49 protein-coding genes and 2 pseudogenes (2 of these 51 cut by a window edge) are annotated in these 56,675 nt (G+C 71.8%); 26 read left to right on the top strand and 25 right to left on the bottom strand.

The window, feature by feature from the left end:
* Positions 1–19 carry the 3' end of a cytochrome P450 gene (locus tag ACIBUY_RS26835; protein WP_365565829.1) on the top strand. 1,229 nt of this gene lie to the left of the window's left edge, so 19 of the gene's 1,248 nt are visible here — the last part of the coding sequence; the start codon falls outside the window, past its left edge; it ends in the stop codon at positions 17–19.
* Between the two features lie 30 nt (positions 20–49).
* Here the strand turns inward: ACIBUY_RS26835 and trpS are convergent, their stop codons facing one another.
* The 3 genes from trpS to ACIBUY_RS26820 all read right to left on the bottom strand — a co-directional run bounded on the left by trpS (position 50) and on the right by ACIBUY_RS26820 (position 3,704).
* Positions 50–1,123 (bottom strand): tryptophan--tRNA ligase, encoded by a 1,074-nt coding sequence (trpS, locus tag ACIBUY_RS26830; RefSeq protein ID WP_399153957.1) that lies wholly within the window; start codon positions 1,121–1,123, stop codon positions 50–52.
* Between the two features lie 180 nt (positions 1,124–1,303).
* Entirely contained in the window at positions 1,304–2,527 is a 1,224-nt protein-coding gene (locus ACIBUY_RS26825; protein ID WP_365565831.1) for a cytochrome P450, read from the bottom strand.
* A 136-nt stretch (positions 2,528–2,663) separates the two neighbouring features.
* Positions 2,664–3,704, bottom strand: a complete 1,041-nt coding sequence (locus ACIBUY_RS26820; protein WP_399153956.1) for an NAD(P)-dependent alcohol dehydrogenase — start codon at positions 3,702–3,704, stop codon at positions 2,664–2,666.
* Positions 3,705–4,011: 307 nt separating this feature from the next.
* Between ACIBUY_RS26820 and ACIBUY_RS26815 the strand changes: the two genes are divergently transcribed.
* From ACIBUY_RS26815 to ACIBUY_RS26800, 4 genes are all read left to right on the top strand, one after another.
* Complete coding sequence (locus ACIBUY_RS26815) at positions 4,012–5,001, top strand: Dyp-type peroxidase (protein ID WP_365565834.1); 990 nt, start codon at positions 4,012–4,014, stop codon at positions 4,999–5,001.
* A 3-nt stretch (positions 5,002–5,004) separates the two neighbouring features.
* Positions 5,005–5,805, top strand: a complete 801-nt coding sequence (locus ACIBUY_RS26810; protein ID WP_399153955.1) for a family 1 encapsulin nanocompartment shell protein — start codon at positions 5,005–5,007, stop codon at positions 5,803–5,805.
* A 386-nt stretch (positions 5,806–6,191) separates the two neighbouring features.
* Positions 6,192–7,424 (top strand): cytochrome P450, encoded by a 1,233-nt coding sequence (locus ACIBUY_RS26805; protein ID WP_399153954.1) that lies wholly within the window; start codon positions 6,192–6,194, stop codon positions 7,422–7,424.
* A 5-nt stretch (positions 7,425–7,429) separates the two neighbouring features.
* Positions 7,430–7,627, top strand: a complete 198-nt coding sequence (locus ACIBUY_RS26800; protein ID WP_365565837.1) for a ferredoxin — start codon at positions 7,430–7,432, stop codon at positions 7,625–7,627.
* Positions 7,628–7,637: 10 nt separating this feature from the next.
* On the opposite strand, the gene ACIBUY_RS26795 is transcribed toward ACIBUY_RS26800, so the two are convergent.
* From ACIBUY_RS26795 to ACIBUY_RS26780, 4 genes and pseudogenes are all read right to left on the bottom strand, one after another.
* Entirely contained in the window at positions 7,638–8,513 is an 876-nt protein-coding gene (locus ACIBUY_RS26795; protein WP_365565839.1) for a universal stress protein, read from the bottom strand.
* 47 nt (positions 8,514–8,560) lie between these two features.
* Positions 8,561–9,844 (bottom strand): hypothetical protein, encoded by a 1,284-nt coding sequence (locus tag ACIBUY_RS26790; protein WP_365565841.1) that lies wholly within the window; start codon positions 9,842–9,844, stop codon positions 8,561–8,563.
* Positions 9,845–10,005: 161 nt separating this feature from the next.
* Positions 10,006–10,634 (bottom strand): annotated as a pseudogene (locus tag ACIBUY_RS26785) (FAD-binding oxidoreductase).
* Between the two features lie 192 nt (positions 10,635–10,826).
* Positions 10,827–11,245 (bottom strand): annotated as a pseudogene (locus ACIBUY_RS26780) (FAD-binding oxidoreductase).
* Positions 11,246–11,538: 293 nt separating this feature from the next.
* On the opposite strand from ACIBUY_RS26780, the gene ACIBUY_RS26775 reads away from it, so the two are divergent.
* On the top strand, positions 11,539–12,408 hold the full coding sequence (locus tag ACIBUY_RS26775) for a SigB/SigF/SigG family RNA polymerase sigma factor (protein WP_365565843.1): 870 nt from the start codon (positions 11,539–11,541) through the stop codon (positions 12,406–12,408).
* A gap of 21 nt (positions 12,409–12,429) precedes the next feature.
* Here the strand turns inward: ACIBUY_RS26775 and ACIBUY_RS26770 are convergent, their stop codons facing one another.
* Positions 12,430–12,879, bottom strand: coding sequence for an ATP-binding protein (locus ACIBUY_RS26770; RefSeq protein ID WP_365565844.1), 450 nt, complete (start codon positions 12,877–12,879; stop codon positions 12,430–12,432).
* A 165-nt stretch (positions 12,880–13,044) separates the two neighbouring features.
* Between ACIBUY_RS26770 and ACIBUY_RS26765 the strand changes: the two genes are divergently transcribed.
* Positions 13,045–15,000, top strand: coding sequence for a hypothetical protein (locus tag ACIBUY_RS26765; RefSeq protein ID WP_399154046.1), 1,956 nt, complete (start codon positions 13,045–13,047; stop codon positions 14,998–15,000).
* A 67-nt stretch (positions 15,001–15,067) separates the two neighbouring features.
* Here ACIBUY_RS26765 and ACIBUY_RS26760 read toward each other — a convergent pair whose 3' ends face one another.
* A complete protein-coding gene (locus ACIBUY_RS26760) occupies positions 15,068–15,238 on the bottom strand; it encodes a hypothetical protein (RefSeq protein ID WP_365565848.1) in 171 nt (56 codons plus the stop codon).
* Between the two features lie 205 nt (positions 15,239–15,443).
* Here ACIBUY_RS26760 and ACIBUY_RS26755 point away from each other — a divergent pair, with 205 nt between their 5' ends.
* A complete protein-coding gene (locus tag ACIBUY_RS26755; protein WP_399153953.1) occupies positions 15,444–16,817 on the top strand; it encodes a cryptochrome/photolyase family protein in 1,374 nt (457 codons plus the stop codon).
* Here ACIBUY_RS26755 and ACIBUY_RS26750 read toward each other — a convergent pair.
* Positions 16,792–17,772, bottom strand: a complete 981-nt coding sequence (locus tag ACIBUY_RS26750) for a MerR family transcriptional regulator (protein WP_399153952.1) — start codon at positions 17,770–17,772, stop codon at positions 16,792–16,794. The genes ACIBUY_RS26755 and ACIBUY_RS26750 overlap by 26 nt on opposite strands.
* Positions 17,773–17,927: 155 nt before the next feature.
* Here ACIBUY_RS26750 and ACIBUY_RS26745 point away from each other — a divergent pair, with 155 nt between their 5' ends.
* Together ACIBUY_RS26745 and ACIBUY_RS26740 are read left to right on the top strand one after the other, a co-directional pair.
* A complete protein-coding gene (locus ACIBUY_RS26745; protein ID WP_365565854.1) occupies positions 17,928–18,539 on the top strand; it encodes a sigma-70 family RNA polymerase sigma factor in 612 nt (203 codons plus the stop codon).
* A gap of 168 nt (positions 18,540–18,707) precedes the next feature.
* On the top strand, positions 18,708–19,940 hold the full coding sequence (locus tag ACIBUY_RS26740) for a GNAT family N-acetyltransferase (protein WP_399153951.1): 1,233 nt from the start codon (positions 18,708–18,710) through the stop codon (positions 19,938–19,940).
* 23 nt (positions 19,941–19,963) lie between these two features.
* Here ACIBUY_RS26740 and ACIBUY_RS26735 read toward each other — a convergent pair whose 3' ends face one another.
* The 4 genes from ACIBUY_RS26735 to ACIBUY_RS26720 all read right to left on the bottom strand — a co-directional run bounded on the left by ACIBUY_RS26735 (position 19,964) and on the right by ACIBUY_RS26720 (position 21,790).
* On the bottom strand, positions 19,964–20,338 hold the full coding sequence (locus tag ACIBUY_RS26735) for a peptidase inhibitor family I36 protein (protein ID WP_365565857.1): 375 nt from the start codon (positions 20,336–20,338) through the stop codon (positions 19,964–19,966).
* Between the two features lie 46 nt (positions 20,339–20,384).
* Complete coding sequence (locus tag ACIBUY_RS26730; protein ID WP_399153950.1) at positions 20,385–20,903, bottom strand: hypothetical protein; 519 nt, start codon at positions 20,901–20,903, stop codon at positions 20,385–20,387.
* A 6-nt stretch (positions 20,904–20,909) separates the two neighbouring features.
* Complete coding sequence (locus tag ACIBUY_RS26725; RefSeq protein ID WP_399153949.1) at positions 20,910–21,278, bottom strand: hypothetical protein; 369 nt, start codon at positions 21,276–21,278, stop codon at positions 20,910–20,912.
* A gap of 104 nt (positions 21,279–21,382) precedes the next feature.
* Positions 21,383–21,790, bottom strand: a complete 408-nt coding sequence (locus ACIBUY_RS26720) for a hypothetical protein (protein WP_365566110.1) — start codon at positions 21,788–21,790, stop codon at positions 21,383–21,385.
* 246 nt (positions 21,791–22,036) lie between these two features.
* On the opposite strand from ACIBUY_RS26720, the gene ACIBUY_RS26715 reads away from it, so the two are divergent.
* Positions 22,037–22,537, top strand: a complete 501-nt coding sequence (locus tag ACIBUY_RS26715; protein ID WP_399153948.1) for a DinB family protein — start codon at positions 22,037–22,039, stop codon at positions 22,535–22,537.
* A gap of 42 nt (positions 22,538–22,579) precedes the next feature.
* Here ACIBUY_RS26715 and ACIBUY_RS26710 read toward each other — a convergent pair whose 3' ends face one another.
* Positions 22,580–22,876, bottom strand: coding sequence for a DUF1905 domain-containing protein (locus tag ACIBUY_RS26710; protein ID WP_365565864.1), 297 nt, complete (start codon positions 22,874–22,876; stop codon positions 22,580–22,582).
* Between the two features lie 223 nt (positions 22,877–23,099).
* Between ACIBUY_RS26710 and ACIBUY_RS26705 the strand changes: the two genes are divergently transcribed.
* Complete coding sequence (locus ACIBUY_RS26705) at positions 23,100–24,767, top strand: chitinase (RefSeq protein WP_399154045.1); 1,668 nt, start codon at positions 23,100–23,102, stop codon at positions 24,765–24,767.
* Positions 24,768–24,777: 10 nt separating this feature from the next.
* On the opposite strand, the gene ACIBUY_RS26700 is transcribed toward ACIBUY_RS26705, so the two are convergent.
* The 4 genes from ACIBUY_RS26700 to ACIBUY_RS26685 form a co-directional block, all read right to left on the bottom strand.
* Positions 24,778–25,011: a hypothetical protein gene (locus tag ACIBUY_RS26700; RefSeq protein WP_399153947.1), complete on the bottom strand. Its 234-nt coding sequence runs from the start codon at positions 25,009–25,011 to the stop codon at positions 24,778–24,780.
* 13 nt (positions 25,012–25,024) lie between these two features.
* The gene (locus ACIBUY_RS26695) at positions 25,025–25,684 is read right to left on the bottom strand and encodes a TNT domain-containing protein (RefSeq protein ID WP_365565867.1); all 660 of its coding nucleotides are present in this window, start codon (positions 25,682–25,684) and stop codon (positions 25,025–25,027) included.
* Positions 25,685–25,824: 140 nt separating this feature from the next.
* Positions 25,825–26,265 carry an OsmC family protein gene (locus ACIBUY_RS26690; protein WP_365565869.1) on the bottom strand — a complete coding sequence of 147 codons (441 nt, stop codon included), beginning with the start codon at positions 26,263–26,265 and terminating at the stop codon, positions 25,825–25,827.
* Positions 26,266–26,338: 73 nt separating this feature from the next.
* A complete protein-coding gene (locus ACIBUY_RS26685) occupies positions 26,339–27,214 on the bottom strand; it encodes a GntR family transcriptional regulator (protein WP_399153946.1) in 876 nt (291 codons plus the stop codon).
* Positions 27,215–27,410: 196 nt separating this feature from the next.
* Between ACIBUY_RS26685 and ACIBUY_RS26680 the strand changes: the two genes are divergently transcribed.
* From ACIBUY_RS26680 to ACIBUY_RS26660, 5 genes are read left to right on the top strand one after another with little or no spacing between them, the layout of a single operon-like run.
* Entirely contained in the window at positions 27,411–28,682 is a 1,272-nt protein-coding gene (locus tag ACIBUY_RS26680) for an extracellular solute-binding protein (RefSeq protein WP_399153945.1), read from the top strand.
* Positions 28,683–28,734: 52 nt separating this feature from the next.
* Positions 28,735–29,703 (top strand): sugar ABC transporter permease, encoded by a 969-nt coding sequence (locus tag ACIBUY_RS26675; protein ID WP_365565875.1) that lies wholly within the window; start codon positions 28,735–28,737, stop codon positions 29,701–29,703.
* The gene (locus tag ACIBUY_RS26670) at positions 29,700–30,542 is read left to right on the top strand and encodes a carbohydrate ABC transporter permease (protein WP_399153944.1); all 843 of its coding nucleotides are present in this window, start codon (positions 29,700–29,702) and stop codon (positions 30,540–30,542) included. The genes ACIBUY_RS26675 and ACIBUY_RS26670 overlap by 4 nt, the downstream gene beginning before the upstream one ends.
* A gap of 43 nt (positions 30,543–30,585) precedes the next feature.
* A complete protein-coding gene (locus tag ACIBUY_RS26665; RefSeq protein ID WP_399153943.1) occupies positions 30,586–32,115 on the top strand; it encodes a beta-N-acetylhexosaminidase in 1,530 nt (509 codons plus the stop codon).
* Complete coding sequence (locus ACIBUY_RS26660; protein WP_399153942.1) at positions 32,112–33,551, top strand: cellulose binding domain-containing protein; 1,440 nt, start codon at positions 32,112–32,114, stop codon at positions 33,549–33,551. The genes ACIBUY_RS26665 and ACIBUY_RS26660 overlap by 4 nt, the downstream gene beginning before the upstream one ends.
* A gap of 254 nt (positions 33,552–33,805) precedes the next feature.
* On the opposite strand, the gene ACIBUY_RS26655 is transcribed toward ACIBUY_RS26660, so the two are convergent.
* The 3 genes from ACIBUY_RS26655 to ACIBUY_RS26645 form a co-directional block, all read right to left on the bottom strand.
* A complete protein-coding gene (locus ACIBUY_RS26655) occupies positions 33,806–34,300 on the bottom strand; it encodes a hypothetical protein (protein WP_399153941.1) in 495 nt (164 codons plus the stop codon).
* Between the two features lie 34 nt (positions 34,301–34,334).
* Complete coding sequence (murJ, locus tag ACIBUY_RS26650) at positions 34,335–35,882, bottom strand: murein biosynthesis integral membrane protein MurJ (protein WP_399154044.1); 1,548 nt, start codon at positions 35,880–35,882, stop codon at positions 34,335–34,337.
* 71 nt (positions 35,883–35,953) lie between these two features.
* Positions 35,954–36,745 carry an alpha/beta fold hydrolase gene (locus ACIBUY_RS26645; RefSeq protein ID WP_399153940.1) on the bottom strand — a complete coding sequence of 264 codons (792 nt, stop codon included), beginning with the start codon at positions 36,743–36,745 and terminating at the stop codon, positions 35,954–35,956.
* 168 nt (positions 36,746–36,913) lie between these two features.
* On the opposite strand from ACIBUY_RS26645, the gene ACIBUY_RS26640 reads away from it, so the two are divergent.
* The 5 genes from ACIBUY_RS26640 (at position 36,914) to pgm (ending at position 45,924) form a co-directional block, all read left to right on the top strand.
* Complete coding sequence (locus tag ACIBUY_RS26640; protein ID WP_399153939.1) at positions 36,914–41,227, top strand: discoidin domain-containing protein; 4,314 nt, start codon at positions 36,914–36,916, stop codon at positions 41,225–41,227.
* An 83-nt stretch (positions 41,228–41,310) separates the two neighbouring features.
* Positions 41,311–42,264, top strand: coding sequence for a hypothetical protein (locus ACIBUY_RS26635; protein ID WP_399153938.1), 954 nt, complete (start codon positions 41,311–41,313; stop codon positions 42,262–42,264).
* A gap of 86 nt (positions 42,265–42,350) precedes the next feature.
* Positions 42,351–43,385, top strand: a complete 1,035-nt coding sequence (locus tag ACIBUY_RS26630; protein ID WP_365565888.1) for an aldo/keto reductase — start codon at positions 42,351–42,353, stop codon at positions 43,383–43,385.
* A 64-nt stretch (positions 43,386–43,449) separates the two neighbouring features.
* Positions 43,450–44,205: a Clp protease N-terminal domain-containing protein gene (locus tag ACIBUY_RS26625; RefSeq protein WP_365565890.1), complete on the top strand. Its 756-nt coding sequence runs from the start codon at positions 43,450–43,452 to the stop codon at positions 44,203–44,205.
* 93 nt (positions 44,206–44,298) lie between these two features.
* Positions 44,299–45,924, top strand: a complete 1,626-nt coding sequence (pgm, locus tag ACIBUY_RS26620) for a phosphoglucomutase (alpha-D-glucose-1,6-bisphosphate-dependent) (RefSeq protein ID WP_365565891.1) — start codon at positions 44,299–44,301, stop codon at positions 45,922–45,924.
* Here the strand turns inward: pgm and ACIBUY_RS26615 are convergent.
* Together ACIBUY_RS26615 and ACIBUY_RS26610 are read right to left on the bottom strand one after the other, a co-directional pair.
* Positions 45,914–46,597, bottom strand: coding sequence for a phosphonatase-like hydrolase (locus ACIBUY_RS26615; protein WP_399153937.1), 684 nt, complete (start codon positions 46,595–46,597; stop codon positions 45,914–45,916). The genes pgm and ACIBUY_RS26615 overlap by 11 nt on opposite strands.
* On the bottom strand, positions 46,594–47,361 hold the full coding sequence (locus ACIBUY_RS26610; RefSeq protein ID WP_365565894.1) for a GntR family transcriptional regulator: 768 nt from the start codon (positions 47,359–47,361) through the stop codon (positions 46,594–46,596). The genes ACIBUY_RS26615 and ACIBUY_RS26610 overlap by 4 nt, the downstream gene beginning before the upstream one ends.
* A gap of 127 nt (positions 47,362–47,488) precedes the next feature.
* On the opposite strand from ACIBUY_RS26610, the gene ACIBUY_RS26605 reads away from it, so the two are divergent.
* Positions 47,489–48,667 (top strand): TIGR03364 family FAD-dependent oxidoreductase, encoded by a 1,179-nt coding sequence (locus ACIBUY_RS26605; RefSeq protein WP_399153936.1) that lies wholly within the window; start codon positions 47,489–47,491, stop codon positions 48,665–48,667.
* Between the two features lie 90 nt (positions 48,668–48,757).
* Here ACIBUY_RS26605 and ACIBUY_RS26600 read toward each other — a convergent pair whose 3' ends face one another.
* Positions 48,758–52,984, bottom strand: a complete 4,227-nt coding sequence (locus ACIBUY_RS26600) for a S8 family serine peptidase (protein ID WP_399153935.1) — start codon at positions 52,982–52,984, stop codon at positions 48,758–48,760.
* 91 nt (positions 52,985–53,075) lie between these two features.
* Between ACIBUY_RS26600 and ACIBUY_RS26595 the strand changes: the two genes are divergently transcribed.
* From ACIBUY_RS26595 to asnB, 3 genes are all read left to right on the top strand, one after another.
* On the top strand, positions 53,076–54,023 hold the full coding sequence (locus ACIBUY_RS26595; protein ID WP_399153934.1) for a helix-turn-helix domain-containing protein: 948 nt from the start codon (positions 53,076–53,078) through the stop codon (positions 54,021–54,023).
* Positions 54,024–54,084: 61 nt separating this feature from the next.
* Complete coding sequence (locus ACIBUY_RS26590) at positions 54,085–54,729, top strand: flavin reductase family protein (RefSeq protein ID WP_399153933.1); 645 nt, start codon at positions 54,085–54,087, stop codon at positions 54,727–54,729.
* Positions 54,730–55,038: 309 nt separating this feature from the next.
* On the top strand, positions 55,039–56,675 hold the 5' portion of the coding sequence (gene asnB, locus ACIBUY_RS26585; RefSeq protein WP_399153932.1) for an asparagine synthase (glutamine-hydrolyzing). 205 nt of this gene lie beyond the right edge of the window; the window shows 1,637 of its 1,842 coding nt (coding positions 1–1,637); the start codon lies at positions 55,039–55,041; its stop codon lies off the right edge, out of view.

Raw genomic sequence — 56,675 nt, 5'->3', positions numbered from 1 at the left:
CACGCCGGTCGTGCAGTAGGCCGCCCCTCCCGGGGCGGCCCCCTTTCGGTCAGTAGGTGGCGTGCATCGCGGCGCGTACGTCCTTGAGCGTGGCGTCGGCGACGGCGTTCGCCCGCTCGTTGCCGACCCGCAGCACGTCCCTGACCAGGCGGCGGTCCTCGGCGTAGGCGGCGCGGCGGGCGCGGATCGGCGCGAGGTACTCGTTCACGGCCTCGGTGACGCGCCGCTTGAGGGCCGCGCCGCCTCCGTCCCCGATCTCCTCGGCGACCCGCGCCGGGTCCGTGCCCTCGCACAGGGCGGCGAGCAGCACGAGCGAGGAGACCTCGGGGCGGCCCGTGGGGTCGTACGTGATGTGCCGGTGCGCGTCGGTCTTGGCGCCGCGCAGCAGGCGTGCGGTCTCGTCGGCGGTGGCGGACAGGGAGATGGCGTTGCCGCGGCTCTTGCTCATCTTGCCGCCGTCGGTGCCGAGCAGCAGCGGCGCATCGGAGAGCAGGGCGTCGGGCTGCGGGAAGACCGAAGTGCCGTTGCCGTAGCGGTCGTTGAAGCGTCTGGCGACGGTCCGGGTGATCTCCAGATGGGGCAGCTGGTCCTGTCCTACGGGCACCAGGTTCGCCTTGCAGAAGAGGATGTCGGCGGCCTGGTGGACGGGGTAGGTGAACATCAGGCCGCTGACGGCGGACTGCCGGGAGTGGGCGATCTCGTCCTTCACCGTGGGGTTGCGGTTCAGCTCCGCGACGGAGACGAGGCTGAGGAACGGCAGCAGCAGCTGGTTGAGGGCAGGCACGGCGCTGTGCGCGAAGATCGTGGACCGCTCGGGGTCGATGCCGATCGCCAGATAGTCGAGGACGAGCTCTTCCACGTACTCGGTGAGGTTCTCGGCGACGTCGCGGTCGGTGAGCACTTGATAGTCGGCGACGAGCACGAACGTCTCCACGCCCAGGTCCTGGAGTCTGACGCGGTTGTGCAGGGTGCCGAAGTAGTGCCCGAGATGGAGGCGTCCGGTGGGCCGGTCGCCGGTGAGCACCCGGAAGCGTCCGGGGTCCTCGGCGATCTGCTTCTCCAGCTCGGCGCTGCGGGCCTGTGCGGCGGACGTGCCGAGGGTGTCGGCCGGGGTGCTGCTCATGATCTCTCCCGTGGGTCACGGGCGCCCTCGGGACGGCACGACTTCCGCGGGGAAGAAGAAAGGGCCGTCCGGGGACGGCCCTTTACGTGCATGACTGCGGCCGCCTCTAGGTGAGGCGCCACCAGCTCAGACACGAAGAACGATGCATGAGAAAAGCGTACACCGTTCGACGTGGCCGCGTCAGGCCCCGACCGGTGTGAACCGGACGGGCAGCGACTGCGGGCCGCGGGTGAACACACCCTGCTCGACGGGGTCGAAGCCGTCGGCGAGGCGCAGGTCGGGCATGGCGTCGAGCAGCTGGTTCACCCCGGTCTCCACCTCGGCCTTGGCGAGCAGCGCGCCGACGCAGAAGTGCCGGCCGAGGGCGAAGGCGAGGTGGTCGGCGGCGGCCGAGAACGCCGTGGTCGTCGTCAGGTCCTCGCGGAAGAGGTCGAAGCGGTCGGGGTCCTTGTACCGGTTCTCGTCCCGGTTGGCGGCGCCGATGAGACAGGTGACCGTGGCTCCGGCGGGGATGGTCCCGCCGCTGACCTCCACGTCGACGGCGGACTGCCGCATGATCATGTGGACGGGCGGGGTGAAGCGCAGCGTCTCGGCGAAGGCGCGGGCGATCAGCGAGCGGTCCTCGCGCACGGCGGCCAACTGCTCGGGGTTGACGAGCAGGTTGGCGAAGATGCTGGCGATGGCCTTGTCGGTGGTCTCGCCGCCGGCCGCGAGGAGCAGGCTGCAGAAGGCCTTGATGTCCTCGTCGCTCATCCGCACGCCGTCGACCTCGGCGGCGCACAGGGCGGACAGCAGGTCGTCGCCGAGGTTGTCGCGGCGCTCGCGGATGATCGGGAACATATACTCGGCGAACTCGACGCGGGTGCGCTCGCCCGCGGCCGCGACCTCGGGGTCGCCCGCCAGGTTGCCGAGGAAGGCGATGACGGCGGTGTACCAGCCGTGGAAGCGGGCGTGGTCGGCCTTGTCGAGGCCGAGCATGTCGGCGATGACGTTGACCGGGAAGCGGGTGGCGTAGTCGCCGACGAGGTCGGCGGTGCCCGTGTCCCTGAACCGGTCTATCAGCTCACGGGAGTTGGCCTCGATGACCGGCAGGAACTTCTCCTGCAGATCGCTGCCGCGGAAGGCCGGTGCGACCAGGGCCCGGCGCACCGCGTGCTCCCGGCCGCTGAGCTGGAGGATCGTCTTGCCGTGCACGGGCTCGATCTGCCAGTCGTAGTTGTCGGTGGTGAACTGCGCCTCCTTGTCCTTGAAGACGCGTTCCACGTCCGCGTACCGCGAGACGATCCAGCTCTGCGTCGCCTCGTGCCGGATGAGGGGCGCGGACTCGCGCATCACGCGGTACGCGGGGTAGGGGTTCGCGGCGAACTCCGGCGAGAGGATGTCGGGGACCTGCGCGGTGGTCATGGAGCTCCCTGAGTGGGTGAACGGGCGATCGGGGCCAGGCTATTGATCACCTGTCACCCGGAACAGCCCCCTCCGCGCCGTCAGTTGAGCACTGCACGATCTCCGTGGCCGAAAACCGACTCCCGTGCGGCCGATGTCAGCCGTTCGGCAGGATCACGGCCCGCCCGTTGATCTTGCCGTCGTGCAGCAGCTCGTACGCGTGCGGCGCCTCGTCGAGCGAGAACGTCTCGGTGTGCACGGAGACGGCGCCGGCCCGCGCCAGGTCGAGGACCTCGATGAGCTCGCCGCGGCTGCCCCAGTAGGGAGCGGTGACGCTGACCTCGAAGTTCGTCGCACCGAAGCCGACCGGCAGGGTGCCGCCGCCGATGCCGACGATGGTCACGTCGCCCTCGATCGCGGCGACGGCGCCCGCGGTCTCGACGGTGGGCTGCACGCCGACGAAGTCGAAGACGGCCTCGGCGCCGCGCCCGCCGGTCAGTTCGCGCACCTTCGCGGCGGCACCGGCGTCCGACAGGATCGCCTCGTGGGCGCCGACGGTGCGGGCGAGGGCGAGCTTGTCCTCGGTGACGTCGAGGGCGACGACGCGGGCGGCGGTCATCGCACGCAGCAGCTGGATGGCGACGTGACCGAGGCCGCCGGTGCCGATGACGACGGCGGTCGAGCCGGGCACCAGCTTGGGCAGCGAGCGCTTGATGGCGTGGTACGGGGTCAGGCCCGCGTCGGTGAGCGGCACGGTGGCGATGGGGTCGAGGCCGTCGATGGGCACGAGGTGGCGCGGGTCGTCGACGATCATGTACTCGGCCATGGAGCCGGGGGCGCCCAGCCCGGGCGGACGGATGCCGAGCTCGTCGGCGCGCAGGCAGTAGTTCTCCTTGCCCTGCGCGCAGTTGGCGCAGGTGCCGCAGCCCCAGGGGCCGTACACGGCGACGGAGTCACCCTCCTTGAGACCGGTCACCCCCGCACCGAGGGCGGCGACCGTGCCGACGCCTTCGTGGCCGAGGGTCAGCGGCAGCTCGTACGGGAAGGACTCGGCGGGCCAGCTCATGACGGCGATGTCGGAGTGGCAGACGCCGGCGGCGGTGACCTTCAGGAGGACCTGCCCCGGGCCGGGCTCCGGATCGGGAACGGTGACGACCTCGGGTGCTGCCCCGACGGTCCGGTACTGAAGTGCCTTCATGGCTCGACTCCTTCGTCGCTCTCGCGGACCCCCGCCCCTCCACCGTAACCCCGTCACGTCCCAACGGGACACATGTCTCGGTGGGACATGCGTCACGAGACAAAAAAGGACCCCGACCGTACGGGGGAGAACGGTCGGGGCCTTGCGCATAAGTTTAACAGCGAACCAACCGTGCTCCGTACACAGCTTCGGATCCGACCCCGTGAGGTCGGACACATGGGCGGAACAGCCGCACATGCCGCGTTCCCGCACTGCCCATAGGGTGACAAAAGCCAGATGTCGCAGCCCCTCGGTTCCGGGAGCACTCGTGGTCGAGCCGCAGTCCGTCCTCACCCCGCCCGCGAAGGCCGCGGTCTTCCTCGTGGTCACCGTCGCGCCCGGCGGCGAGGACGCCGTCCGCGCCACGCTCGGGGACCTGGCCGGGCTCACGCGATCGGTCGCCTTCCGCTCCCCCGACGACGGCCTGACCTGTGTCACCGGCATCGGCTCGACGGCCTGGGACCGCCTCTTCGCGGGGCCGAGACCGCGCGAGCTGCACCCCTTCCAGGCGCTGGCCGGCCCCCGCCATCTGGCCCCGGCCACCCCGGGCGACCTGCTGTTCCATCTGCGGGCGCGGCGCATGGACCTCTGCTTCGAGCTGGCCCGGCTGATCGTCGGCCGGCTCGGGTCCGCCGTCACCGTCGTCGACGAGGTCCACGGCTTCACGTACTTCGACGAGCGCGATCTGCTCGGCTTCGTCGACGGCAGCGAGAACCCGACCGGGCGGGCGGCCGCGGCCGCCGTGCACATCGGCGACGAGGACCCGGCCTTCCGCGGGGGCAGCTACGTGATCGTGCAGAAGTACGTGCACGACATGGCGGCCTGGGAGGCGCTCTCCTCGGACGAGCAGGAGAAGGTGATCGGCCGCACGAAGACGGCCAACGTCGAGCTAGCCGATGACGTGAAGCCCGCGAACTCGCACGTCGCGCTGAACACGATCGTCGACGAGGACGGCACCGAGCGGCAGATCCTGCGCGAGAACATGCCGTTCGGCAGCCTCGGGAGCGGCGAGTTCGGCACGTACTTCATCGGCTACGCGCGTACGCCGGACGTGACCGAGCGGATGCTGCGCAACATGTTCCTCGGCGATCCGCCCGGTACCCACGACCGCATCCTCGACTTCTCGACGGCGTTGACGGGGTGCCTCTTCCACGTGCCGAGCGCCGACTTCCTCGACGACCTGCCCGACCCGCCGTCCGCCGACACCGCCGCCGTCCGCGTCGGGTCGCTGGGCATCGGCAGCCTCAAAGGAGCCTGAGCCATGAGTACGAACCTGCACCGGGAACTCGCCCCGATCACGCCCGCCGCCTGGGCCGAGATCGAGGAGGAGGCGGCGCGCACGTTCCAGCGCCACGTGGCGGGGCGGCGCGTCGTCGACGTCACGGGTCCCGGCGGCGCCGAGCTCGCCGCCGTCGGCACCGGGCACCTCGCGGACATCACGCCGCCCGCGCCCGGCGTGACGGCGCGGCTGCGCGGGGTGCAGCCGCTGGTGGAGCTGCGCGTGCCGTTCACCGTGAGCCGCGAGGCCGTCGACGACGTGGAGCGCGGGGCGCAGGACTCCGACTGGCAGCCGGTGAAGGATGCCGCCCGCGCCATGGCGTTCGCCGAGGACCAGGCGGTCTTCGACGGGTACGAGGCCGCGGGCATCGCCGGTCTGCGGGCCCGCTCCTCGAACCCGGTGCTGAGCCTGCCCGCGGAGCCGCGCGACTACCCCGACACCGTCAGCCGCGCCCTCACCGCGCTGCGTCTGGCGGGAGTCGACGGTCCGTACGCGCTGCTGCTGGGCGCGGACGCGTACACCGCGGTCAGCGAAACCTCCGACCACGGCTACCCGATCGCGAACCACCTGAGCCGCATCCTCGACGGCGAGCTGATCTGGGCCCCGGCGCTGAACGGCGCGTGCGTCCTGTCCACCCGCGGCGGCGACTTCGAGCTGCGGCTCGGCGAGGACCTGGCGATCGGGTACACGGCGCACGACGGGAGCGGCATCGAGCTGTACTTCCACCAGACGCTGACGTTCCTGCCGTACACGGACGAGGCCGTGGTGGCGCTGCAGGTGTAAGCCCGCTCACGGACAGGCCCTCAGGGACGCGCGAGGCGTTCAACTGCCTTGACCACGTGGCCCGTTCCGTCCTGCGTGGCGATGCGCGCGGCGAGGTCAGGCGCACCGGGGGACGCATCCGACGCCTTGGGGGACGGCACGATTCCGGTCGCGCGCGTGATCCGATCCCGGCCGCGTCGATGCCGCCGCGGCCCTCCCCGCATCCGCCCGAGCTGAGCCGATGCCCGAAGACGTCCCCGTGTGCGAACAGCACCGGCCACATGCGCCGTACGGAGGAACTGGCCGGTCTTCCCGTCGACCCGATAGATGCCGGGGGCATCCAATGGCGAGAGGGCGGAACAATCCGCTCCGCGCACACGAACGAGTACTGCGAGGCGATCCGATCCATGACCCAGTCCACGACGGAACCGGCCCGCCAGGACCCCGACCCCCACACCCCGATCCCCTTCCCCCAGGACCGCGCCTGCCCCTACCACCCGCCCACCGCGTACGCGCCGCTGCGCGAGGCGGGCCCGCTGGGCCGCGTCACCCTCTACGACGGCCGCGAGGTCTGGGTCGTCACCGGGCACACGCTCGCCCGCGAACTGCTCACCGACCCACGGCTGTCATCCGTGCGCGAGCACCCCGGCTTCCCGTCGCCGACCGAGCGGTTCGCGAAGGTGCGCACGCGACGGGTGGCGCTGCTCGGCGTCGACGACCCCGAGCACAACGCCCAGCGCCGCATGCTGATCCCGAGCTTCTCGCTGAAGCGGATCTCCGCGCTGCGCCCGCAGATCCAGCGGACCGTGGACGGCCTCCTCGACGCGATGGAGCGCCAGGGCCCGCCGGCGGAACTGGTCGGGACATTCGCCCTGCCGGTGCCGTCGATGGTGATCTGCGCCCTGCTCGGCGTCCCGTACACCGACCACGACTTCTTCGAATCGGCCTCGCGACGGCTGCTGCGCGGTCCCGCGGTCGCGGACGTGGAGCGCGCGAGGGACGAACTCGAGGGCTACCTGGGCGACTTGATCGACCGCAAGCGACACACTCCGGGCGACGGTCTGCTCGACGAGCTGATCCACCGCGAGGGGGCGGACGGACAGCCGCTGTCGCGCGACGAGCTGATCGCGTTCGCGGTGATCCTGCTCGTCGCCGGGCACGAGACGACGGCGAACATGATCTCCCTCGGTACGTTCACGCTGCTGCGCCACCCCGAGCAGCTGGCGGCGCTGCGGGCGGGCGACACCACGACGGCGGTCGCCGTCGAGGAGCTGCTGCGGTTCCTGTCGATCGCGGACGGCCTGCTGCGGGTGGCGACCGAGGACATCGAGGTGGCCGGGCAGCGGATCCGGGACGGGGAGGGCGTCGTGTTCTCCACGTCGCTCGTCAACCGGGACGGCGAGGCGTTCGCGGCGCCCGCGCGCCTCGACTGGGACCGCTCGGCGCGCCACCATCTCGCGTTCGGCTTCGGCATCCACCAGTGCCTGGGCCAGAACCTGGCCCGCGCCGAGCTGGAGATCGCGCTCAGCACCCTCTTCGCGCGACTGCCGGGGCTGCGGCTCGCGGCGCCCGCCGACGAGATCCCGTTCAAGCCGGGCGACACGATCCAGGGCATGCTCGAACTGCCCGTGGGGTGGTGAGCGCCGTGCGGATCGAGATCGACAAGGAGCGGTGCGTGGGCGCGGGCATGTGTGCGCTGACGGCGCCGGACGTGTTCACGCAGGACGACGACGGCTTCAGCGAGGTGCTCCCCGGCCGCGCCGAGCGGGCCGGGGAGCACCCCTTGGTCCAGGAGGCGGTGCGGGCCTGCCCGGTGGGCGCGGTGTCCCTCGCCGAGGGCTGATCCGGGCCCCTCAGACGTGCGGCACCACGGCGACCGGGCACGGTGCGTGGTGCAGCACGGCGTGGGCGACGGAGCCGATGCGGGCGCCTACGGCGGTGCGGCGGGCGCGGCGCCCGACGACCAGCAGTTGGGCCTGCGGGGCCACGGACAGCAGGACCTGGCCCGCGCTGCCGATCTCGACGTGCTCGACGACGGGCACGTCGGGGAAGCGCTCGCGCCACGGGGCGAGGGCCTCGGCGAGGGCCTTCTTCTCGTACGGTTCGAGGCCGCCGGACTCGTCGAGGAGCTCGAGCGAGGCAGGGCTGTAGGCGAAGACGGGCGGCAGGCTCCAGGCGCGCACCGCCCGCACCCTCGCGCCGCGGGCGGCCGCGGTGGTGAAGGCGAACTCCAGGGCGGCGGCGCTGTCCTGCGGTTCGCCCTCCTGTCCGACGACCACGTCGTGCCCCGCTGCCTCGGCGCTCGGCTTGTCGCCCGCGCGCACGAGGACGACGGGCCGCTCGGTGCCCGCGATGACCTGCTGGCCGACGGAGCCGAGCAGGAAACCGACGAGCGGGCCGTGGCCGCGCGAGCCGAGCGCGAGCAGCTCGGCGTCCGCGGCCGCCTGGAGGAGGGCGGGTGCGGCCGCGTCGTCGTCGAGGACGTCGGTGGTGACCGCGAGCCCCTGATGGTGCTCGGCGATCTCCTGCTCGGCGTCGGCGAGGAGGTCACGGGCCCACTGCGCCCGGGCGTCGTCGTCGGCGGCGAGCGCGAGCGCCTCGGGCGCGGGGGTGCCCACGTGCACCAGGCGCAGCGGCAGGCCGCGCCGCACGGCCTCGCGCGCCGCCCAGGCGGCCGCGGCCGCGCTCTCGGGTGATCCGTCCACTCCCGCGGTGATCGGCCGGGTCATGGCCCCTCCTCCTGGTCGGCTGTCGGGCGGTCACCTTCGATCTTGCCTCACTTCGCCGGTCGTCCGCCCGCGCCCCCGGCCCGCTTGTCGGCGCGCAGGTACGCGGACCAGCCGCCCGGCGGCCGCTCCCCCACTTCGAGGCCGCGCAGCCGGGCGAGGACCGCGGGGTCCTGCGCGTCGAGCCAGTCGACGAACTGCCTGAAGGAGACGAGGCGTACGTCCTTCTGGTCGGCGATCCGCTTCAGCGCGGCCTCGACGGCGTCCATGTAGATGCCGCCGTTCCACTCCTCGAAGTGGTTGCCGATGAAGAACGGGGCGCGGTTCGTCTCGTACGCGCGCCGGAAGCCGGCCAGATAGGACTGCGTGGCCTGGGTGCGCCAGCCCGGGTAGTTGTAGGACGGTGCCCGCGTCGAGTTCTTCGACTGGTTGGCGAGGATGTTGTAGTCCATCGACAGGACCTCGAAGCTGTGGCCGGGGAACGGGATGCCCTGGAGCGGCAGGTCCCAGACGCCCTGCTTCTTGTCCGGCCAGCGCTGCAGGCCGCCGGGCGAGGAGGCGTCGTAGCGCCAGCCGAGTTCGCGGGCGACGGGCAGCAGGTTCTCCTGGCCGAGCAGGCAGGGGGTGCGGCCGCCGACGAGTTCCTTGTCGTAGTCGAAGGGCAGCGACGGGTGGTCGTGCCAACCGGTGTTGGTCCGCCAGGACTTGACGAACGCCCTGGCCTGCTCGATCTCGCTGCGCCACTGGGCGGCGCTCCAGTTGCCGACGGATCCGGAGCCGCCGCAGAAGTGGCCGTTGAAGTGCGTGCCGATCTCGTGGCCGTCGAGCCAGGCCTCGTGGACGTACTTCAGCGTCTCCTTGACGTGGGCGTCGGTGAGGTAGCCGATGTCGGAGGCGCCGACGGGGTTGTTCGGCGGGCGGTACAGGCGCTTCTTCGATTCGGGCAGGAGGTAGAGGCCCGAGAGGAAGAACGTCATGTGGACGTTGTACTGGCGGGCGAGTTCCAGGAAGCGGGGGAACAGGCCGTTGCCGACCTCGCCCGCGCCGTCCCAGGAGAAGACCACGAACTGCGGCGGCTGCTGGCCGACTTCGAGCGGGACCGGGGCGTCCGGCTGACGGGGCTGCTTGCCCGTGTACGCGGTGGAGCCGTCGCCGATCAGCCGGGGCGGGGCCTTGCGCGGCGGGGCGGCGGGCCGGTCGGGGTGGTGCCCGGGGCCCGCCGGGGGCCGGCCCTGCTCCTCGCCGCCGCATCCGGCGAGCGTCGTGGCCGCCGCCGCACCGAGACCGATCCCGAGACCCAGACGCGCCGCGCCTCTGCGGCTGATTCCACTCATGGACATCCCAACCCGCGCCGGGTGAGGGCGCGTTGTGTGTCCCCCCATACGGACATCGACCCCCGCACCGTAGGACCGATAAACCGACAAATGGCTGATTTGACTCGGCGTGCCGCGTAAAAGGCTCGCCAAGCGCAGGGCAACGGTCCGTCGTGGCGCGGTCAGTCCTCGCCGGCCTCGCCGGCCTCGCCGACGATCTTTCCCGGGTTGAACAGGTCCAGCGGGTCGAGGGTCCGCTTGACCGCCCGCTGCAACGCGCAGACGGCGGGGCCGAGTTCGCTGCGCATGCCGCCGCGCTTGAGCAGGCCCACGCCGTGCTCGCCGGTGACGGTGCCGCCCGCGGCGATGGCCGCGTCCAGCAGTTCCTCGAAGGCGGCCTGCGCGGCGACGCGGGCCGCGTCGTCGCCGGGCCCGGTGATCAGCAGGGGGTGCAGATTGCCGTCCCCCGCGTGCGCGATGGTGGCGATGCGCACGCCGTGCCGGCGGCCGGTCTCCTCGATGACGGCGAGCATCCCGGGACCGCCGAGCGGGGCACGCACAGGTCCTCGGTGAGAACGGGGCCGAGCCGTTCGAGCGCGGGATACGCGAGGCGTCGTACGGCGAACAGGGCCTCGGCCTCGACCGCGTCGGTGGACCGCTGCGCCCACAGCGCCCCGGCCTCCTCGAAGGCGCCGGCGATGGCGTCGGCCTCGGCGGCGCCCGTGTCGCACTGCGTGTCGACGCGGGCCGGCAGCAGAGCGCGCGCCGAGGGCTCGATGCCGAGGTGCTTCCAGTTCTCCACGGCCTCCATGCAGGCCCGGTCGAGGAGTTCGAGGGCGGCGGGTTCGAGCCCGCGGTGGGGGCCGGGCGCAGTCGCAGGGTGATCTCGGCGATGACGCCGAAGGTGCCCTCGGAACCGGTGAACAGGCTCGTCAGGTCGTAGGGCGTGTCCGCAAAGTCCCTTCTGCCGTCCGGGCGGACGAAGGGACTTTGCGGACACGCCCTAGCCGCTGACGCCCTTGGTGGTGCGCCGGCCGATCCTGACCCGGCTGCCGTACTCCCCCGCCGGGCCGCCCATGACGGCTTCGAGGCCGAGGACGTGGTCCCGGGTGACGCCGCACTTGAGGCAGCACAGGCCGCCCGCGTTCGTCGCCACGTTGCCGCCGATCGTCGACCAGGGGGCGCTGGCCGGGTCGGGCGGGTACCACAGGCCGTGCTCGGCGACGGCGGCCTTCAAGTCGTCGTTGACAACGCCGGGTTGGACCACGGCGAGGAGGTTCTCGGTGTCGATCTCCAGGACGCGGTTCATCCGCGACACGTCGAGGACGACGCAGCCGTCGACGGCGTTGGCCCGCCCGACAGGCCCGTGCCCGCGCCGCGCGTGACGACGGGGATCCGCCGGGCGGCGCACGCCCGGACCACGTCCTGCACCTCTTCGACGGTGCCCGCACGCACCGCGGCGAGCGGCCGGCCCGCCGGCGCCCACTCCGCCTCGTCGCGGCCGAGCGCGGCGAGCACGTCCGGATCGGTGACCAGGGTGCTGCCGGGGAGCAGGGACGCCAGTGAACGCGCCGCACCTGCTGTGTCCTGCGTGTTGATGTCGTACCTCCTGAACGGGCGGGCATGACCGGCGAGTTCCCGGGTAATTGCCGAACACCATGATGGAACGAGGCTTGATGCCGGCGTACGGCACGGGAGGGACGGTGGAGACCACCATGAGCGGGACGGACGTCACTGCGGACAGGACCCGGACCACGGTTGGTGAGACATCGCTGCACGACATCCCGGACCCCACACAGGTGGCACCGCTGGACGCGCGGGAATTGTCCCGGCACTTCTTCCGGCGGCTCGCCGAACTCGAGGAGGGCACCGAGGAGTACCAGTACACCCGCAACACCCTGATCGAGATGAACATGTCGCTGGTCCGCTTCGCGGCGGGGCGCTTCCGGCACCGCAGCGACGACATGGAGGACATCGTCCAGGTCGGGATGATCGGTCTGATCAAGGCGATCGACCGGTTCGAGATCTCGCGCGAGGTCGAGTTCACTTCCTTCGTGCTGCCGTACATCACCGGCGAGATCAAGCGGTTCTTCCGGGACACGACCTGGGCCGTGCACGTGCCGCGGCGGCTGCAGGAGCTGCGGCTCGAACTCGCCAAGGCGCGCGAGGAGTTGTGCAGCCGGCTCGACCGGGAGCCGACGACCGCGGAGCTGAGCGCACTGATGGACCTGCCGGAGTCGGAGGTCGTCCAGGCCCAGCTGGCCTCGAACGGGTACACGTCCGCGTCCCTCGACGCGGCCCTGACCGGTGACAACGGCCAGGACGGCGAGTCGGTGCTGGCCGACTTCATCGGCGTACAGGACGAGGCGATGGAGCTGGTGGAGGACTTTCAGGCGCTCGCCCCGCTGGTGGCCGAACTGCCGGAGCGGGACCGGCAGTTGCTGCACCTGCGGTTCGTGGAGGAGCTGACCCAGTCGGAGATCGGCGAGCGGCTCGGCTATTCGCAGATGCACGTCTCGCGGCTCATCAAGCAGCTCATCACCCGGCTGAAGTCCGGGATGCTGGCGGGCACCGACGCCCTGTAGCGAAGGCCGTCCGGGCGGTCCTCACGCGGACAGCGTGAGGACCGCCCGGACGCGTTTGCCGACGGGCACCCGCTCGACGGTGACCTCGGCGAGCGCGTCCACGATCTCCAGGCCGTGCCCGCCGATGCGGGCCGGATCGCGCGGGTAGCGCAGGGGGACGGTGGCACTGCTGTCGTAGACGGTGACGGCGATCTGCCGCGCCGTCCCCTCCAGCTCCAGGACGTAGGGTCCCGCGCTGTGCCGGTCCGCGTTCGTGACCAGTTCACTGACGACCAGGAGCACCTCGCCGACCGCGCCGCGCGCGACACCGACGCACCACTCCTGCGCGAGCTGGGCCAGGAACGTCTCGGCGAAGGCCCGGGCCTGCGCGATGCAGCCCGCCTCGCCGGAATAGTGCGTCACCCGACGCAACGGCTCGACCGGCGTGTCGCAGTCCGCCCCCATCACAGTCCCGTCCGCATACTCCGTCATCCGTGTCTCTTTCGCCCGGGCCCCTGACCGATCGGGCCCTCGCAGCCATGCTGATACCCCGGGGCGTGCGGTCCAGTCTTGTGAGCTCTGCGAGTGACTGTCGTATCTTCCGCTCGTTTGAGGGACAACAGCCGTCACGTCCCTGACACGGAAGTCGCCGAGCACATGCCGATCCTCCAGCGCGGCCGAGCGCCGCGACGCACGCAGATAGCGACCGACCGGGTCGAAGCCGCCCTGGTCGAGCAGTACACCGGGCTCGTACGCCTGGCCTACCTCACGCTTCCCGCCTCCCTGTCCCGGCACCGCCGGGTGCTCGTCGCGCATGCCGCGGCCCAGCGCGCGCTGCCCGCGGCGCGTGCCGCGCTGCTGCCGCGCCCGCGCGGTCCCGAGCCCGGCGCGGGCGCACCCGAGGACGCGCTGCGGGTACGCGTGCTGCGAGCCGCGCTGTCCGCCGCGCACCGCCCGTCCGGCTGGCCCGCGGCGCTGCCGCCACCGCGCACCGTGCTGCCCCGGCTGCCGGTGGTGTGGGGGCTGCGGGTGTTCCCGCGGGCCGGCGGCGCCGAGGAGATCGCGCTCGGGCAGGCGCTGGCCGAGGCCTCGGCCCCGGCGAGGGCGGCGTTCGTGCTCCTGCACGTCGACGGCTTCGCCGCCGGACACGTGACCCAGTTGCTGGGCGCGGCCGGTGTCTCGGATCCCGGGCAGGCCCTCGACGAGGCCGCCGGTCTCGACGCCGCGGCCGGTCCGGCCGCCGAAGCGCTGCTGCGCTCCCAGGAGTTCGACGCCTGCTCGGTGCAGACGCGGCCCACGGATCTGGTGCGGCGTCGGCGGCGCAGGCGCCTGGGCGGGTGCGTGGCCGCCCTGGCCGTGGCAACCGCGGGCGCGCTCGTCGTCCTCCCGGACCGGGGCTCCGAGGACCAGCCGATGGCACGGCCCCGCACGACGGCCGCGGGAATCCTCGACGCCGACCGGCTGACCCGGGCCGGCGCCGACGAGTGGGCCGACACCTCCCGCGTCGACTTCACGGTGTGGCCCGCGCGGGGCGAGCGCAGCAGCGACGGCGCGCTGCTGGCGCGGGCACTCGACGCCTGGGCCGCGCCGTCGGACGGCGTGCGCGTGACGGCGACGCCGGGCACCGCGGTGGACGCACCGCCGCGCGCGCCCCAGCTGCTGTTCGCCGGGGACCTCGACGGGCGTGCGGTGGTGCTGCTGAGCGACGGCGACCGGCTGGCCCGGTACGGCGAGGCGGACGACGGGCGCACGGCCACGCTCGACCTGGCCCGCGTCGACGACGCGGACGTCACCACGGCGGCCGCGGTGACCCTGTCCCGCACGGACGGCAGGGCCCGCTACCTGCTGGCGCCGTGGGTCGCCGACGCCACCACGCGCGATCTGCTGCGCCCGGACACTCCGGGGCGCCCGCTGCACGTGTCGCGGGACGGTGTGAGCGACGCCGTCCCGGTGGCCGCTGCGGGCTGCGACCGGCGTCCGGTGCTGCAACTGCGGTCCTCGTCGCGGATCGTGGAGCACCACGCGTTCCTGGTGATGGATCTCGGCGGGCTCTCCCCGGTGCACCTCACGTACACCCCGCTGCCCGGTCACGGCACGCCCCCGCCGCGTCAGCCGCGCGAGGCGACGAGCAGCGGCGCGCTGCTGGCCTGGGCGCGGACCGCGTGCCTGGTCGAGCCGTGGCGCGGCGGTTCGGTGCGTGCCGTGAACACCTGGGACTTCGCCGAACAGACCTTCCCGGAGGGCGGCGGCCATGCGGTGTGGTCGTGTGCCCGCGCCTCCACGTGGCGCGGCCCCGGCAACGTGGCCCTGCTGCTGCGCCCTGCCTCCGCCTCGGTCACCGAGCCGGCCCGCGTCGTCGGACGGGCGAAGGACACGGCCGCCTGCAGCCGGTTCGGGCAGCACGTGGTGGCGTCCGCCCGGTGGAGGTCGCCCCAGGGGCACTGGTACCTCGTCGCGGCGGGCAGCCGCGCGGTCACCCGGATCTCGTGGAACGGGGCGGTCGACGGCGTGCGGCCCGGGCGCACCGTCGCCGTGCGGGCGCCGGAGGAGGGGGCGGTGCGGGTGACGGCGCGCCTGGCCGGCGGGGAGTCGTTGGCCGAGGTCGGGCCCTGACGCGGCTGGGCCCTCGTCCCGGGAGAAGGTTCTCCAGGGGCGAGGGCCCAGCCGGTGTGCACCTGGTTCAGCCGGATCCGTCACCGTCCCCGGCGACCACCAGGAACGCGTCCGACTCGATGTCCATCACGACCTTCACGGAGCGTCCCTGCGCGCGGATCCGCGCGGCATACTCTTCCGCCGGCCAGGACCCGCGGGGCGCTCCCGCGGGAAATCGTCGCAACACCTTCGCCTGCATAGCGGCGACACCTCCACACCCTCGACACCGTACGGACGTCCCCGCCCGGTGACCGTTCTTCGTCCCTGTCGTTCGGATGCCCGCTGACCGGGTCGGCATGCGCACGACCGGGTGACAGGTGCATCCGCCTGCGGTCCGCTCCCGGAAAGCTTGAGGAAGTGTCCGTGTCCCCTCCCCGTCCCCTCCCCCGGCCAGGAGTGATTCCGTGCGTGTCCGCGTCGTCCTGTTCACCTCCGACCTGCGCGTCCATGACCATCCGCCGCTGCGCGCGGCCCTGGACGCCTCCGACGCGGTGGTGCCGCTGTTCGTCCGGGACACGGGCATCGCGGCGGCGGGTTTCGTCGCCCCGAACCGCGAGGCGTTCCTCGCGGACTGCCTGCGGGACCTCGACGCGGCGCTGCGCCTGCGCGGCGGACGGCTCGTGGTCCGCACCGGGGACGTGGCCGAGGAGGTCGCGAAGGTCGTGACCGAGACGGACGCCTGCGCCGTGCACCTGGCCGGCGGGGTCAGCACGTACGCGCGGCGGCGCGAGGACCGGCTGCGTGCGGGGCTGCACGGGATCGGCTGCGAGGTGGTCGCCCACGACGCGGTGATCACCTGTGTGCCGCCCGGGGCGATCACCCCGGCGGCGGGCGACCACTTCGCCGTCTTCACCCCGTACCACCGGCACTGGGCCGGACGTCCGCTGCGCAGGGTGGGCCGGGCGCCGCGGGCCGTCACGGTGCCCGCCGGTGTCGGCTCCGAACCGCTGCCGGAGCGTGCCGCCGTGCCCGGGGTGTCACCGGGTCTCGCCGAGGGCGGCGAACGGGCGGGCCGGGCGCGGCTCAGCGCCTGGCTGCGCTCCGGGATCACCGCGTACGAGGACGGCCACGACGACCTGGCGGGCGATGCGACGTCCCGGCTCTCCCCGCATCTGCACTTCGGCACGGTCGGCCCCGTCGAGGCGGTGCACCGGGCGCGGTCCGTGGGCGGACCGGGCGCCGAGGCGTTCGTACGGCAGCTGGCCTGGCGGGACTTCCACCATCAGGTGCTGGCCGCCCGCCCGGCCGCGGCGCACGCCGACTACCGGGGCAAGGGCGACCGGTGGCGTTCGGAGCGGACCGCAGGGCGGGACATCGAGGCGTGGCGCGAGGGGCGTACGGGATATCCGGTGGTGGACGCGGCGATGCGGCAGCTGCGGCACGAGGGGTGGATGCACAACCGGGGCCGCCTGCTGACGGCGAGTTTCCTCACGAAGACGCTGTACGTCGACTGGCGGGTCGGGGCCCGGCACTTCCTGGACCTCCTCGTGGACGGGGACGTCGCGGACAACCAGTTGAACTGGCAGTGGATGGCGGGCACCGGCACGGACAGCCGTCCCAACCGGGTCCTCAATCCGGTGGCCCAGGCCAAGCGCTACGACCCGGACGGCGCGTACGTACGCCGTTGGGTGCCGGAGCTGGCGGGCCTCGCGGGGCCCGCGGTGCACGAGCCGTGGAAGCTGACGGGCCTGGACCGGGCGGCGTACGACTACGTGGAGCCCGTGGTCGAACTGGCCGAGGGACTCGACCGGTTCAGGCGGGCGCGGGGCCTTGACTGAGCTCGGGGTAGAGGCGCTCGATGCGGGCCAGCGCCTGGGGCAGCGTCGGCGGACGCTGCGCGCCGCTCACGGTGCGGCCCGCCCAGCCGGGTCCGCCGAGCAGCACGGTGGGCCCGCCGCGGGCGCCCCGCACGCCCCACCGGGCGTCGCTGAGGTGCCGGGCCAACGGCACGCTCGCCGTCGACCGGGCCTGCGCCCACAGGACGACGACGCGCGGCCCGGTCCTGCGGACGGCCGCGGCGACCGCCTCGACGGGCACCGCCGCCCCGAACATGCGGTGCGGCAGGCCGCGTTCGTCGAGCGCCGCGCCGAGCGCCTCCAGGGGCAGCACGTGCTGCTCGGCCGGTACGCAGGCCAGCACCAGCGGGGGTGCGGCCACCGGGGCGTCGGCGGTGGGGCCGCGGTGCAGGGTGCGGGAGATCTGCCAGGACAGCAGGTGCTCGACCTCGACGTAACGGTCGCCCGCCTCCTCCCACTTGCGGCCGATCGCGTGCAGCACCGGCACCATGACGTGCTGCCACGCCTCGACCAGGCCGTGCTCGGCCACCGCCTGCGCGAGGAGCTGCTGCACGGTGGGGACGTCGAGCCGGGTCGCGGCGCGGGCGAGGCCGCGTCGCTGCCGCTCGAGACCGGCCTCGGACGGAGCGGGCCGCTCGTCGCGCTGCCGGGGCACGGTCGCCTCGCCCAGGTCCTGGCGCTTGCGGGCGAGGTGTGCGGCCTGGGCGGGCGGCAGGCCCGTCGAGGTGAGCCGGCACATCTCCTCGACGGCCGCGACGTCCGCCTCGGACCAGCGCCTGTGGTGTCCCGCGGACCGCACCGCGGGTCCCAGGCCGTAGCGGCGGTCCCAGGTGCGCAGCGTCGTCGGTGACACTCCGAGACGCCGCGCGAGGGCCCCGGTGGTGACCCCCGATTCCACCGCTGCCGCGCTGTCCGGACCGTCCTGCCCCATGTCCATCGGCTCACGATACGACGCACGAACGATGCGGGTTGCCGGGCGACCGCGCGGGTTCTCAAGATGTCCGGTCCGTGGTCGAAGCCGGGGGCGGGCCGTCCGATTCCGATCGGTCGAGGTCATGTCCGCAGGTGTGCAAGGGAGTTGACAGGAAGCCGATGAGCACTGGGGTCCTGCCGGGTGCCGGCGAGCCGCCCGTGGCGCACGACGCGGTGGACGGCGCACGCCTGACCGAGCTTTACCGGGCCTCGGCGCCCTTGGTCCTCCGGCTCGCCCGGCGGGCCCTGGGTGACGGGCGTGACGCGGAGGACCTCATGCAGCAGGTGTTCCTCGCCGCGTGGCGCGGCCAGGCGGGCTACCGGCCCGAACGGGGCCCGGTCGGCGCGTGGTTGACGGGGATCGCCCGGCACCACATCGCCGACGCACTGGCCGCGCGCGCCCGCGGTTCGGCGCTGCTCGAGCGGGCCGCCGCCACCTGCGCGGCGCCGGTGGAGGAGGCCACGGAGTCGGCGCTCGACCGGGTCCTGGTGACGCAGGAGCTGGCCCGGCTGCCGGCGCCGCAGCGCACGGTGCTGTGGCTCGCGTTCTACGAGGACCTGACGCATCCGCAGATCGCGCGACGCACGGGCTGGCCGCTGGGCACGGTCAAGAGCCATGCCCGGCGGGGCATGCTCCAGTTGCGCACGCGACTGCGACGGTACGGCGCTGATCGCGAAATCGGCGCATCCGTCCGGGCCCGTGCTCCCGAAGTACGGGGCAGCCTCGTCTGAACCCCGCTCCGCACGGACGGCAGGCCGGCCCGGACCCTGCCGCCTCCTCGTCCTCGACGGAGTCGGCGCCGCCGAGGCCCGTCGCCGTGGCCGGCACCGGCTGTCCGGCCGGCCACGGCGACACAGTTCCAGGGGCGTGCCGGGCGGCGCCCGGTTAGGGTCCTGATCATGAATGCCCGTTCCGTCCAGATCCGTGAGCTGCCCGAGTCCGACATCGAGCGGGCCCTCGCGCTCGCCTATCTCGTCTTCCACGAGTCGCCCGAGGACGACCGGAAGAAGCACCATCGCGAGACGCTGGGCGACTTCCTGCGGATCGGTGCCTACGACGGGGACGAGCTCGTGGGGTTCGCCGGGGCGCATCCCTTCACGGTGTCCGTGCCCGGCGGAGCGGACCTGTCCTGTCCCGGCCTGACGTTCGTCTCGGTGGCGCCGACGCACCGCCGCCGCGGGGTGCTGTCGGGGATGATCGCCGAGCTGTTCGCGCGCTGCGCGGACCAGGGCGCGCCGCTGGTGGCGCTCTGGGCGTCGGAGGCGTCGATCTACGGCCGGTTCGGCTTCGGCCCCGGTACGTACGGCGGGAGCGTGGAGATCGACTCGCGGCGTCCGCTGGCGCTGCGCATCGCGCCCGACGAGCGACCGATGCGGCTGGTCGGCGTGGACGCCGCGCCCGCCGTCCTCGGCCCGTACTTCGAGGGCACGCGCGCGCACCGGGCGGGCCGCCAGGTGCGTACGGAGAACTGGTGGCGCGAGGAGTGGCTGGTCGAGAAGGACGAGGAGGACGACGACCTGTCGCCGCCGCGCGTGGTGACGCTGGGTGATCCGCTCGCGGGCTACGCGGTCTACCGCACCAAGGGCGGCGACGAGGACGAGCGCACGCCGGGCGTGGTCCGGGTCGACGACCTGGAGGCCGACGGTCCCGCCGAGGCCGCGGCCCTGTGGTCGTACCTCACGGCGATCGACCTGACGGGGCGGGTGCGGGCCTGGGGCCGGCCGCTGGACGACCCGCTGCTGCTGTTCGCGACGGACCGGGACCAGGTGCGGGTCACGGAGTCGTTCCCCGGGCTTTGGGTGCGCCTGGTCGACGCGGCGGCCGCGCTCGCGGCGCGGTCGTGGGCGGCGCCGGTGGACGTGGTGCTCGCGGTGCGCGACGCCCAGGTACCGGCGAACGACGGCACGTTCCGGCTGACGGCGTCGCCGGACGGCTTCTCCTACGGCCGTACGACCGATGCTCCCGATCTGTCCCTGGAGGCGCGCGATCTGGCGACGGCCTACATGGGGGCGACGCCGGTGCGGGCGCTGGTGGCGGCGGGTGTGGTCACCGAGCACACGCAGGGCGCGGCGTCGATGCTCGACGCCGCGCTGTTCACGGAGCTACTGCCGCACACGGTCGACGAGTTCTGAACTCCCGCGGCCGTTCAGGGAGTTCAGCAGCTCATCTTCCAGGTGTGGGAGTCGCCGCTGTCGTTGCCCCAGGAGTCGTAGGGGATCTCCTGGCCGGGCGAGAGACAGACGGTGCCGAGTCCGATCCAGCCCTTGTTCTCGTAGACCTGGACGTGGTCCTTGATGCCGGGGCCCGAGATGCCGTGGTTGGCCCAGGAGGAGTCCTCGTCCTGGATGCCGGGCTCCCAGTCGCCGTCGTCGCCCGACCAGTTCCAGCGCTGGCCCGTGTAGTTGGCGTCGGTCCAGGCGCAGAACTCGCCGCTGGGGCACTGGGCGGCGTACGCGGTGGTGGTGACCGCGGCGCCGCCGAGGGTGAGGGCGGCCGCGGTCAGCAGGGCGAGGCGGTGCTTCAGGGTCATGGGTCTCCTTGCCGGTGATGGTGATGGCGCGGGTGATGATGCGGTGTCAGCGGTGGTCGGTGGTGCGCAGCACTCGGGCGGACGCCTCGAATGCGTGGGCGCGCAGGCGGCGCCATTCGGTGAGGTCGCCGCGGTGGCCCGCGCGCACGGACGCGAGGCTGCGGTGGCGGTAGGCGGCTTCGGGCTTGAGGTTGTTGACGACGGTCGACACCTCGAACCAGCGCTTCTCGTCGCCGTAGAGCGTCCGCTGCGCCGCCGCGAGACAGCCGTCGGTGTGGGCGCGTACGGGCACGCCGTTGGCGAGCGTCAGGGACAGTTCGGCCGGCGGGCGGCCGAACAGGGCGTCGGCGACGCGCTGTTGCCGTGCCGCGCTCACCGGCTGCTGTCCGGGCCGGGGCGGGGTGAGGCCCTGGCGGGTCAGGCAGCGGTCGGTGAGGACGAGTTGGGCGGCCCTGATGGTGTCGTCGGGGGACAGGGCGGGCCCGGCGGGCTGCCGGGCGCACCCGGTGAGCAGGAGCAGGCCCGTCACGAGGGCGAGCGCCCACGGTCGTGGTCGTGTGTGCACGGTCGGTCAGCCCGGCTCGCATCCCATCTTGTTGTCGGCGACGCCGTCGATCTTCTGCGCCCACTCCCAGTTCTCGGAGTAGTCGTCGCGCCGGATCTCCCGGTACAGGCAGTTGGAGACGGTGTAGCTGATGGCGTAGACGCTGTCGCCGACGCGGGACTCGAAGGAGTAGGCGTGGCGCTGCGTGCCGTTCTCCGCCTCGGCGTAGCCGGGCGGGGCGTAGCACCAGGCCTGGCCGTGCTGGCCGGCTTCGGTCCAGAAGCAGACCTGGCCCGGCCCTTCGGGCGCCTGGGCGGCGGAGGCGAAGGACGCCGCGGGTGCGAGCGTCGCGGCGGCGGCGAGGAGGGTGAGGGCGGTGGCGGTCGTGCGTTTCATTGAGGCGGCCCCGATGCGATCGTCACTACTGTGCGTGACCACACTCCCCCGGCGTTCACGGAGGTACGCGCCGCTTCACTCGTGTCGGTTACTAGTCATGACTGTCATACGGGGGCGGCGACCCGTGCGGCGGCGCGGGCCATGCGCAGGGCGTCCACGGACTCGGCGAGGAGTTCGTACTCGGTGGTGTCGTCCCGGGTGGCGACGCGCACGAGCCGGCCGCCCGCCAACTCCTCGGCGACGCGCTCCTGTTGGGCGGTGTCGGCGCACCAGGCGCGCAGCAGTGTCGGCACGTCGGGGGTGTCGGCGCCGACCGGCATCAGGGCGCCTTCGGGCACGTGCGCGACCCCGGGTTGCGGATCGAGCCGTTCGGCGATCCAGGTGGCGCGGTCGCGCAGCCACCACAGGGCGAGGGGCAGCGTGGGGGCGCGATAGGTGCCGAGCGGAACTCCGACGCGCTGCCCGCCGCAGATTCCGTATGCGGTGACGTGGCACAGGAATTCGTCGTGCACGATCTCCCCCATTGCCCGGCGCCTTTGCACGGCGACTGGTCAGCAATTGATCAGCGATCGGTCCCAACGGCGCGGAAGATCACGGGAATTGATCCACGGCCCGCCGCCTTCGAACAAAGTTCAACCGTCCCACCTGTCGAGTATCGACACTTCGCACCCTCTGTCACCATGCTTTTCGCGCCAGTCTCCTGGCATATTCGAGCGTTCCGTTGGCCGAAATCCGGCCGGTCGGCGAAACTGCACCCCATGCGCTCACACGACGTACTCATCGACGGCTACGGCCGCATTCAGGAAGAAGTGCATGCCGTCGTCGACGGACTTTCCGTGGACGATCTCCACGTACGCCCGGGTGGTGAAGGGAATTCCCTCGCCTGGCTGATCTGGCATCTCACGCGGGTCCAGGACGACCACGTGGCGGACGCGGCGGAGATCGAGCAGGTGTGGCCGAACCGGGGCTGGGCCGACCGGTTCGGTCTCGCGCTGCCGGTGGACGACACGGGCTACGGGCACACGTCCGAGCAGGTCGGACAGGTGAAGGTCGCCTCGGGCGAGCTGCTGACCGGGTACTACGACGCGGTGCACGCGCAGACGCTGGCCTTTATCGAGGGCCTCGAGGACGCCGATCTGGACCGGGTCGTGGACGAGCGCTGGGATCCGCCGGTGACGCTCGGGGTGCGGCTCGTCAGCGTGCTGTCGGACGACCTGCAGCACGTGGGCCAGGCGGCCTACGTGCGGGGTCTGCTCTGACGTTCAGGACGTACGCCCAGGACACACGTTCAGGACAGGCGCTCAGGACAGGCGTTCCTGTAGACGCACGGTGACGGTGTCGCCCTCGCCCTTGCCGATCGCGCGCCGCACGTCCGCCTTCACCGGCAGCTTGTGGCGGCCGTCGCCGAGCGCCATGAAGGAGCTGCGGAAGGGGTGCCCGTCGACGGTGCCGCGCACCTTGACCAGGCCGCGGGTGCCGAAGAACGCGGCCGCCTCCGGCCAGACGACATAGGTCCATCCGCCCGGGTTCGGGCTCTTTTCCAGGACGGCGCTGAACTCCTTGTTCAGCGCCGCTCCCGCGTCGGGCTTCGTTGTCATGGCGACCTCCATACGGCTACGGCACAGCTACGACCCTGACGGACGCCGGAACTCATCGCATCCGCAGGAGGTGCCGGTGCCTCCAGAGGTCTTGACAACTCGATTGGTCTGGACCAGCTTTGGCGCACAGCGGTGGCCACCGTTCACCTTCGCTCCCCACCTCTCCCCCGGAGGCACCCCCGTGGACCGTGCACGTCATGGCAGACCCGGCGCACGCCGCCGCATGGCCGCCGCACTCGCCGTCACCTCGGTGGCGGCGCTCGGCGTCACCGCACTCGCCGCTCCCGCCCAGGCGGCGGACGTCAACGTCGCCAAGAACGCCGGCTTCGAGGCCGACCTGAGCAACTGGACCTGCAGCGCGGGCAGCGGCGCGATCGTCTCCTCGCCGGTGCACGGCGGCGCCAAGGCGTTGCGGGGCACCCCGGCGGGCCAGGACAACGCGCAGTGCACCCAGACCGTCGCGGTCAAGCCCAACTCGACGTACACGCTGAGCAGTTGGGTGCAGGGCGGGTACGCCTACCTCGGTGCGAGCGGCACCGGCACCACCGACGTGTCCACCTGGACCCCGGGCAGCTCCTCCTGGCAACAGCTCACCACCAGCTTCAAGACCGGCGCCGGCACGACGTCGGTGACGGTCTACACGCACGGCTGGTACGGGCAGAGTCCTTACTACGTCGACGACGTGAGCGTCTTCGGACCCGACGGGGGCGGCGGCACCGACCCGGTGCAGATACCCGCCGTGCCCACGGGCCTCGCCGCGGGTGCGACCACGTCCTCGTCCGTCGACCTGTCCTGGACGCCCGTCTCCACGGCGAGCGGCTACAACGTCTACCGGGACGGCGCGAAGGTCGCCTCGGTCACCGGGTCGTCGGCCACGGTCACGGGCCTGACGGCGAACACCTCGTACAGCTTCCAGGTGAGTGCCACGAACGCGGCGGGCGAGTCCGCCAAGTCGGCGGCGGTGACGGCGAAGACGGCCACGTCCGGGGGCGGCGGGGGCGGCGGGGCCGTGCCCAAGCACGCGCTGACCGGCTACTGGCAGAACTTCGACAACGGCGCGACGGTGCAGAAGCTGCGGGACGTCTCGTCCCAGTACGACATCATCGCGGTGTCGTTCGCGGACGCCACGACGACGCCGGGGCAGATCACCTTCAACCTGGACCCGGCGGTCGGCTACGCCTCCGCCGCCGACTTCAAGGCCGACATCGCCGCGAAGCACACCGCGGGCAAGTCCGTGATCCTGTCGGTCGGCGGTGAGAAGGGCAGCATCTCCGTCACCAGCGACACCTCCGCGACGGCGTTCGCGAACAGCGCGTACGCGCTCATGCAGGAGTACGGGTTCGACGGCGTCGACATCGACCTGGAGAACGGCCTCAACTCGACGTACATGACGAAGGCGCTGCGCCAGCTGTCGCAGAAGGCCGGCCCGAAGCTGGTGCTCACGATGGCGCCGCAGACCATCGACATGCAGTCGACGTCGGGCGAGTACTTCAAGACCGCGCTGAACGTGAAGGACATCCTCACGGTCGTCAACATGCAGTACTACAACAGCGGTTCGATGCTGGGCTGTGACGGCAAGGTGTACAGCCAGGGCTCGGTCGACTTCCTGACCGCCCTCGCCTGCATCCAGCTGGAGGGCGGTCTCGACCCGTCGCAGGTCGGGCTCGGCGTCCCGGCGTCGACGCGTGGCGCGGGCAGCGGTTACGTGGACCCGTCGGTCGTGAACAACGCGCTCGACTGCCTGGCCCGCGGCACCGGCTGCGGCTCCTTCAAGCCCGCCAAGACGTATCCGGGGCTGCGCGGCGCGATGACCTGGTCGACGAACTGGGACGCGACGGCGGGCAGCGCCTGGTCCAACTCGGTCGGCCCGAAGGTGCACGCGCTGCCGTAGCGGCGCCGGGTCACGTCAGCAGGCTCAACAGATGGGCGCAGGCCGCCTGTTCGGTGGGGTGTGCGGAGATCGGTCGGTGCGTACCGCGTTCGTACGCACCGGTCTCCCACGCCCCGTCGGGCGTCCTGCGCAGGTACAGGAAGTCCGGGGGCGTGGGGGCGGGTTCGTGGACGGACTCGATCCAGTAGTACGCGGCGGGCACACCCGCGCGGCGCAGCGCGTCGTCCAGTTCGCGTCCGTCCATCGCGGTGACTCCCTTACGCGGCGGGTTCGAGGTAGTCGTGCTCGAGCAGCCACTTCACGTTGAGGCGCTGCCCCTCGCCGGGGTTGAGGAACACGGCGTCGAGCTTGATCTGCTGCCCGCCGCCCGGCTGCTCGAACCAGGGGGCGATGGGGCCCTGCCAGACGAAGAACGGCTTCTCGACGACGTACGCGTGGTAGTCGCAAGGGAAGGCGGCGTCACGGGTGTTGAGGTTCTGCGGGGGCAGGGCGCGCTTCTTGTACGCGTCACCGGCCGGGGCCAGGTAGGCGCCGTACTCGGAGCCGAAGCGGTCCAGCGCCTCGCCGGGCTCCAGCTCGGTGGGCCTGCGGTCCACCTGGCCGTTGGTCGAGGTGAAACCGTCGTTCGGCGGGTACTTCCAGGAGCCGGTGTCCGCGGGGCCCTCCCAGTACTTCTTGAGGAACGCCTGCGGGCCGAGGGTGCCGGTGCGGTGGTAGCCCTTGAGGAGCGGGCCGACCGGGGCCTGCGGCTTGGCGGGCAGGTACTTCGGGCCGAGGCGGGCGTCGCCGTGGTACTCGCCGGTGCAGGGCGCGTGGGCCGCGGCGGGTGCGGAGGTGTCCGCGGCGGCCACGGACGGAGCGGCGGCGACCGTCAGCGCCGCGCCCATGGCGGCCAGGATTGTACGTAAAGGCTTCACTCGGAGCTCTCCCGGTGACTAGACAACTGGGTGACTGGGTGCCATGAGGTGCACGCGCAAGGTGATCCTGCGGTGCCGGGAGAGCGTATGGGGGGCCGGTGCGCGCGTCGGCGACATCCGGCCACCCCTGAGCGGCCTGGTCAGCCGCCCATGAAGAGCATCGTGCCGTCGGGCCCCAGGGCCTCGACGCGGGCGCCGTGTTCGACGGTGCGGCTGACCGTGCAGTACTTCTCGTGCGTGAGGCGGATGCCGCGTTCGAGGGTCTCGGCGGCGGCGGTGTCCCCGTCGGGCAGGGCGAGTTCGTAGGAGATGCGGACGGCGCCGACGCGGCCGTCGTCCTCGGGCCGTGCGACCGACTCGACGACGATGCGCAGGTCGTCGTGGTCGACGGTGCGGGCGGTGCGGTCGACGACGAGGCCGCCGCAGCCGCCGAGCGCGGCGAGGAGGAGTTCGACGGGGGTGAAGGAGGGCTGCGCGCCCGCGGAGTCGGCGGGGGCGATGCGGACCTCGGCGCCGCGGTCGTTGCGGGCGGTCCAGTCGCGGTCGCCGTTGCGGGTGGTCTCGATGCGGTAGTCGGCCATGGCGGAACCGTAGCCAGCTCCTGCCGCCGCACCCGGCAAGGGCGCCCCGGCGTGTGTCAGGGAGCGCAGCCTCTCAGGGTGCCTGCTGCACGTCGCCGCGGGTGGTCGAGGCGACCGGGTCGCCGTGCGCGAAGTCGCCGGGCGGGATGCCCGGGTGGTGCCCGGCCGGAGGCGTCGCGGCCGCCCTGTCCGGGCCCAGGGTGAGGCGGGAGACGATGCGGTAGCGGTCGCCGCGGTACAGCGAGTGGACGTACTCGACGGGCTGCCCCGACGTGTCCGAGGTGAGCCGCTCGAAGAGCAGCGCGGGGGACAGCTCGGGGACGTCGAGGAGGTCGGCCTCGGCGCGGGTGACGACGGTCGGCTCGATGGCCTGGACGGCTTCGCGGACGTGAACGTCATGGTGGTCGCGCAGATGCGCGTACAGGTCGCCCGCCTCCAGTTCCTGGGCGCTCAGGCCGGGGACGAGGTCGGCGCGGATGTGCAGGTGCTCGATGGCCATCGGCGCGCCGTCGACGAGCCGGAGCCGGGCCACGTACACGATCTTCGCCGCAGGTGACAGACGTAGTTTGCGGCCGACTCGGGCGCCCGCCTGGATGGTGGTGAACTCCAGGAGCCGGCTGGACCAGGCCCCCGCGGCCTGCGGGACGGCCAGCGCCTGGTCCTGCGAGACGAGTTCCTGGGTGATCTTCTGCGGGGCGACGAACATGCCGCGGCCGTGTTCGCGTACGAGAAGCCCTGCGGCCACGAGTTCATCGACGGCCGCGCGCAGCGTGGGCCGGGAGACGCCGAGGCGGGCGCACAGGGTCCGCTCGGAGGGGATCGGGTCGCCGGGGTGCTGCGACTCGATGAGTTCGAGGATGTGGTCGCGCACCCGCTCGCGCTTGAGCACCGCCCCCGGCGCCCCCTCGTTCGCTCCCTCGCTCGCGTCCGCGCTCACTTCCGCGTTCATTCCGTGCTCACGTCCGCCCCCTCATGGCACCCGACCAGTTACCTAACCAGTTGACCACGGGACCCGCGTGATCGACAACTCTCCTGTTTTTCCTGGGGGGTTGACGTGCCCATTGGTCTATGCCACCTTTCTCCACCATCAGAGGTCACCTGACCAGTTCATCAACTGGTCAGGTCCGGCGCCCCAGAGGTGAACCGTGAAGCTCCGCTTGCTCGCCGGTGTGTCCGCGCTCGTCGCGGTCGCCGGGCTCAGTGCCTGTAGTTCGTCCGGCTCCGACGACGGAGACCCGGGGAGCGGCGGGAAGACCGCCATCGACGTGTGGCTGATGCGTGACAGCGTGTCGGACGCCTTCCAGAAGGAGTTCGAGAAGGGCTTCGAGGCCGCCCACCCGGACATCGACGTACGCGTCCAGGTCCAGGAGTGGGACGGCATCGGGGAGAAGGTCACGGCCGCGCTCGCCAGCAACGACGCGCCCGACGTCATCGAGACCGGCAACACGCAGGTCGCCCAACTCGCGCAGAGCGGCGGCCTGTTGGACCTGAGCGACAAGGTCGACGAGCTCGGCGGCAAGGACTGGCTCAAGGGCCTCGCCGAGCCGGGGGCGTGGGACGGCAAGCAGTACGGCATCCCGTACTACGCGGCGAACCGGGTCGTCATCTACCGCAAGGACCTCTTCGCGAAGGCCGGCGTCGACGCCTCCGCCATCAAGACGCGCGAGCAGTGGATCGCCGCCACGCGCAAGCTCAACAAGGGCGCCGAGCAGGGGATCTACCTGCCCGGGCAGAACTGGTACACCCTCGCCGGGTTCGTCTGGGACGAGGGCGGCGACCTCGCCACCAAGTCCGGGGATACGTGGAAGGGCACTCTGGACACGCCCGAGGCGCTGCGCGGCATGGAGTTCTACCAGCGGCTGCAGGCGCTCGGGAAGGGCCCGAAGGACTCCGACGAGGCACAGCCGCCGCAGGCCGAGGTGATGGCCAAGGGGCAGGTGGCGCAGGTCGTCAGCACGCCGGGCGGCGCCAACGTCGTCCTCCAGAACAACCCCGCGCTGAAGGGCAAGTTGGGGTTCTTCCCCATCCCGGGCAAGACCGCCGCGACGCCCGGCGCGGTGTTCATCGGCGGTTCGGACCTGGTCGTACCGACCGTGTCGCAGCACCACGACGCCGCGTACACGTTCATCAAGGAGCTGACCGGCGACGCCTGGCAGAAGAAGCTCGCCGTCGCGATGAGCTACGTACCGAACAAGACGACGCTCGCGAGCGCGGTCTCCGGGGATCCGGGCGCGGCCGCGATGGCGGTCGGCGCGCCGGTGGGGCACGCGACGCCGAACACGCCGGGCTGGGCGGCCGTCGAGGCCAAGAACCCGATCAAGGACTACATGACGGCGGTCCTCGCGGGCGGCGATCCGGCGCGGGAGGCGAAGAAGGCGTCCGAGGCGATCACCTCGGCGATGAACTCCGGCTCCTGATCCCCCTTCCCCAGCGCCGGCTTCCCCCCTGCTGACGAAAGGAGTGTGCGCCGTGTCGGTCGTCCGCGAGCGGACCGCACCCCGCCCCCTCATCCGGCCGCCCCGGCGCACGCCGGGCCCGCGCCGCCGCGCCACCACCTCGGGCCTGTGGCCGTACCTGCTGGTGGCGCCCGCCGTGCTCGGCATGTTGTACCTGCTGGTCTATCCGCTGGCCCGGGCCGTCCTGATCTCCTTCCAGGACTTCGGCCTTCGCCAACTCATCCTGGGTGACGCGCACTTCACCGGTTTCGACAACTACACGACGCTGCTGTCCGACCCCCGGTTCTGGTCCGTGGTGCGCCGCACGTTCCTGTTCATGGCGGTCAACGTCGCTCTGATCATGGTCCTTTCGACGCTGGTGGCGCTGATGGTGGAGCGCCTCGGCCGGGTCTGGCGCACGGTCGTGCTCAGTGCGCTGGTGCTGACCTGGGCGATGCCGGTGGTCGCGGCGACCACGGTGTTCCAGTGGCTGTTCCACTCCGAGTTCGGGATCGTCAACCACACGCTGACCGGGCTCGGGTTCAGCTCCTTCGAGGGGTATCCGTGGCTGGCGCACGGCCCGGCGGCGTTCGCGATCCTGGTGACGCTCGTGGTGTGGCAGTCGGTGCCGTTCGCGGCGATCACCCTGTACTCGGCACTGACCACGGTGCCGTCCGAGCTGTACGAGGCGGCGCGCATCGACGGCGCGTCGGGGGCCCGGATCTTCCGCTCCGTGACACTGCCGATCGTGCGGCCGATCTTCATGCTGGTCCTGTCGCTCGAGGTGATCTGGACGTTCAAGGCGTTCGTGCAGATCTGGGTGATGACGCGGGGCGGCCCGGGTGACGCGACCACGATCCTGCCCGTGTACGCGGTGCAGACGGCCCTGTCCGGGCAGCGCTACGACCTGGGTTCGGCGGCCTCGATGGTGACGGTGGTGCTGATGTCCGGAGTGCTGGTCGCCTACTTCCGGCAGATGTTCCGGCAGGAGGGCGAGCTGTGACGGTCCCTGCCTCGCGCGCGCTGCGCCGCCTGCCGCTCCACGTCGCCGCGGCGGTCACCGTCGTCGTGTGTCTCTTCCCCGTGTACTGGATGGTCACGACGGCGTTCAAGCCGAACCGGGACATCCAGTCCGACCACCCCCGGCTGCTGCCGCAGAGCTGGACACTCGAGCACTTCCGGCGGGCGATCGACGCCGACGGGTTCGGCCTGTTCTGGCGCAACAGCGTCCTCGTGACGCTGGGCGCGGTGGTGCTCGCGCTGGTGGTGGCGCTCGGCGCCTCGTTCGCGGTGGCGCGGATGCGCTGGCGGGGGCGGCGGCAGTTCATGCTCATGGTGTTCGTCGCGCAGATGGCGCCGTGGGAGTCGCTGATCATCCCCGTGTACATCATCTCGCGGGACACGGGCATGCTCGACCGGCTGCCGACGCTGACCCTCGTGTACTTCATGATGACGCTGCCGTTCACGATCGTCGTCCTGCGCGGCTTCATCGCGACGATTCCCCCGGAGCTGGAGGAGTCGGCGCAGGTCGACGGGTGCACGCGGGTCGGCGCGTTCCGGCACATCGCGTTCCCGCTGCTCGCGCCAGGGCTGATGGCGACCTCGCTGTTCGGCTACATCACGGCGTGGAACGAGTTCGCGTACGCCAACTTCCTGATCATCAAGCAGCAGGACCACCGGACGCTGCCGGTGTGGCTGTCCTCGTTCCACAACACGTTCGGCACCGACTGGGGCGCGACGATGGCCGCCTCCACGCTGTTCGCGCTGCCCGCCCTGCTGATCTTCCTGGTGCTGCAGCGGCACGTCACGTCCGGCTTCGCGGCCGGCGCCGTCAAGGGCTGACCCTTCGCCTCGAAGAGCACCCGAAGACCATTGGAGCCCTGCCATGCCCGCACGCGTGTCCTCGCTGGTCCCCGCACCCACCCAACTCTCCCACCGGCCCGGCCACTTCACCCTGGCCGCGGACACGGCGCTGCGGGTGTCCCCCGGCGCCGAGCCCGCCGCCGATCTGCTCCGGGCGCTCCTCGCCCCGGCCACCGGACTGCCGCTGGCCGCCTCCCCCGACGGGCCTTTCGTGCTCGCCCTCGATCCGGGCCTCGGCGGTCTCGGCGAGGAGGGGTACGGCCTGACGGTCTCGCCCGACGCGGTGCTGCTGCGTGCCGCGCATCTCACGGGGCTGCTGCGCGGCATCCAGACGGTGCGTCAACTCCTGCCCGTGGAGGCCCTGTTCGCCGCTCGGCAGCCGGATGTCCCGTGGCGTCTTCCGTGCGTCGAGATCACCGACGTGCCGCGGCACGCCTGGCGGGGTTTCATGCTCGACGTGGCGCGGCACTTCCAGCCGGCCGCCTTACTGCGCCGGTACGTGGACCTGCTCGCCCTGCACAAGATGAACGTGCTGCATCTGCACCTCACCGACGACCAGGGCTGGCGGATGCCGGTCGCCGCGTATCCGCGGCTGACCGAGGTCGGCGGCCGGCGCGTGCTGCCCGTGCCGCACGAAGGGGCGTACACGCCAGGGGAGTTGAGGGATCTCGTCGCGTACGCCGCCGCGCGCGGGGTCACCGTCGTGCCGGAGATCGAGATGCCGGGCCACGCAAGGGCGGCGCTCGCCGCGTACCCGGAGTTCGGCAACGTCCCCGGGCGGCAGCTGGCCGTGGAGGGGCGGCGCGGCGTGTACGACACGGTCCTCGGCGTGCACGAGCCGGTGCTCGACTTCTGCCGCACGGTGCTCGACGAGGTCCTGGACGTCTTCCCCTCCCGCCACGTGCACATCGGCGGCGACGAGTGCCCCACCACGGAGTGGGCGGCGAGCCCGGCGGCGCGGGAGCGGGCCGCCGCCGAGGGGCTCGCGCACACGGACGCGCTGCGCGACTGGTTCCTCGGCCGGATCGGCGCCCACCTCGTCGAGCGGGGCCGCATCCCGACGGCGTGGGCGGAGCCCGGCGAAGGACTGCCGTCCGACTTCGCGGTGATGACCTGGCGCGATCCCGAGCACACCCGGATCGCGCTGAAGCGGGGGCACCGGGTGATCAGCTGCCAGCACCGCTCGACATACCTCGACTACGTGCAGTCCGACTCCCCCGCCGAGCCGCCCGCGCAGCCGGGCGTCCTCCTCGACCTGCGCACGGCGCACGAGCACGAGCCGCCGGACGCGGCGGGCACGAGCGGTGAACTCCTCGGCATGCAGGCGCACTTGTGGACCGAGTTCGTCACCACGCCGGAGCACGTCGACCACATGACCTTCCCCCGGCTGTGCGCGGTCGCCGACCGCGCCTGGCACGGCTCCCCCGCCTGGCCGGACTTCCGGGCCCGGCTCGGGGCGCACACCGCCCGGCTCGCCGCGCTCGGCGTGCGGCACGGGCCGCTCGACCCGCACCTCCCCGTCCCCCACCGTTCCGGAAAGGAACAGGCATGACACGCAAGGCACGTACGACAAGGGCGACCGGCACCAGAACGGCGCTCGCGTGCGCCCTGGCCGCGGGGCTCGGCTGCGCCGGCCTGGTCGCGCTCCCCTCCGGCGCGGCCGCGGCCGACGGCGGTCTGTCCGTGCAGTACCACGCGGGCAGCACCGGCAGCGACCAGGCCGAACCCTGGCTGAAGGTGAAGAACACCGGCAGCGCGAGCGTTCCGCTCAGCGGGGTCAAGGTGCGCTACTACTTCAAGTCCGATGCGGCGAGCGCCGGTTACCGCTTCGCGTGTTCCTGGGCGGTGAAGGGCTGCTCGAACGTGACCGGCACGTTCGGCACCCTTGAGCATCCGACGGCGACCGCGGACCGCTATCTGGAGGTCGGCTTCACGTCCGGTGCCGGTTCGCTCGCGGCGGGCGCGGACACCGGCGACCTGCAGCTGCGCTTCTACCGCGCCGACTGGCAGGCGCTGAACCAGGCCGACGACTACTCGTTCGGCGCGGCGCAGTCGGCGTACGCGAACTGGTCGAAGGTCACCGCGCAGCTCGACGGCGCCCTGGTGTGGGGCACGGCCCCCGAGGGCAACGACCCGACCGACCCCACGGATCCCACCGACCCGACCGATCCGCCCGGGGACGGGGCCACCCTCTTCGACGACTTCAGCTACACCGCGTACAACGACCCGAAGATCGCCGCGAACGGCTGGAGCGTGCGCTCCAACTCGGGCGGCCCCGGCGTGCCGGGCGCAACCTGGGCACCGGAGAACGTGACGTTCCCGTCCTCGGGCGGCAACACCGTGATGAACCTGGAGACGTCGTCGGCGGGCACGGGCGAGAGCACGAAGCAGACCGAAGTCCTCACCAAGGCACTGAAGTTCAAGAACGGGACGTACGCGGCGCGCGTCAGGTTCAGCGACGCGCCCAAGAGCGGCCCCGACGGTGACCACCTGGTGCAGACGTTCTTCACCATCAACGACCTCAAGGCGCCGATGGCGGACGACTACTCCGAGTACGACTTCGAATACCTCCCCAACGGCGGCTGGGGCGAGCCGTCGAACATCCTGTACACGACGTCCTGGGAGACCTACAACCCGGACCCGTGGCAGGCCGTCAACCAGCACACCGAGGGCCGCCAGAGCTACGACGGCTGGCACGACCTCGTCCTCACCATCGACAACAACAGCATCCGCTACTACATCGACGGGCAGCTGTTCGGCACGCACGACGCCGCGTACCTGCCGGAGCGGCCGATGTCGATCAACTTCAACCAGTGGCTGATCGACCTGGCCGGGCAGACGAGCACCACCGCGCGCGCGTACGACGAGCAGGTCGACTACGTCCTGCACGTGAAGGACCAGGTGCTGACCCCGGCCCAGGTGGCGGCGAAGGTCTCGGCGTACCGCACGGCGGGCACCACGTTCGAGGACACGGTGCCGAGCGCCTGACCCAGCACCCCCTGCACAAAATATGGGGGAGTCCACGCGCCCCACACGCGTGGACTCCCCTTGCGGTGCTTCCCCTCCCCGCGGCCCAGAGTCTGCCGTGACGGCGGCGGGAACACATCCGGCACCCCCGTCTTTCGGTAACCTTTCGTGTTGAATCAGTGGCGTGAAGTGACGGAGGAAGAGCGTCAAGACCCCAGGGACAAGGGGTAGTTGATGCCGGGACGACGTCCCGTGGCTTGATCCCTGGGGCTCAACTAAGGCCGGAACTCTGCGCGGGGCAAGCGCTCTCCACACCGTCCGCAGAACCGCGCGTCGGCGTCCTCGCTCGCTCGGCCGCACTCCCCGCACACCCGCGGCAGCAGACAGGGCGCCTCGCCACCCTCCGCACTCATGCTCGTGGCGGCCCGCTGGATGCTCATGCCGGGCCGCCTGCGGTGCGCGGTGACACAGACGAGTCCCTCGTCGGCGGCGCTGAGGGCGCGCCGCTCGCCGCGGGGCACGAACACGAGGGTGCCTGGGGTCAACGTTTCCTCGGTGCCCGCCCGGTGCAGGGTGCCGTGCCCCTCCACGACGAGGAGGAGCACGTCGAGCTCGGCCTCGACGTACGCGTCCTGCACGGTTCCCGACGGCACCCGGATCACATTGGCGTCGAGCTGGCGGGCCGCACCGTCGAGCCGCCACAGCGCTCCGGTCGCGGCCGGGGCGGCGGCCGCCAGCACGTCGCCGATCCGGACATGGGCTGCGGGCATCGTGAACGCTCCTCCGTCGTGGGGCAGGTGTGGATCAGGCGCGGAGCAGCCTACGCAGTTCGGTGATGCGCAGCAGCCTGGCCAGGGCGAGGAAGCCGACCGCCATGGCGAGCGTGCCGGCGCCGAGGGCCCACGCGGTGCCCGCCGTGCCGTCGCCCGCGCAGAGGCGGGCCGCGGTCCAGCCGGCGACCGCGGCGAGCCCGGCCGCGGCCACGAGCTTGCCGTAACTGCGCACCAGGCGACGCCCGTCGAGGCGTCCGGCGAGGCGGCGGCGCAGCCGTCGCGCGGTGAGCAGCAGTCCGATGCCGTACGAGAGGGTGTACGCGGCCGCCATGCCGGTGACGGCCCAGCGCGCGGGCAGCAGCCAGTGACAGGCGCAGGCGAGCGCGATGTTGACGGCGCCGACCCAGACCGCGGTCAGGAACGGGGTGCGGGTGTCCTCGAACGCGTAGAAGCCGCGCAGCATCAGGTACTGCGCGGAGAACGGGATCAGGCCGAGCCCGAACGCCTGCAGCATGTGGCCGAGCGGTCCGGGGTCGGCGTGTCCGTGGCCGAACAGCAGGACGGCGATCTGCGGCCCGAGCGCGAGGAAGAGGAACGCGGCGGGCACGATGACGGCGCCGGTCGCGCGCAGGGCCCGGGACAGGTCGGCGCGCACGTCGTCGACGCGGCCCTCGGCGGCGGCCGCGCTCATCCGCGGCAGCAGCGCGGTGACGAGCGAGACGGTGACGATCGACTGGGGCAGCAGCCAGATGGACTGGGCGTAGGTGTACGCCGTGTAGCCGACTCCGGAGTCGGGCAGGACGGCGTCGGCGGAGTTCGCGAAGTGGGTGACGACGGCGAGCGCCACCTGGTTCGCGAGGACGAACAGCAGGGTCCAGCGGGCGGCCTGGATGCTCTTGCCGAGCCCGGTGCCCTTCCAGTCGAAGCGCGGCCGCAACCGGAACCCGGCCGCGCGGGCGAAGGGGATCAGCGCCAGGGCCTGTACGGCGATGCCGCAGGTGGTGCCGATGCCGAGCAGGCGCACCTGCGTCATGGTGACGTCGTCGGTGTCGGCGCCCGCGTTCATGAGGGTGAGATAGGCGGCGAACATGCCGACGAGGACGACGTTGTTGAGGACCGGGGTCCACATCATGGCCCCGAACCTGCCGCGTGCGTTCAGGACTTGACCGAGCATGGCGAACAGTCCGTAGAAGAAGATCTGCGGCAGCAGGAAGCGGGCGAAGACGACGGTCAGCTCGAAGGCCCCGTGATCGCCGGGCGTGTCGTTCATGTAGATGCCGACGATCTGCGGCGCCGCCCACACGGCGAGGGCGGTGCCGAGGCCGAGGACGCAGACGACGAGGGTGACCAGGCGCTGTTCGTAGGCGCGGCCGCCGTCGGCGTGTTCGGCACGGGCGCGCACGAGTTGGGGCACGAGGACGGAGTTCAGGGCGCCGCCGATGAGCAGGGTGTACAGGCTGGTGGGGACGGTGTTCGCGGTGTTGTACGTGCTCGCGTACAGGCCGGTGCCGAGGGCGGCGGCCTGCAGGAGCTGGCGGATCAGGCCGGTCACGCGGGACACGAGGGTGCCGATCACCATCAGCAGGGAGGAGCGGGCGAGCGAGGTGCTCCTCGGCTTGGCGTGGCGCCCGGATATTCGTACGTCCTGGGTCAACTCTGCGCCTCCGTACGGTCCTTGAGGAAGTCGAGGACCGGCGGTGTCGCCTCGTCCGCGAACTCCTCGAAGTAGGCGTGGCGGCCGCCGGGGATCATCAGCAGGCGCGCGCCGGGGATGCGGTCGGCGAGCAGGGGTGCGTTCGCCGTGGGGTTGAAGTCGTCGTCGGTGCCGTGCACGACGAGGGTGGGCGCGGTGATGCGGGGCAGGGCGTCCCACGCGTCGTGCCGGGCGCTGGCCCGCAGATGACGGCGGCGGGCGTGGGCCGGCAGGCGCGACGAGCCGAGCGTGTGGAACGGGCCGGGGTGCGTGGCGAGATGCGCGGGCGTGTACATCAGCTCGAGGAGCGCGGCGTGCGCGGTGACCGGGTCCGCGAGGGCCTTGCGGACGGCCGGGCCGCGCTCGATGCCGTGCGGTGCGCCCGGGGACGTGCAGCCGAGGACGAGCCGGTCGACGCGGGCGGCGTGGTCGGCGGCGAGCCACTGGGCGACGCGGCCGCCCATCGACGTGCCGTAGACGTGCGCGCGGTCGATGCCCGCGTGGTCGAGGACGGCGACGACGTCGCGGGCGAAGTTCGGGGTGCTGTACGTGTCGGTGTCCGGGGCGTCGCTCGCGCCGGTGCCGCGCCAGTCCATGACGACGGTCGTGAAGACGGCGGCGAAGCGGTCGCACACCGGGTCCCACCAGCGGTGGTCGTTCGACTGGCCGGCCAGGAGCACCAACGGGGCGCCGCTGCCGCTGACTTCGTAGTGGAGCGCGGCGCCGTCGGCCGCTCGTGCGTGGGACATGGCCGCGATTCTCCCTCATCGCAACTATCTCTGTTCAAACAGTGGACCCGGGAACACAGCTCTGCAATTCTCCAACAACTGAACGCAAGAAACAGATATCGATCCTTCAATCACTCGCTTCACTGCACACCCGCGCCCGCGCGGGGTCCGTGCAGGGACAGGGGAAGCATGATCGTTCAGTCATCGCCCGGATCGGGAGGGCGGCGCAGGAGACCCGGTCTGGCGGTCGTGGTCCTCGCGTTCGCCCTGGCCTTCCTCGGACTGCCCGCTCTGGGGGCGCAGGCCGCGGGCGGGCCGAATCTCGCGGCGGGCGCTCCGGCCAGGGCAAGCAGCGAGAAGGCGGGGTACGGGGCGGGCAACGTGTCCGACGGCAACGCCTCGACGTACTGGGAGAGTTCGGGCTCCGACCTGCCGCAGTGGGTGCAGGTCGACCTGGGGTCGACGGCCCGCGTCGACGAGGTGGTGCTGCGGCTGCCCGCGTCGTGGGAGGCGCGCAACGAGACCGTGGCGGTGCAGGGCAGTGCGGACGGCACGTCGTTCGACACCCTGAAGGCCTCGGCGTCGTACGCCTTCGCGCCCGGCTCGGGCAATGCGGTCACGGTGTCGTTCGGGGCGGCGCAGACGCGTTTCGTGCGGGTCTCGGTGAGCGCCAACTCCGGTTGGCCGGCCGCCCAGTTGGCCGAGCTCGAGGTGCACGGCACCAGCGACTCCTCGGTGAACCTGGCCCGCGGCAAGACGTTCTCGGCGAGTTCGACGACGCAGACCTACATCGCGCCGAACGCCGGTGACGGCAACGCCGCGAGCTACTGGGAGTCCACGGGCAACGCGCTGCCCCAGTGGGTGCGGGTGGACCTCGGCGCGTCGGTGCAGGTGAACCGCGTCGTCCTGCGGCTGCCCCCGGGCTGGGAGACGCGCTCGCAGACGCTGACCCTGCAGGGCAGCACGAACGGCACGGACTTCAGCGACCTGGCGGCGTCCAAGGCGTACGAGTTCAACCCGGCGAGCGGGAACGCGCAGACGCTGACGTTCAACACCGTCACGACCCGGTACGTGCGGGTCCTCGTCACGGCGAACTCGGTGCAGAACGCGGGCCAGCTCTCCGAGTTGGAGGTGTACGGGCCGACGACCGGGGACACCGAGGCGCCGAGCGCGCCGAGCGGCCTCGCCTACATCGAGCCCGCGACCGGCCAGATCAAGCTGACCTGGAAGGCCGCGACGGACAACGTGAAAGTCACGGGCTACGACGTGTACGCGAACGGCCAGCTGCGTGCGTCGGTCGACGGCGACACGCTGACGTACACCGACACGCAGCCCGGCTCGGCGACGCTCACGTACTTCGTGCGCGCCAAGGACGCGGCGGGCAACCAGTCCGCGAACTCCAACTCCGTGACCCGCACGGGCGATTCGGGTGACACGCAGGCGCCGACCGCGCCCGGGAACCTCGCGTTCACCGAGGCGACGCAGGGCCAGGTCAAACTGACCTGGCAGGCGTCGGCCGACAATGTGAAGGTCACGGGCTACGACCTGTACGCGAACGGCGCCCTCCTCACGTCGGTTGCCGGGGACGTCACTTCGTACACCGACACCCAGCCCGCGTCGGCCACCGTCACCTACACGGTGCGCGCGAAGGACGCAGCCGGGAACCAGTCCGCCGCCTCCAACTCCGTGACCCGCAACGGCTCGACGACGGGCGGGGCGAACCTGGCCGTGGGCAAGCCGGTCACGGCGTCGTCGTCGACGTTCACGTACGTCGCCGAGAACGCGGTCGACGGCGACACGAGCACGTACTGGGAGGGCGCGGGCGGCAGCTACCCGGGGACCCTCACCGTCAAGCTCGGGGCGAACGCGGACGTCTCCTCGCTCGCCTTGAAGCTGAACCCGGACGCCGCCTGGTCCACCCGCACCCAGAAGATCGAGGTGCAGGGCCGCGAGCAGAACGCCTCGGGCTTCACGTCGCTGTCCGCGGCGAAGGACTACACGTTCAACCCGGCGAGCGGGAACACGGTGACGGTGCCGCTGACAGCGCGCGTCGCGGACGTGCGCCTCGTCTTCACCGCCAACTCCGGTGCTCCCGCCGGCCAGTTGGCGGAATTCCAGGTGATCGGCACGCCCGCACCCAACCCCGACCTGCAGGTCACGGGCATCACGTCGCAGCCCGCGTCCCCCGTGGAGTCGGACCGGATCACGCTGACGGCGACGGTCCGCAACGCGGGCACCGAGGCGTCCACCGCCACGGACCTGGACTTCAAGCTCGGTTCGGACAAGGCCGGTTCAGCCTCCGTCGGCGCACTCGCGGCCGGGGCCTCGGCGACCGTCAGCGCGGACATCGGCACGCACGACGCGGGCACGTACCAGGTCGGCGCGGTCGTCGACCCGTCCAACAAGGTGATCGAGCGGGACGAGGGCAACAACGCCTACACGAGCCCGACGGGCCTGGTCGTCAAGCCGGTGACGAGCGCCGACCTGGTGGCGTCCCCGGTGGCCTGGTCGCCGAGCGCACCGGCCGAGGGCGACACCGTCACCTTCTCGGTCGCCCTCAAGAACCAGGGGAACCAGGCGAGTTCGGCGGGCGGTCACGGCATCACGCTGACCGTCACGGACTCCGGCGGCACGGTCGTGAAGACCCTCACCGGGACCTACACCGGCGCGATCGCGGCCGGCTCCACCACCGCACCCGTCGGCCTGGGCAGCTGGACGGCGGGCAAGGGCAAGTTCACGGTGAAGACGGTCATCGCCGACGACGCGAACGAGCTCCCCGTCAAGCGCGCCAACAACACCACGACGCAGCCGTTGTTCGTGGGCCGCGGCGCGAGCATGCCGTACGACACCTACGAGGCGGAGGACGGCTCGGTCGGCGGCGGCGCGAAGGTGCTCGGCCCCAACCGCACGGTCGGCGACCTGGCGGGAGAGGCGTCGGGCCGCAAGGCCGTCAGTCTCGACAGCACCGGCAGCTACGTCGAGTTCACCACCAAGGCACCGACGAACACGCTGGTCACCCGCTTCTCCATCCCGGACGCGGCGGGCGGCGGAGGGCGCAACTCCACGCTCGACGTCTACGTCGACGGCACGTTCCTCAAGGCCATCGACCTGACGTCGAAGTACGCGTGGCTGTACGGCAACGAGACCGGGCCCGGCAACGCGCCGAGCGTGGGCACCCAGCGCCACATCTACGACGAGGCGAACCTGCTGCTCGGCAGGACCGTGCCGCAGGGCAGCAAGATCCGGCTGCAGAAGGACGCCGCGAACGACACCACGTACGCGATCGACTTCGTGAGTCTGGAGCAAGTGACCGCACTGCCCAACCCGGACCCGGCGACGTACGCGGTGCCGACCGGATTCTCGCAGCAGGCCGTGCAGGACGCACTCGACAAGGTGCGCATGGACACGACGGGCAAGCTCGTCGGCGTCTACCTGCCGGCCGGTGACTACGAGACGTCCAACAAGTTCCAGGTGTACGGCAAGGCCGTGCAGGTGGTCGGCGCGGGGCCCTGGTTCACGCGGTTCCACACGCCGTCGTCGCAGGAGAACACGGACGCGGGCTTCCGGGCGGAGGCGAGTGCGAACGGCTCCTCGTTCGCGCACTTCTCCTTCTTCGGGAACTACACGTCCCGCATCGACGGCCCGGGCAAGGTCTTCGACTTCTCAGGCGTCGCGGACATCACCATCGACGACATCTGGAACGAGCACACGGTGTGCCTGTACTGGGGCGCCAACACCGACCGGATCACCATCAAGAACTCCCGGATCCGGGACACGTTCGCCGACGGCGTCAACATGACGAACGGCTCGACGGACAACCACGTCGTCAACAACGAGTCGCGGGCGACCGGCGACGACAGCTTCGCGCTGTTCTCGGCGATCGACGCGGGCGGTGCGGACGAGAAGAACAACGTGTACGAGAACCTGACGTCGCTGCTGACGTGGCGCGCGGCCGGGATCGCCGTCTACGGCGGGTACGACAACACGTTCCGCAACATCCTCATCGCGGACACGCTCGTCTACTCCGGGGTCACCATCAGTTCACTCGACTTCGGGTACCCGATGAACGGCTTCGGCACCGGCCCGACCACGCTGGAGAACACCTCGATCATCCGCTCCGGCGGCCACTTCTGGGGCGGTCAGACGTTCCCGGGGATCTGGATGTTCTCGGCGTCGAAGGTGTTCCAGGGCATCCGCGTCAATGACGTCGACATCGTCGATCCGACGTACAGCGGGATCATGTTCCAGACCAACTACGTAGGAGGACAGCCCCAGTTCCCGATCAAGGACACGATCCTCACCGACGTGACGATCTCGGGCGCGCACAAGAGCGGCGACGCGTACGACGCGAAGTCCGGCTTCGGCCTGTGGGCGAACGAGATGCCGGAGGCGGGCCAGGGTCCCGCGGTCGGTGAAGTGACGTTCCACAACCTGAAGTTGAGCGACAACGCGGTGGACGTCCGCAACACGACGTCCACGTTCAAGATCAACCTGCTGCCGTAGTTCCGGTGTTCAGGGGCGCGGCGTAGCAGGATGGGGTGGCCGGGCGACACGCCCGGTCACCCCTTCGCGTCGAGGAGCCGCCGATGCACCGCCGCACCCGGTACGCCCGCCTGTCCACCGCCCTCGCCCTGATCGACGACGCACGCCTGCACGCGGCGGTGGCGGCCGCGGACACCGGAGTCGGCTCGGGCATGGGCGGCCGCACGGGCGTCCTGGACGTCGAGGGCACCACGGTCTTCGTCAAGCGGATCCCGCTCACGGCACGGGAGTTGAGCCCGCGCCACCGGCACTCCACCGCCAACCTCTTCGAGCTGCCCGCCTTCTACCACTACGGCATCGGCTCCGCGGGATTCGGCGCCTGGCGGGAACTGGCGCTGCACCTGATGACGACGAACTGGGTGCTCTCGGACGCGTACGACGGCTTTCCCCTCACCTATCACTGGCGGGTGCTGCCGGACGGGCCGCCGCAGGGCTTCATGGACGAACTCGGCGGGATCGACGGGGCCGTCGCGCACTGGGACGGCTCCCCCGCGGTCCGCCGCCGCCTGGAGGAACTCGCGGCGGCCGAGCACAGCCTCGTGCTGTTCCTGGAGTACGTGCCCGAGACCGTCGGGGCGTGGCTCGCGGCGCGGCGCACCGGGGCCGCGTACGCGAAGGTCGTCTCGGAACTGACGCGCGGCACGGCCTTCCTGCGGGAGCAGGGGGTCGTGCACTTCGACGCGCACTTCGACAATCTGCTGACCGACGGCGAGCGGATCCTCTTCGCCGACCTGGGCCTCGCGCTCAGCTCACGCTTCCCACTCGACGCGGCCGAGGGCGAGTTCCTCGCGGAGCACCTTCCCTCGTACGACTTCTGCATGACGCTGAGCCATCTGCGGCGCCACCATCCGCCCGCCGATGCGCCGGACTCGGTGTCCGCGCTGCTCGCGCCGCACGCATCGCGCCTGAGCGTCTTCGACGACTTCGTGCGGGACCTGCTGAACGAGAGCAGGCGGACCCCGTACCCGGGGCGGAAGCTGGCACAGGCCACCACCTAAAGGGACCAGGGTTCCATTACTAGCCGATCTCCTGCTACAGTCAGGGCACGCACTAACGGAACTGCCAACCCGTTAAGGGGATCGCCATGGAATACCGACAGTTGGGGACGTCCGGCCTGAAGGTCCCCGCACTCAGCTTCGGCGCCGGCACCTTCGGCGGCCGCGGCCCGCTCTTCTCGGCCTGGGGCAGCTCCGGCGTCGACGAGGCCCGGCGCATGGTCGACCTGAGCCTGGAGGCCGGGGTCACCCTGTTCGACACGGCCGACGTCTACTCGGACGGGGCGTCCGAGGAAGTCCTCGGCGCCGCGCTCAAGGGCCGCCGCCACGAGGCCCTGATCTCCACGAAGGCCGCGCTGCCGACGGGCGACGGGCCGAACGACGCCGGGACGTCACGCGCGCGCCTGATCACGTCCGTCGACGCCGCACTGCGCCGCCTCGACACCGACTACATCGACCTGTTCCAGCTGCACGCCTACGACGCGAGCACACCGATGGAGGAGGTCGTCTCCACGCTCGACGACCTGGTGAAGGCGGGCAAGATCCGCTACACCGGCGTCTCCAACTACTCGGGCTGGCAGCTGATGAAGGGGCTCGCCGAGTCCGACAAGCACGGACGCACCCGGTTCGCCGCGCACCAGGTCTACTACTCGCTCGTCGGGCGCGACCACGAGTGGGAGCTGATGCCGCTCGGCCTCGACCAGGGCGTGGGCGCCGTCGTGTGGAGCCCGCTGGGCTGGGGTCGGCTCACGGGGAAGATCCGGCGCGGGCAGCCGCTGCCCGCCGACAGCAGGCTGCACCAGACCGCCCGGTTCGGACCGCCGATCGAGGACGAGCACCTGTACCGGGTCGTCGACGCGCTCGACGACATCGCCGAGGAGACGGGCAAGCTGATCCCGCAGATCGCGATCAACTGGCTGCTGCGCCGGCCCGGCGTCTCGACGGTCCTCATCGGGGCCCGCAACGAGGAGCAGTTGCAGCAGAACCTGGGCGCCGTCGGCTGGGAGCTCACCGCCGACCAGGTCGCGAAGCTGGACGCGGCGAGTGAGGTGAAGGTGCCGTATCCGTACTACCCGTACCGGACCCAGGACGGCTTCCGGCGGCTGAATCCGCCGGCGGTCTGAGGAGTCCCGCCCCGGGTGTCAACTCGCCGTTGACACCCCGCGACTGTCAACCTAAGGTTGCCTCATGGCTACTCCACACGGCACGAACCAGCCCGTACGCCTAGACGACCTCATCGCGGGCATCAAGAAGGCCCACACCCAGCCCCTCGAACAGCTCCAGGACGCCGTCATCGCGGCGGACCACCTCGGCGACGTCGCCGACCATCTGATCGGGCACTTCGTCGACCAGGCCCGCCGCTCCGGCGCCTCGTGGACCGACATCGGCAAGAGCATGGGGGTGACCCGGCAGGCGGCCCAGAAGCGCTTCGTCGCCAAGAGCGACGAAGCACCGCTCGACCCGAGCCAGGGCTTCAGCCGCTACACGGTCCGCGCCCGCAACGTGGTGGTCGGGTCGCAGAACGAGGCCCGCTCCGCCAGCAGCCCCCAGATCGGCACCGCCCACCTCGCCCTCGGCCTGCTGCACGAACCCGAGGGCCTCGCCGCCCAGGCGATCCTCGCGCAGGACGTCCTCCTCGACACCGTGCGGCAGGCGGCGACGGCGACCCTGCCGCCCGCGTCCGACGACATGCCGGCCCTGGTGCCCTTCGACGCCGAGGCGAAGAAGGCGCTGGAGCTCACCTTCCGCGAGGCCCTGCGCCTCGGTCACAACTACATCGGCACCGAGCACATCCTGCTCGCGCTCCTCGAGCACGAGAACGGGTCGGGGCTGCTGTCGGGCCTCGGCATCGACAAGGAGGTCGCCGAGGCGCACATCACCAAGGTCCTCGACGAACTCGTCAGGCAGCAGGAGGCCCTGAACAAGGCGAACGGCGAGAGCTGAACTCCCGGGCGGCGGGCCCGGACCTGCCAGAGTGTGCGCCCGTACTGCGGACACCCAGGGCCCGCCCATAGCCGCAGGTGGGAAACTGCCTCCATGACTGACCGCTCAGGAACCCCCGCCCGGCCGGACGACCTCGTCGACCTCGACGAGCTGATCGACGCCTACTACACGAGGGAGCCCGACGTCGCGCGCCCCGAGCAGCGCGTCGTCTTCGGGACGAGTGGCCATCGCGGCTCCAGCCTCGACGGCGCCTTCAACGAGAAGCACATCGCCGCGATCACCCAGGCCATCGTCGAGCACCGCACGGCCGAGGGCATCACAGGACCGCTGTTCATCGGCCCGGACACCCACGCCCTGTCCGCGCCCGCCCTGAAGACCGCACTCGGCGTGCTGGCCGCCCACGGGGTGCGCGTCATGGCCGACGCGCACGACGACTTCGTGCCGACGCCCGCGCTCAGCCACGCGATCCTGCGCTGGAACGGCACGGAACGCACCGATCGCGCCGACGGCATCGTCATCACGCCGAGCCACAACCCGCCGCGCGACGGCGGCTTCAAGTACAACCCGCCGCACGGCGGCCCCGCCGACTCGACGACGACATCGTGGATCGCGCAGCGCGCCAACGAGCTGTTGGAGGACGCGAGTTGGGTGCCGCGCACGGTCGCGTCGCCCGCGCCCGAGCCGTACGACTTCCGAGAGACGTACGTCGAGGACCTCAAGGACATCATCGACGTCGACGCCATCCGCGCGTCCGGCGTGCGGGTCGGCGCCGACCCGCTGGGCGGCGCGAGCGTGCACTACTGGTCGCGGATCGCCGAGCGGTACGAGCTCGACCTCACCGTGGTGAACCCCGCCGTCGATCCGACCTGGCGCTTCATGACGCTCGACTGGGACGGCAAGATCCGCATGGACCCGTCGTCGGCGCCCGCGATGGCCTCGGTGCTGGCCCGGCGGCACGACTACGACCTGCTCACCGGGAACGACGCGGACGCCGACCGGCACGGCATCGTCACCCCGGACGCGGGCCTGATGAACCCGAACCACTATCTGGCCGTCGCCATCCACTACCTGTTCTCGCACCGGCCGCAGTGGTCGGCCTCGGCGGCGATCGGCAAGACGCTCGTGTCGAGCGCCGTCATCGACCGGATCGCCGCCTCGCTCGGCCGTGAACTCGTCGAAGTGCCCGTCGGATTCAAGTGGTTCGTACCGGGACTGGTCGACGGCTCGGTGGCGTTCGGCGGTGAGGAGAGTGCCGGAGCGAGCTTCGTCCGCAAGGACGGCAGCGTCTGGACCACCGACAAGGACGGCATCCTGCTGGCGCTGCTCGCCGCCGAGATCACCGCCGTGACCGGGAAGACGCCGTCGGTGTACTACGCCGAACTCGCCGCCGAGCACGGGGCGTCGGGCGCCGCGTACGCGCGCATCGACGCGAAGGCGACGAAGGAGCAGAAGGCGCGCCTCGCGCAGCTGACGGGCGACGCGATCACCGCGGACACCCTCGCCGGGGAGCCGATCACCGCGCGCCTGTCCGAGGCTCCCGGCAACGGCGCGGCGATCGGCGGCGTGAAGGTGACCACCGAGAACGCGTGGTTCGCGGCGCGCCCCAGCGGCACGGAGGACGTCTACAAGATCTACGCCGAGTCGTTCCGCGGGGCCGAGCACCTCGCCCAGGTGCAGAGCGAGGCACAGGCGATCGTGGACGCCGCGCTCAGCCAGTGACCTCGAAGATGCCGGGGACGTCCGCGACGCCGTCCAACACGTAGGTGTGCGGGTGGAGTTCGAGCTGCTCACGGGTCAACTGGCCGGTGAGCACGCCGACGACGACACCCGCCCCCGCGTTCGTCCCGGCCTCCAGGTCGACGACCGTGTCGCCCGCGACGAGCACCTTGCGCACGTCGGCAACGCCGCACTTCTCCATCGCGCGGTGGATCATGTACGGGGCGGGCCGGCCCCGGCGCACCTCGTCGGAGGTGACGACCGCGTCGAGATTGCCGCCCTCGCCCGTGGACCAGCCGAGCGAGGCGAGCAGCGGCAGCGCCACGTCGTCGCTGAAACCGGTGGTGAGCGCGACCTTGATGCCGCGGGCGCGCAGCTGCTCAAGTGCCTTGTCGGCGTGGGCTATCGGCTGCGGCGGCACGTCCTCGTAGCGCTGCTTGAGGTACGAGCGGAAGACGCCGTACTGCCGCTCGACCAGGTCCGTGTCGGGGGTGCCACCGCCGATCCGGACGAGGGCGGCGATGGCCTCGCGCTTGTCGGTGCCCATCCAGGTCTGCAGGTCGGCGGGGTCGACGGTGACGCCGGTCGATTCGACGGCGTGGCGCAGCGCCTCGTAGACGGCGCCGTGCTCCTCGATCGTCGTGCCTGCCATGTCGAAAACGGCGAGTTCGATCACTGGGTGTCCTTATGCGTGTGGTGGCGGCCGGCGACGGTGCGGCCCCCGATGGTGTTCTCGATGGTGAAGGTGGCCAGGGACGGCAGATAGCGGTCGTCCGCGTACTCCACGGGCGTGCCGTCGCCGGTGAACGCCAACCGCCGTACGCGCAACAGGGGTTGCCCCTCCGTCACGGCGAGCAGGCCCGCGTCGGCGGCGTCCGCGGCGATGGCGTCGATGGTGTGGCGGGCGTGGCGCAGATCGACGCCGCGTGAGGTGAGGGCCTCGTAGACGGAGCCCGCGTCGGGGTCGACGGCGAACAGGTGCGCGCCCACGTCCAGGACGAACGTGGAGCGCTCGATCATGGCGGGCACCCCGTCGAGGTGGCGAAGGCGGACGAGGTCGACGACCGGCGCGCCCTCGTCCAGGCCGAGACGCCCGGCGGCCTCGGGCGAGGCACGGCGCCGGGCGACCTCGATCGTGTGCTGCCCGGGGGTGCGCCCGATGGAGTGCGCCCACTGCGTGAACGACATCAGCGAGGCGAACGGCTGGGACGGTGTGACCCGCCGGGCGAGCGGCGGTCTGCCGCGGCCCCCGACGAGATGACCCTCGGCGCGCAGTTGCGCCAGGGCCTGGCGGACCGGGCCGCGCGACGTGCCGAACTCCTCGCACAGCTGCGCCTCGCTCGGCACGGGCGCACCCTCGGGCCACTCGCCCGTCTCGATGCGCCGCCGGAACTCGGCTCCGAGCCGCTGATGCAGCGGCCCGTCCTCACTTGTCTTCACAGGTTGAGTCTCGCAGCCGGGCATCGACCCAGGCAAGAGCGGTGCTGGGGACTTCCCGGTAAACATCCGGGAAACTTGTATAGACAGCTCTTGCTGGAGTCGATCCGGACTCCGCAGGCTGGTCGGCATGAGCATCGCAACCGCATCCACCACCCCTGCCCCCCGCCTGCCGCGCGAGCGCAGCGACCTCGTCGTCGTCGGCGCGGGCATCGTCGGTCTCGCGCACGCCGTCGAGGCGGTGCGGCGCGGCCTGAGCGTCACCGTCGTCGAGCGGGACCGGCAGCCGGTGGGCGCGTCCGTACGCAACTTCGGGCACTGCTGCATCACCGCGCAGCGCGGCGAACTGCTCGACCTCGCCGTCCGTTCGCGCACGGGCTGGCTGGACGCCGCGTCGCGGGCCGGTCTGTGGGCGCCGGAGGCGGGCGCGCTGGTGGTGGCCAGGTCGGCGACCGAGCTCGCCGTCCTGGAGGAGCTGCGCGAGGAACGCGGCGCGGACGCCGTACGGATGCGCACGCGGGACGAGGTGGGCGACGCGCTCGGCCGCCCGGCCGACGAGCGGGGCGACCTGGTGGGCGGTGCGCTGCTCCCCGCCGACCTGCGGGTGAATCCGCGCGAGGCGGCACCGCGGCTCGCGGCGTGGCTCGCCAGGCAGCCGGGCGTGCACATCGCCTGGGGCACGAACGTCACGGGCGTCGAGTCCGGCACGGTGCACACCGCACGCGGCCCGGTCCACGGCGACCAGGTCCTGCTCTGCGTCGGCCACGACCTGGACCGCCTCTACCCGGACGAGGCCGAGGCGCACGGCATCGAGCGCTGCCGCCTGTCGATGGCCCGCGTCGAGGCACCGCCGGCTTTCCGCACGGACTCCGCGGTGCTGACCGCCACGTCCATGCTGCGCTACGACGGGTTCACGGCGATGCCGTCGGCGGGGGCGCTGCGCTCCGAAGTGACGGGCCACAGCGAGGAGTTGCTCGCCATCGGCGCCAACGTGATGTTCACGCGGCTGCCCGACGGCACGGTCCTGGTCGGCGACTCGCACGCGTACGACGTCACGGAGATCCCGTTCCAGGACGAGGCGACGACGGCGCTGCTGCTGCGGGAGGCGGCGCGGGTGCTCGGCGTGCGCGAGGTGAAGGTGACCGAGCGCTGGCAGGGCGTCTACGCGAGCAGTGCGCGCGGCCCGCTGCTCGTACGGGACGTGGCGCCCGGGGTGCGGGCGCTGTCGGTGACGTCGGGGATCGGGATGACGCTGTCGTTCGGCCTGGCGGCGGCGACCTTCGAGGGGGCGCTGCCCGTCAGCGCGTGAGCGCCGGCGACCGGAAACCCCCCACGGGTCCGGTCACCGGCGCCGGTGATGAGGAAGGGGCCCTCCCCTCACATGGGCCCCTCCCCCGGCTCAGCGCAGATCCAGCCGGTGCACGCCTCCCAACTGGGTTCCGACGTAGAGGCTGCGGCCGTCGAGGCTCGCGGCCAGCGACAGCACGTCGGTGTTCTGCAGGGTCCCCGAGACGTTGCGCCAGGTGCGGCCTCCGTCCGTGGACTTCAGAACTCCCCTTGCCCCGTACGGGACTTCACCCGGCATCCAGCGCCCGGTGGTGCCCGCGTACAGCGCGCCGCCCGCCTTGACGACGCCCGAGACCTGGATCTTCAGGCCGCCGTGATCCGCGGTGTGGAAGGTGCGGCCGCTGTCGGAGGTCCAGCGCAGAGTGGTGCCGCCGACGATCAGCCGGGACCCGTCGGTGGCGAGCGCGGAGATCTCGCCGTCGGCCGCCTTCGTCAGGGTCTTGCCGAAGTCGTCCGAGTAGAAGAGGCCGCCGTACCCGCCGAGCCAGATCCGCCCGTCCTTGCGCGGGTCCACGGCCAGTGCGCGGTACCGGTCGTTCTTGCGCAGGCTCTTCCAGTGGGCGCCGCCGTCGGTGGTGGTGTAGACGCCGGGACCGTCGGGGCTGGTGTAGGACACGGCGATCCGGTCCGGGTCCTTCGGGTCGACGAGGAGCCCGAGGGTGGTGCCGTCGAGCTGCCCCTTCTCCTGCCAGGTGCGGCCGCCGTCCGTGCTCTTCTGCACGGAGAGGCCGGCCAGGCTGTCGAACGTCCGCCACACGATCCTGCTGTCGCGGGCGTACGTCTGGATGGCGGCGACCTGCGTACCGGACGTGCCCTCGTGCTCGCCCGCGCCCCACTCCGGCGAGGCGACGGGCAGCGGCGTGCGGTACATGCCCACGTCGGTGCCCGCGAGGAGCCCGCCGTCGGCGACGGCGAGCGCGGGGACGCTCGTGCCCTGGACGCCGATGCGGTGCTGCCCCGAACTCCCGTCCCCACCGCGGTAGATGCCCGCGGAAGCCGCACTGACGGTGTACGACCCGTCGGCCCAGCGGTCGTAGTCGTACACCACCGTGGCGGGGTTCGGCTTGCCGATGTCCTGCCAGGTGGCGCCGGCGTCCTTGCTGACGCGGGTGACGTGGTCGGCACCGTCGAAGAGGATCGTGCCGTTGCTGACGGTGAGCAGCCCTCGGGTGTCGCCCGTGCCCGGGGACCAGGTGCGGCCGCCGTCGCTGGTGATGAACAGGCCGCCGTTCTTGCCGAGGACCTGCACGACGACGAGCTGGTCGTCGCCTCCGAACCCGGAGATGAGCTGCGAGCGGTCCGCTGCCACGGAGAAGATGCGCTCCGCCTTCTTCGGGCCGTCACCGGTCATGTCGCGCACGACCCAGATGTCCTTGCCCGACCACGCGTACAGGTCGTCGCCGCCCATGGCGATCTTCCCGACGTACGACGGCAGGCCGAGCTCCTCGCTCTGCCAGCTGTCTCCCTTGTCCCGGCTGACCAGCATTCCGTTGTCCGACTCGGCGACCAGGACGCGGGTGTCCGCGTCGCTGACGAGGTTCGAGTAGGACACGTCGGGCGCGTTCAGCCGCTCCCAGGTGCGCCCCTTGTCCTCGGTGCGCAGGATGCCTCCGGAGCCCACCGTCCAGGAGACGGCCTGCATGGCCGACCACCAGCGGTCGGGGTTGTGGGCGTCGATGACGACCGAGGGCTCGTTCGTGTCGGCCCCGGAGAACGGGGTGCGGGTGCGCTGCGTCCAGGTCTTGCCCGCGTCGGTGGTGAGCCAGGCCCCCGGGTTGCCGCTCTGCGTCATGACCGCCTGCTGCGGCGCACCCGGGGCGAGGGTGACCGTGCCGTCGGCGCTGTTCGGCCCGACGGGCTGCCACTTCGCGCCGTGCGCGTCGGCGGGCGTGACCTCGAACCCGCCGCTGCCGTACTGGCGTTGGCCTCCGGAGGCGTTGGCGCGGGCGGTCAGCCGGTACGTGCCGACGTCGAGCCCGGTGAGGTCGAGGGCGAAGTAGTGCGGGTCGGCCGTGGGGCTCGTCGTCCTGGTGTACGTGCGTCCCTTCGGCGGGTCGACCGTGAGCACCGGCGGCGCAGCTAGCGCGGCCAGCGAGTAGACGTACACCGTGCTCGCGCCCGTCGAGGGGTCGGGCGTCGCGTCGACGGACAGGGGCGCCGCTTCGAGCAGGTACGGCACGCCGAGCAGCGCGGAGCCGTGGTCGGTGACGCTGATCGTCCCGGAGAAGTGCACGAGGCTCTCGGGGCGGCGCGCCTCGACGGTCAGCCGCACCGTGGCGTCGCGGCCCGGCCGGATCGTGACCCGGCTCGGGCTGACCCGGGCGCCGTCGCCGTCGACGGACACGGACCCGCTGACGGTGCGCTTCGAGGAGTTGTGCAGCGTGACCGTGCGGGTGCCGCTGATGCGGGAGTCGCCGAGATCGGCGAGACCGAACGAGACCGTGGCCGGCGACGCGGTCAGCACGGCGTCGGCCGCGGCGGCGACGTCGAGCCGTCCCGCGCCCTGGGCGATGGTGTCGACACCCTTGAGGCGGTGGGCCGTTCCGGTCAGCTCCGCGCCGATCTCGGTGGCGGAGCGGTCGGGCCGGAGCTGGCGCAGCAGCGCGGCGGAACCGGCGACGAGCGGCGAGGCCATCGACGTACCGGACATGCGCCAGGCGCCGGACTCGACGATGGACTTGGGCACGGTCGAGCGGATGTCGACGCCCGGGGCGACGAGGTCCGGCTTGAGGCGCTGGTTCTGGTCGGGGCCGCGCGAGGAGAAGGCGGCCATCTCGTCGCTGGAGTCACGGCCGGACAGGGTCAACTCGGCCTTCTGCTGGGCCAGTTCGACGAGCTCCTGGCCCTGGATGCGGTCGACTCCGGTGACCACGATGTGGTCCATGCGCAGGTCGCCGTCCGCGCCCATGAGGCGCCGGGCGCTGTCGGCCGCGACCGGGGCACCGTCGCCGGGCCGGCTCGAAATGACAGGGCCGCCACCGCCGCCGGAGACGCCGCCGATCAGGGCGATCGCGCCGCGCTTCTCGGCCTCGGCGTACACGTTGAGGTCGTCCTGGTAGACGGGCGCGTCCTCGCTGCGGGTGGGCGGGTACGCGTACAGCAGGATCTTGCCGCGCACGTCCCCGGCCCGCTCCCAGTCCTCGGGGGTGCCGGTGCCGATGTCGACGATGCCGCCGGTCGCGGGGGTGTCCGCCGGGTTCGCGGAGACCAGGCCGCGATAGGTCTCCAGGGTCTCCTGCTGTCCCTTCAGGCGCAGTTCGGGCACGGAGATGCCGCTGGTGGAGGCGCCGACGGCGAGCACGCCGCGGGCGGCGGCGGGGCTGCCGACCGTGTTCGGTCCGGGGCCCTCGTTGCCCGCGGCGGCGACGACCACGACGCCCGCGTCGACGGCGGCGCTCGCGGCGAGGCCCAGCGGGTCGGTGCCGTCGCCGGGGCCGCCGATGCTCATGTTGATGACGTCGGCACGGTGCGGGTTGGCCGGGTCGATGGCGGCCTCGATGCCCGCGATGATCGCGGAGGTCTCGCCGTAGCCGTCCGCGTCCATCACCTTGTACGCGAGGAGCTGGGCGTCCGGGGCGGCGCCGGTCACGCCGTTCGGCCCGGCGGCCTTCGCGGCGATGATGCCGGCGACGTGGGTGCCGTGGGCGTTGTCGTCCATCGGGTCGTCGTCGTTGTTGACGAAGTCGTGGCCGCCGACGACCTTGTGGCCCTCGCCGAAGCCGCCGCCGAGGTCCGGGTGCGTGTAGTCGACGCCGGAGTCGATCACGGCGACGGTGACACCCTTGCCGGTGGCCTTGCCGCCGCCGGGCGCGGGGCGCTCCCACACCTCGGGCAGCCCGACGAGTTCGTGCGCGTCGGTGGCCTGGATCTTCATCCGGGTGTCGGGCACGACGGCCTTCACCCCGGGCAGCGAGCGCAGCTGCGCCAGGCTGTCGCCGTCGACGGTCATGGAGACCGCGTTGAGCACAAGTCCCATGCGGCGTACGGACTTCGGGTCGGCACCCGCGTCCTTCGCCTCGCCGACCACCGCGTCCTGCCGGTCGTCGATCCTCTCGCGTGCCGTGCGGACGTCGGCGACGCGGGCGTCACGGGCGGCGCCCGCCGGTGCCTCGAGGGCGGTGGCCCCGTCGAGTTCGACGATGACGCGGGTCCGAGCGGGAGCGGCGGCCGCCTGGGCGGCGGGTGCCGCTCCGAGCAGTCCGCCGAGCACGGCGGCGGTCAGCGCGGCGTGCAGTGGTCTTCGGACGCGGTGGCGCGTGTGAGGTATCTGGTGGCCCATACGGGGACTTGGTAGTCGGAAGTACGGGCTCCGCACAACGATTCGGACCGGCCCATTGATGCAGCTGGCACACATGGGCCAGGATCCCGGCATGAACGATCAGCTCGCCGCCGTCGGCGTCGACCCCTTCGACGAGGGCGTCTACCGCGCCCTGCTCACCCGCGAGGCCGCCTCCCCCGGGCAGCTCGCCGACGAACTCGCGTGCTCCGCGGACCGGGTGGGCCGCGCGCTCGCCCGGCTGCACGACCTGGGCCTGGTCGGACGCCTGTCCGGAGCGCGCCGCCGGTACGCGGCGATCGACCCGGAGCACGCGGTGGACGCGCTGGTGCGCACCCGCGCCGCCGAACTGGACCAAGTGCGCGCCACGGCGACCGAGTTGGCGCGGATGTTCTCTGCGGGGCGGCACGGCGGCGGCGAGGAGGTGGAGATCGTGCACGGCCGCGAGGCGCTCGGCCGCTGGTTCGTCCGGCTCCAGCAGGAGGCCAGGGAACAGGTGCGCACCCTGGACCGGCCGCCGTACGCGCTGACGACCACGAACCCGGTGGAGGAGTCCGCGCTCGCCAGTGACGTGACCTACCGCGCAATCTACGCGCCCGAGGCGCTGGAGTGGCCCGGGGTCCTGGACGACATCCGCCGCCTGGTCGGTCTCGGCGAACAGGCCCGGGTGCTGCCCGGCCTGCGGGTGAAGCTGGCGATCGCGGACGACCGGATCGCACTGATGCCGCTCTCCCTGGACCTCACCGACGTACGGGCCGCGGTGATCCGGCCCTCCGCGCTGCTCGATGCGCTCATCGACCACTGGGACCTGTGCTGGCGTGCGGCCGAGCCGCTGGACGCGCCCGCCGAGGGGCCGCTCGACGCCGACGACCGGCTGATGCTGTCGCTCCTGGTGAGCGGGTTGAAGGACGAGGCGATCGCCCGTCAGCTCGGCTGGTCGGTGCGCACGATGCGGCGCCGGATGAGCCGGCTGCACGAACTCCTGGGCGCGGCCAACCGGTTCCAGGCCGGTGTGATCGCGCAGCGCCGCGGCTGGATATGACCGGCAGCCCGCTCCCACACTTCGGCGGGCACCGAACGGAGCGCTGCCTACGCTCGCGTCCATGACCACCGTGACCTCCCCGCCCGCTTTCCCGTCCGCCTTCCCGCACACGTCCGTCGAGCCGAGCGTCCTGTACTTCGGGACGCCCGTGGTGCTGCTGTCGACGGAGAACGCGGACGGCACGTTCAACCTGGCCCCGATGTCGTCCGCCTGGGCGCTGGGGCAGACGCTCGTCCTGGGGCTCGGCACCGAAGGACAGAGTGCGCGCAATCTGGCGGTGCGCCCCGACGTGGTCGTCAGCCTGCCGGGCCCGGGCCAGTGGCAGGCCGTCGAGCGGCTCGCCCCGCTCACCGGCCGCTTCCCCGTACCCGCGTCGAAGCCGCGGGGCTGCCGCTTCGAGCCGGACAAGTTCGGCGCGGCGGGTCTGACGCCACAGCCGTCGGTCACGGTCCGGCCGCCGCGGGTCGCCGAGTGCCCGCTGCAGTTGGAGGCGCGGGCCGTGGACGTACGGCCGGACGCGGGCGGGGAGTTCACAGTCGTCGAGGCGGCCGTGCGCCGGGTGCACGCCACATCCGACATCGTCGTGCCCGGCACCGGCCACATCGATCCGGTGGCCTGGAGCCCGCTGGTCCACAACTTCCGCCACTACTTCGGACTCGGCCCCGAACTCGGCCACACCTACCGCAGCGAGACCGCCCGGGATTGATTGATCAAAGCTTTGCCGTTGGCCGGATCATTTTGATCGCCCGAGGCAACCGACCTCAAGACCCTTCCCCCGCAAGGGATTTGCGAAGGGGATCATTCCGCGCCGCTTGCCCCGGCGGCCGGAATCCTCCGATCGCGACGCCGCCCGAGATCACGAGCGCATTGACCGCGACCACCGCCATGACACACGCTCGAAACATAGATGCCGTGTACAACAGATCCGGCTCCACCGGCACCCGCGCCTGCGTATCCGCAGGTCGTCGCGGCCGTATCCGGCTGTCCACGGCGCGGCGGAAGCAGGAGGAAGCGTATGTGTGGCATCACTGGCTGGGTCTCCTTCGACCGTGACCTGCGGGCCTCGGCCGAGACATTGGATGCGATGACGCAAACCATGGACTGCCGCGGTCCCGACGACCGCGGCACCTGGATCGAGGGGCCCGCGGCGCTCGGTCACCGCAGGCTCGCCATCATCGATCTGCCCGGCGGCCGTCAGCCCATGACGGCGACGACACCGGACGGCACGGTCGTACTCGTCTACTCGGGCGAGACGTACAACTACACCGAGCTGCGGGCCCAACTCGTCGCCCGTGGTCATGAGTTCAGGACCGACTCGGACACCGAGGTGGTGCTGCGCGGCTACCTCGAATGGGGCGAGCGGCTGCCGGACCGGCTCAACGGCATGTACGCGTTCGCCGTCTGGGACGGCCGCGTCGGCAGGCTCCTGATGATCCGCGACCGGATGGGCATCAAGCCCTTCTACTTCTACGAGACCGCGGACGGCGTGCTGTTCGGGTCCGAGCCCAAGGCGATCCTCGCCAACCCGCTCGCCCGCGCGCGGGTCACCTCGGAAGGACTGCGCGAGCTCTTCACGATCGTGAAGACTCCGGGGCACGCCGTGTGGGACGGCATGCACGAGGTCGAGCCGGGCACGGTCGTCACCGTCGACCGCTCCGGGCTGCGCCGACGCGCGTACTGGACGCTCGAGACGACACCCCACACCGACGACCGCGACACGACGATCGCGACGGTGCGCGGCCTGCTCGACGACATCGTGCGCCGCCAGCTCGTCTCGGACGTGCCGCGCTGCACGCTCCTGTCGGGCGGGCTCGACTCGTCGGCGATGACGGCGATCGCGGCGCGGCAGCTGGCCGAGCGGGGCGAGACCGTGCGCAGTTTCGCGGTCGACTTCGTCGGTCAGGCGGAAAACTTCGTCGCCGACGAGCTGCGCGGGACGCCCGACACCCCGTTCGTGCACGACGTGGCACGCTCGGCGGGCACCGATCACCGCGACATCGTGCTCGACTCGCACGCCCTGGCCGATCCGGAGGTGCGGACCCGGGTGATCAGGGCCCGCGACATACCGGCAGGCTTCGGCGACATGGACGCCTCGCTGTACCTGCTGTTCAAGGCGATCCGCGAGCACTCCACCGTGGCCCTGTCCGGCGAGTCGGCGGACGAGGTGTTCGGCGGCTACCTGCAGTTCTTCGACGAGGAGGCGCGCAGCGCGGACACCTTCCCGTGGCTGGTGCGGATGGGCCGGCACTTCGGTGACGACGCGGACGTGCTCCGCCCCGACCTCGGCAAGCGCCTGGACCTGGAGGGCTACGTCGCCGACAACTACGCGGGCGCGGTCCGCGGCATCCAACGCCTCGACGGGGAGAGCGACTTCGAGTACCGGATGCGCCGCATCTGCCACCTCCACCTGACGCGGTTCGTGCGGGTGCTGCTCGACCGCAAGGACCGCGCGAGCATGGCCGTCGGCCTGGAGGTGCGGGTGCCGTTCTGCGACCACCGGCTCGTCAGTTACGTGTACAACACGCCCTGGGCGCTGAAGTCGTTCGACGGCCGCGAGAAGAGCCTGCTGCGCGAGGCGACCGCCGACGTGCTGCCCAAGTCGGTGTACGACCGGGTCAAGAGCCCGTATCCGTCGACGCAGGACCCGAAGTA

The organism is Streptomyces sp. NPDC050085 (assembly GCF_044460595.1).
GTDB lineage: Bacteria > Actinomycetota > Actinomycetes > Streptomycetales > Streptomycetaceae > Streptomyces.
The sequence above is the reverse complement of the archived record's forward strand: the minus strand, read 5'-3'. Positions and strand labels throughout refer to the sequence as shown.

What these genes read in the sequence shown, in the direction of transcription:
- ACIBUY_RS26710 (WP_365565864.1), bottom strand. Translation starts at nt 22,876, where the DNA reads ATGACAACGAAGCCCGACGCGGGAGCGGCGCTGAACAAGGAGTTCAGC.
- ACIBUY_RS26685 (WP_399153946.1), bottom strand. Translation starts at nt 27,214, where the DNA reads ATGAACGCGGAAGTGAGCGCGGACGCGAGCGAGGGAGCGAACGAGGGG.
- pgm (WP_365565891.1), top strand. Translation starts at nt 44,299, where the DNA reads ATGACTGACCGCTCAGGAACCCCCGCCCGGCCGGACGACCTCGTCGAC.
- ACIBUY_RS26805 (WP_399153954.1), top strand. Translation starts at nt 6,192, where the DNA reads ATGACCCAGTCCACGACGGAACCGGCCCGCCAGGACCCCGACCCCCAC.
- ACIBUY_RS26665 (WP_399153943.1), top strand. Translation starts at nt 30,586, where the DNA reads ATGCCCGCACGCGTGTCCTCGCTGGTCCCCGCACCCACCCAACTCTCC.
- ACIBUY_RS26690 (WP_365565869.1), bottom strand. Translation starts at nt 26,265, where the DNA reads ATGGCCGACTACCGCATCGAGACCACCCGCAACGGCGACCGCGACTGG.
- ACIBUY_RS26770 (WP_365565844.1), bottom strand. Translation starts at nt 12,879, where the DNA reads ATGACGGAGTATGCGGACGGGACTGTGATGGGGGCGGACTGCGACACG.
- trpS (WP_399153957.1), bottom strand. Translation starts at nt 1,123, where the DNA reads ATGAGCAGCACCCCGGCCGACACCCTCGGCACGTCCGCCGCACAGGCC.
- ACIBUY_RS26590 (WP_399153933.1), top strand. Translation starts at nt 54,085, where the DNA reads ATGACCACCGTGACCTCCCCGCCCGCTTTCCCGTCCGCCTTCCCGCAC.
- ACIBUY_RS26810 (WP_399153955.1), top strand. Translation starts at nt 5,005, where the DNA reads ATGAGTACGAACCTGCACCGGGAACTCGCCCCGATCACGCCCGCCGCC.
- ACIBUY_RS26645 (WP_399153940.1), bottom strand. Translation starts at nt 36,745, where the DNA reads ATGTCCCACGCACGAGCGGCCGACGGCGCCGCGCTCCACTACGAAGTC.
- ACIBUY_RS26640 (WP_399153939.1), top strand. Translation starts at nt 36,914, where the DNA reads ATGATCGTTCAGTCATCGCCCGGATCGGGAGGGCGGCGCAGGAGACCC.
- ACIBUY_RS26705 (WP_399154045.1), top strand. Translation starts at nt 23,100, where the DNA reads ATGGCCGCCGCACTCGCCGTCACCTCGGTGGCGGCGCTCGGCGTCACC.
- ACIBUY_RS26715 (WP_399153948.1), top strand. Translation starts at nt 22,037, where the DNA reads ATGCGCTCACACGACGTACTCATCGACGGCTACGGCCGCATTCAGGAA.
- ACIBUY_RS26775 (WP_365565843.1), top strand. Translation starts at nt 11,539, where the DNA reads ATGAGCGGGACGGACGTCACTGCGGACAGGACCCGGACCACGGTTGGT.
- ACIBUY_RS26605 (WP_399153936.1), top strand. Translation starts at nt 47,489, where the DNA reads ATGAGCATCGCAACCGCATCCACCACCCCTGCCCCCCGCCTGCCGCGC.
- ACIBUY_RS26790 (WP_365565841.1), bottom strand. Translation starts at nt 9,844, where the DNA reads ATGAGTGGAATCAGCCGCAGAGGCGCGGCGCGTCTGGGTCTCGGGATC.
- ACIBUY_RS26700 (WP_399153947.1), bottom strand. Translation starts at nt 25,011, where the DNA reads ATGGACGGACGCGAACTGGACGACGCGCTGCGCCGCGCGGGTGTGCCC.
- ACIBUY_RS26745 (WP_365565854.1), top strand. Translation starts at nt 17,928, where the DNA reads ATGAGCACTGGGGTCCTGCCGGGTGCCGGCGAGCCGCCCGTGGCGCAC.
- ACIBUY_RS26795 (WP_365565839.1), bottom strand. Translation starts at nt 8,513, where the DNA reads ATGACCCGGCCGATCACCGCGGGAGTGGACGGATCACCCGAGAGCGCG.
- ACIBUY_RS26750 (WP_399153952.1), bottom strand. Translation starts at nt 17,772, where the DNA reads ATGGACATGGGGCAGGACGGTCCGGACAGCGCGGCAGCGGTGGAATCG.
- murJ (WP_399154044.1), bottom strand. Translation starts at nt 35,882, where the DNA reads ATGGTGATCGGCACCCTCGTGTCCCGCGTGACCGGCCTGATCCGCCAG.
- ACIBUY_RS26765 (WP_399154046.1), top strand. Translation starts at nt 13,045, where the DNA reads ATGCCGATCCTCCAGCGCGGCCGAGCGCCGCGACGCACGCAGATAGCG.
- ACIBUY_RS26725 (WP_399153949.1), bottom strand. Translation starts at nt 21,278, where the DNA reads ATGAAACGCACGACCGCCACCGCCCTCACCCTCCTCGCCGCCGCCGCG.
- ACIBUY_RS26595 (WP_399153934.1), top strand. Translation starts at nt 53,076, where the DNA reads ATGAACGATCAGCTCGCCGCCGTCGGCGTCGACCCCTTCGACGAGGGC.
- ACIBUY_RS26760 (WP_365565848.1), bottom strand. Translation starts at nt 15,238, where the DNA reads ATGCAGGCGAAGGTGTTGCGACGATTTCCCGCGGGAGCGCCCCGCGGG.
- ACIBUY_RS26625 (WP_365565890.1), top strand. Translation starts at nt 43,450, where the DNA reads ATGGCTACTCCACACGGCACGAACCAGCCCGTACGCCTAGACGACCTC.
- ACIBUY_RS26735 (WP_365565857.1), bottom strand. Translation starts at nt 20,338, where the DNA reads ATGACCCTGAAGCACCGCCTCGCCCTGCTGACCGCGGCCGCCCTCACC.
- ACIBUY_RS26825 (WP_365565831.1), bottom strand. Translation starts at nt 2,527, where the DNA reads ATGACCACCGCGCAGGTCCCCGACATCCTCTCGCCGGAGTTCGCCGCG.
- ACIBUY_RS26635 (WP_399153938.1), top strand. Translation starts at nt 41,311, where the DNA reads ATGCACCGCCGCACCCGGTACGCCCGCCTGTCCACCGCCCTCGCCCTG.
- ACIBUY_RS26600 (WP_399153935.1), bottom strand. Translation starts at nt 52,984, where the DNA reads ATGGGCCACCAGATACCTCACACGCGCCACCGCGTCCGAAGACCACTG.
- ACIBUY_RS26820 (WP_399153956.1), bottom strand. Translation starts at nt 3,704, where the DNA reads ATGAAGGCACTTCAGTACCGGACCGTCGGGGCAGCACCCGAGGTCGTC.
- ACIBUY_RS26630 (WP_365565888.1), top strand. Translation starts at nt 42,351, where the DNA reads ATGGAATACCGACAGTTGGGGACGTCCGGCCTGAAGGTCCCCGCACTC.
- ACIBUY_RS26660 (WP_399153942.1), top strand. Translation starts at nt 32,112, where the DNA reads ATGACACGCAAGGCACGTACGACAAGGGCGACCGGCACCAGAACGGCG.
- ACIBUY_RS26740 (WP_399153951.1), top strand. Translation starts at nt 18,708, where the DNA reads ATGAATGCCCGTTCCGTCCAGATCCGTGAGCTGCCCGAGTCCGACATC.
- ACIBUY_RS26655 (WP_399153941.1), bottom strand. Translation starts at nt 34,300, where the DNA reads ATGCCCGCAGCCCATGTCCGGATCGGCGACGTGCTGGCGGCCGCCGCC.